The organism is Vibrio sp. 2433-A1 (assembly GCF_056726085.1).
Window position 1 is genome coordinate 57672 of the sequence record NZ_JBRESC010000016.1, and the last position, 45928, is coordinate 103599.

Annotated in this window: 48 protein-coding genes and 1 riboswitch; of the genes, 22 read left to right on the forward strand and 26 right to left on the reverse strand. The window is 44.4% G+C overall.

Going from position 1 to position 45928, the window contains the following annotated elements; translation table 11 throughout:
• Nucleotides 1-15: 15 nt before the first annotated feature.
• From sbcB to cdd, 4 genes are all read left to right on the forward strand, one after another.
• Nucleotides 16-1440 (forward strand): exodeoxyribonuclease I, encoded by a 1425-nt coding sequence (sbcB, locus tag ACU01J_RS16005; RefSeq protein WP_481086622.1) that lies wholly within the window; start codon nucleotides 16-18, stop codon nucleotides 1438-1440.
• Between the two features lie 141 nt (nucleotides 1441-1581).
• Nucleotides 1582-1947 (forward strand): CidA/LrgA family protein, encoded by a 366-nt coding sequence (locus tag ACU01J_RS16010; RefSeq protein WP_481086623.1) that lies wholly within the window; start codon nucleotides 1582-1584, stop codon nucleotides 1945-1947.
• A complete protein-coding gene (locus ACU01J_RS16015) occupies nucleotides 1947-2624 on the forward strand; it encodes a CidB/LrgB family autolysis modulator (protein ID WP_481086624.1) in 678 nt (225 codons plus the stop codon). The genes ACU01J_RS16010 and ACU01J_RS16015 overlap by 1 nt, the downstream gene beginning before the upstream one ends.
• 243 nt (nucleotides 2625-2867) lie before the next feature.
• On the forward strand, nucleotides 2868-3755 hold the full coding sequence (cdd, locus tag ACU01J_RS16020) for a cytidine deaminase (RefSeq protein ID WP_481086625.1): 888 nt from the start codon (nucleotides 2868-2870) through the stop codon (nucleotides 3753-3755).
• A 49-nt stretch (nucleotides 3756-3804) separates the two neighbouring features.
• Here cdd and ACU01J_RS16025 read toward each other — a convergent pair whose 3' ends face one another.
• Nucleotides 3805-5010: a cyclic di-GMP phosphodiesterase gene (locus ACU01J_RS16025; RefSeq protein ID WP_481086626.1), complete on the reverse strand. Its 1206-nt coding sequence runs from the start codon at nucleotides 5008-5010 to the stop codon at nucleotides 3805-3807.
• 291 nt (nucleotides 5011-5301) lie between these two features.
• Between ACU01J_RS16025 and purT the strand changes: the two genes are divergently transcribed.
• Entirely contained in the window at nucleotides 5302-6477 is a 1176-nt protein-coding gene (gene purT / locus ACU01J_RS16030) for a formate-dependent phosphoribosylglycinamide formyltransferase (RefSeq protein ID WP_481086627.1), read from the forward strand.
• A 67-nt stretch (nucleotides 6478-6544) separates the two neighbouring features.
• On the opposite strand, the gene ACU01J_RS16035 is transcribed toward purT, so the two are convergent.
• Nucleotides 6545-7192, reverse strand: a complete 648-nt coding sequence (locus ACU01J_RS16035; RefSeq protein ID WP_481086628.1) for a thiopurine S-methyltransferase — start codon at nucleotides 7190-7192, stop codon at nucleotides 6545-6547.
• 339 nt (nucleotides 7193-7531) lie between these two features.
• On the opposite strand from ACU01J_RS16035, the gene ACU01J_RS16040 reads away from it, so the two are divergent.
• From ACU01J_RS16040 to hutH, 7 genes are all read left to right on the forward strand, one after another.
• A complete protein-coding gene (locus ACU01J_RS16040; protein WP_481086629.1) occupies nucleotides 7532-8305 on the forward strand; it encodes a nucleotidyltransferase family protein in 774 nt (257 codons plus the stop codon).
• Between the two features lie 102 nt (nucleotides 8306-8407).
• Nucleotides 8408-9385 carry a DUF3187 family protein gene (locus ACU01J_RS16045; RefSeq protein WP_481086630.1) on the forward strand — a complete coding sequence of 326 codons (978 nt, stop codon included), beginning with the start codon at nucleotides 8408-8410 and terminating at the stop codon, nucleotides 9383-9385.
• Between the two features lie 189 nt (nucleotides 9386-9574).
• Nucleotides 9575-10285 (forward strand): histidine utilization repressor, encoded by a 711-nt coding sequence (gene hutC / locus ACU01J_RS16050; protein ID WP_481086631.1) that lies wholly within the window; start codon nucleotides 9575-9577, stop codon nucleotides 10283-10285.
• 107 nt (nucleotides 10286-10392) lie between these two features.
• Nucleotides 10393-11604, forward strand: a complete 1212-nt coding sequence (gene hutI / locus ACU01J_RS16055; protein ID WP_481086632.1) for an imidazolonepropionase — start codon at nucleotides 10393-10395, stop codon at nucleotides 11602-11604.
• Complete coding sequence (gene hutG / locus ACU01J_RS16060; protein ID WP_481086633.1) at nucleotides 11597-12595, forward strand: formimidoylglutamase; 999 nt, start codon at nucleotides 11597-11599, stop codon at nucleotides 12593-12595. The genes hutI and hutG overlap by 8 nt, the downstream gene beginning before the upstream one ends.
• A 90-nt stretch (nucleotides 12596-12685) precedes the next feature.
• Nucleotides 12686-14383 carry a urocanate hydratase gene (gene hutU, locus ACU01J_RS16065; RefSeq protein ID WP_481086634.1) on the forward strand — a complete coding sequence of 566 codons (1698 nt, stop codon included), beginning with the start codon at nucleotides 12686-12688 and terminating at the stop codon, nucleotides 14381-14383.
• A gap of 5 nt (nucleotides 14384-14388) precedes the next feature.
• Nucleotides 14389-15936, forward strand: a complete 1548-nt coding sequence (hutH, locus tag ACU01J_RS16070; protein ID WP_481086635.1) for a histidine ammonia-lyase — start codon at nucleotides 14389-14391, stop codon at nucleotides 15934-15936.
• A gap of 77 nt (nucleotides 15937-16013) precedes the next feature.
• Here the strand turns inward: hutH and ACU01J_RS16075 are convergent, their stop codons facing one another.
• Both ACU01J_RS16075 and ydiJ read right to left on the reverse strand, forming a co-directional pair.
• Nucleotides 16014-16475, reverse strand: a complete 462-nt coding sequence (locus ACU01J_RS16075; RefSeq protein WP_481086636.1) for a methyltransferase family protein — start codon at nucleotides 16473-16475, stop codon at nucleotides 16014-16016.
• A 65-nt stretch (nucleotides 16476-16540) separates the two neighbouring features.
• A complete protein-coding gene (ydiJ, locus tag ACU01J_RS16080; RefSeq protein WP_481086637.1) occupies nucleotides 16541-19573 on the reverse strand; it encodes a D-2-hydroxyglutarate dehydrogenase YdiJ in 3033 nt (1010 codons plus the stop codon).
• A gap of 202 nt (nucleotides 19574-19775) precedes the next feature.
• On the opposite strand from ydiJ, the gene ACU01J_RS16085 reads away from it, so the two are divergent.
• The 5 genes from ACU01J_RS16085 (at nucleotide 19776) to ACU01J_RS16105 (ending at nucleotide 23751) form a co-directional block, all read left to right on the forward strand.
• Nucleotides 19776-20462 carry a DUF3334 family protein gene (locus ACU01J_RS16085; RefSeq protein WP_481086638.1) on the forward strand — a complete coding sequence of 229 codons (687 nt, stop codon included), beginning with the start codon at nucleotides 19776-19778 and terminating at the stop codon, nucleotides 20460-20462.
• A gap of 249 nt (nucleotides 20463-20711) precedes the next feature.
• The gene (locus ACU01J_RS16090) at nucleotides 20712-21395 is read left to right on the forward strand and encodes a DUF2786 domain-containing protein (RefSeq protein WP_053441542.1); all 684 of its coding nucleotides are present in this window, start codon (nucleotides 20712-20714) and stop codon (nucleotides 21393-21395) included.
• A 143-nt stretch (nucleotides 21396-21538) separates the two neighbouring features.
• Complete coding sequence (locus ACU01J_RS16095) at nucleotides 21539-22207, forward strand: YiaD family glycine zipper/OmpA-like lipoprotein (RefSeq protein WP_481086639.1); 669 nt, start codon at nucleotides 21539-21541, stop codon at nucleotides 22205-22207.
• A gap of 156 nt (nucleotides 22208-22363) precedes the next feature.
• A complete protein-coding gene (locus ACU01J_RS16100; RefSeq protein ID WP_481086640.1) occupies nucleotides 22364-23395 on the forward strand; it encodes a tetratricopeptide repeat protein in 1032 nt (343 codons plus the stop codon).
• A gap of 170 nt (nucleotides 23396-23565) precedes the next feature.
• Nucleotides 23566-23751, forward strand: a complete 186-nt coding sequence (locus ACU01J_RS16105) for a hypothetical protein (protein ID WP_481086641.1) — start codon at nucleotides 23566-23568, stop codon at nucleotides 23749-23751.
• 115 nt (nucleotides 23752-23866) lie between these two features.
• On the opposite strand, the gene maiA is transcribed toward ACU01J_RS16105, so the two are convergent.
• From maiA to hppD, 4 genes are read right to left on the reverse strand one after another with little or no spacing between them, the layout of a single operon-like run.
• Nucleotides 23867-24514, reverse strand: a complete 648-nt coding sequence (gene maiA / locus ACU01J_RS16110; RefSeq protein ID WP_481086642.1) for a maleylacetoacetate isomerase — start codon at nucleotides 24512-24514, stop codon at nucleotides 23867-23869.
• Entirely contained in the window at nucleotides 24507-25520 is a 1014-nt protein-coding gene (locus tag ACU01J_RS16115; RefSeq protein ID WP_481086643.1) for a fumarylacetoacetate hydrolase family protein, read from the reverse strand. Before ACU01J_RS16115 ends, maiA begins: the two co-directional genes overlap by 8 nt.
• 14 nt (nucleotides 25521-25534) lie before the next feature.
• Nucleotides 25535-26665, reverse strand: coding sequence for a homogentisate 1,2-dioxygenase (locus ACU01J_RS16120; RefSeq protein WP_481086668.1), 1131 nt, complete (start codon nucleotides 26663-26665; stop codon nucleotides 25535-25537).
• Nucleotides 26658-27731, reverse strand: coding sequence for a 4-hydroxyphenylpyruvate dioxygenase (gene hppD / locus ACU01J_RS16125; protein ID WP_481086644.1), 1074 nt, complete (start codon nucleotides 27729-27731; stop codon nucleotides 26658-26660). Before hppD ends, ACU01J_RS16120 begins: the two co-directional genes overlap by 8 nt.
• Nucleotides 27732-28141: 410 nt before the next feature.
• On the opposite strand from hppD, the gene ACU01J_RS16130 reads away from it, so the two are divergent.
• The gene (locus tag ACU01J_RS16130) at nucleotides 28142-29257 is read left to right on the forward strand and encodes a M20/M25/M40 family metallo-hydrolase (protein ID WP_481086645.1); all 1116 of its coding nucleotides are present in this window, start codon (nucleotides 28142-28144) and stop codon (nucleotides 29255-29257) included.
• A 59-nt stretch (nucleotides 29258-29316) separates the two neighbouring features.
• Here ACU01J_RS16130 and ACU01J_RS16135 read toward each other — a convergent pair whose 3' ends face one another.
• From ACU01J_RS16135 to ACU01J_RS16145, 3 genes are all read right to left on the reverse strand, one after another.
• Nucleotides 29317-31101, reverse strand: coding sequence for a putative bifunctional diguanylate cyclase/phosphodiesterase (locus ACU01J_RS16135; protein ID WP_481086646.1), 1785 nt, complete (start codon nucleotides 31099-31101; stop codon nucleotides 29317-29319).
• 156 nt (nucleotides 31102-31257) lie between these two features.
• Nucleotides 31258-31992: a chromosome partitioning protein ParA gene (locus ACU01J_RS16140; RefSeq protein WP_481086647.1), complete on the reverse strand. Its 735-nt coding sequence runs from the start codon at nucleotides 31990-31992 to the stop codon at nucleotides 31258-31260.
• Nucleotides 31993-32009: 17 nt separating this feature from the next.
• Complete coding sequence (locus ACU01J_RS16145; protein WP_004413776.1) at nucleotides 32010-32168, reverse strand: hypothetical protein; 159 nt, start codon at nucleotides 32166-32168, stop codon at nucleotides 32010-32012.
• A 221-nt stretch (nucleotides 32169-32389) separates the two neighbouring features.
• Between ACU01J_RS16145 and ACU01J_RS16150 the strand changes: the two genes are divergently transcribed.
• Nucleotides 32390-32728, forward strand: coding sequence for a 50S ribosome-binding protein YggL (locus ACU01J_RS16150; protein WP_481086648.1), 339 nt, complete (start codon nucleotides 32390-32392; stop codon nucleotides 32726-32728).
• A 41-nt stretch (nucleotides 32729-32769) separates the two neighbouring features.
• Here the strand turns inward: ACU01J_RS16150 and ACU01J_RS16155 are convergent, their stop codons facing one another.
• Entirely contained in the window at nucleotides 32770-33012 is a 243-nt protein-coding gene (locus tag ACU01J_RS16155) for a hypothetical protein (protein WP_481086649.1), read from the reverse strand.
• A gap of 416 nt (nucleotides 33013-33428) precedes the next feature.
• Nucleotides 33429-33544, forward strand: a riboswitch (glycine riboswitch).
• Between the two features lie 107 nt (nucleotides 33545-33651).
• On the opposite strand from ACU01J_RS16155, the gene ACU01J_RS16160 reads away from it, so the two are divergent.
• Nucleotides 33652-35025: an alanine/glycine:cation symporter family protein gene (locus tag ACU01J_RS16160; protein ID WP_481086650.1), complete on the forward strand. Its 1374-nt coding sequence runs from the start codon at nucleotides 33652-33654 to the stop codon at nucleotides 35023-35025.
• A gap of 36 nt (nucleotides 35026-35061) precedes the next feature.
• Here ACU01J_RS16160 and ACU01J_RS16165 read toward each other — a convergent pair whose 3' ends face one another.
• Nucleotides 35062-35688: a LysE family translocator gene (locus tag ACU01J_RS16165; protein ID WP_481086651.1), complete on the reverse strand. Its 627-nt coding sequence runs from the start codon at nucleotides 35686-35688 to the stop codon at nucleotides 35062-35064.
• 403 nt (nucleotides 35689-36091) lie between these two features.
• Here ACU01J_RS16165 and ACU01J_RS16170 point away from each other — a divergent pair, with 403 nt between their 5' ends.
• Both ACU01J_RS16170 and ACU01J_RS16175 read left to right on the forward strand, forming a co-directional pair.
• Nucleotides 36092-37639, forward strand: coding sequence for a carboxypeptidase M32 (locus ACU01J_RS16170; protein ID WP_481086652.1), 1548 nt, complete (start codon nucleotides 36092-36094; stop codon nucleotides 37637-37639).
• Nucleotides 37640-37698: 59 nt separating this feature from the next.
• Complete coding sequence (locus tag ACU01J_RS16175) at nucleotides 37699-39219, forward strand: recombinase family protein (protein WP_481086653.1); 1521 nt, start codon at nucleotides 37699-37701, stop codon at nucleotides 39217-39219.
• 32 nt (nucleotides 39220-39251) lie between these two features.
• Here ACU01J_RS16175 and ACU01J_RS16180 read toward each other — a convergent pair whose 3' ends face one another.
• The 13 genes from ACU01J_RS16180 to tnpA form a co-directional block, all read right to left on the reverse strand.
• Entirely contained in the window at nucleotides 39252-39503 is a 252-nt protein-coding gene (locus ACU01J_RS16180) for a hypothetical protein (protein ID WP_481086654.1), read from the reverse strand.
• Nucleotide 39504: 1 nt separating this feature from the next.
• Nucleotides 39505-40068 (reverse strand): recombinase family protein, encoded by a 564-nt coding sequence (locus ACU01J_RS16185; RefSeq protein WP_481086655.1) that lies wholly within the window; start codon nucleotides 40066-40068, stop codon nucleotides 39505-39507.
• 233 nt (nucleotides 40069-40301) lie between these two features.
• The gene (locus tag ACU01J_RS16190) at nucleotides 40302-40469 is read right to left on the reverse strand and encodes a hypothetical protein (protein ID WP_481086656.1); all 168 of its coding nucleotides are present in this window, start codon (nucleotides 40467-40469) and stop codon (nucleotides 40302-40304) included.
• Nucleotides 40462-40914, reverse strand: a complete 453-nt coding sequence (locus ACU01J_RS16195) for a hypothetical protein (protein ID WP_481086657.1) — start codon at nucleotides 40912-40914, stop codon at nucleotides 40462-40464. The genes ACU01J_RS16190 and ACU01J_RS16195 overlap by 8 nt, the downstream gene beginning before the upstream one ends.
• Nucleotides 40915-40979: 65 nt before the next feature.
• Entirely contained in the window at nucleotides 40980-41999 is a 1020-nt protein-coding gene (locus ACU01J_RS16200; protein ID WP_481086658.1) for a baseplate tail-tube junction protein, read from the reverse strand.
• Between the two features lie 329 nt (nucleotides 42000-42328).
• Nucleotides 42329-42736 carry a hypothetical protein gene (locus tag ACU01J_RS16205; RefSeq protein ID WP_481086659.1) on the reverse strand — a complete coding sequence of 136 codons (408 nt, stop codon included), beginning with the start codon at nucleotides 42734-42736 and terminating at the stop codon, nucleotides 42329-42331.
• Nucleotides 42733-43314: a tail sheath stabilizer and completion protein gene (locus tag ACU01J_RS16210; protein WP_481086660.1), complete on the reverse strand. Its 582-nt coding sequence runs from the start codon at nucleotides 43312-43314 to the stop codon at nucleotides 42733-42735. The genes ACU01J_RS16205 and ACU01J_RS16210 overlap by 4 nt, the downstream gene beginning before the upstream one ends.
• 1 nt (nucleotide 43315) lies before the next feature.
• Nucleotides 43316-43480 (reverse strand): hypothetical protein, encoded by a 165-nt coding sequence (locus tag ACU01J_RS16215; protein ID WP_481086661.1) that lies wholly within the window; start codon nucleotides 43478-43480, stop codon nucleotides 43316-43318.
• A 34-nt stretch (nucleotides 43481-43514) separates the two neighbouring features.
• Entirely contained in the window at nucleotides 43515-43703 is a 189-nt protein-coding gene (locus tag ACU01J_RS16220; protein WP_481086662.1) for a hypothetical protein, read from the reverse strand.
• Nucleotides 43704-43705: 2 nt separating this feature from the next.
• On the reverse strand, nucleotides 43706-43843 hold the full coding sequence (locus ACU01J_RS16225) for a hypothetical protein (protein WP_481086663.1): 138 nt from the start codon (nucleotides 43841-43843) through the stop codon (nucleotides 43706-43708).
• Nucleotides 43833-44711, reverse strand: coding sequence for a hypothetical protein (locus tag ACU01J_RS16230; RefSeq protein ID WP_481086664.1), 879 nt, complete (start codon nucleotides 44709-44711; stop codon nucleotides 43833-43835). The genes ACU01J_RS16225 and ACU01J_RS16230 overlap by 11 nt, the downstream gene beginning before the upstream one ends.
• A complete protein-coding gene (locus ACU01J_RS16235) occupies nucleotides 44708-44986 on the reverse strand; it encodes a hypothetical protein (RefSeq protein ID WP_481086665.1) in 279 nt (92 codons plus the stop codon). The genes ACU01J_RS16230 and ACU01J_RS16235 overlap by 4 nt, the downstream gene beginning before the upstream one ends.
• 369 nt (nucleotides 44987-45355) lie before the next feature.
• Nucleotides 45356-45802 carry an IS200/IS605 family transposase gene (tnpA, locus tag ACU01J_RS16240; protein WP_481083863.1) on the reverse strand — a complete coding sequence of 149 codons (447 nt, stop codon included), beginning with the start codon at nucleotides 45800-45802 and terminating at the stop codon, nucleotides 45356-45358.
• Between the last annotated feature and the right edge of the window lie 126 nt (nucleotides 45803-45928).

Genomic DNA, 45928 nt, shown 5'->3' on the forward strand with positions numbered 1-45928 from the left:
ACTTGGTAATAGATAATGCGACAAGAGCACCAGCCTACGTTTTTCTTCTTTGACTATGAAACGTGGGGAACTAGCCCTGCTAAAGACCGTCCGTGTCAATTTGCGGGTGTGCGCACCGATATGGACTTCAATATTATTGGTGAGCCTCTTGTTATCTACTGCCAGCCTCCGGCAGATTATCTTCCTCACCCTGAAGCTGCCCTGATCACAGGTATCACTCCGCAAACCGCGGAAAAGCAAGGTTTGTCAGAGCCTGAGTTTATCGCCAAAATCCATGAACAATTGGCGACACCAAATACCATTAACCTAGGTTACAACAGTATTCGCTTCGATGATGAGGTCACACGTTACACCTGTTACCGTAACTTTATCGACCCATATGCGTGGAGCTGGCAAAACGGCAACTCACGCTGGGATCTGTTAGATGTGATGCGCGCTTGTTACGCACTTCGCCCTGAAGGGGTTAAGTGGCCAGAAAACGATGAAGGCTTTATCAGCTTTAAGCTGGAGAATTTATCCGTTGCCAATGGTATTGAACACGCCAATGCCCACGACGCAATGGCCGACGTTATTGCCACGATTGAAATGGCGAAAAAAGTCAAAGCTGCGCAGCCTAAGCTATTTGATTACTTCTTAAGCATGCGCCATAAGCGTAAACTGAATGAACTGGTCGACATCGTCAACATGACACCGCTGATGCATGTTTCTGGCATGCTGGGTAAAGAGTGTAACTACACTAGCTGGGTTGTACCTGTCGCTTGGCACCCAACCAACCAAAATGCGGTGATTTGTGTTGACCTAGCGAAAGACCCGCAAGCGCTGCTTGATCTAGACGGTGAACAGCTGAACGAGCGTCTATACACCAAACACTCTGAGCTCGGCCCTGACGAACTTCCAGTGCCGGTTAAGCTGATTCACCTCAACAAGTGCCCTATTCTTGCGCCAGCTAAAACCTTAACGGCTGAGAACGCCGAAAAGATTGGTATTGACCGTGAGCAATGCTTAAAGAACCTTGCCTTGCTGCGTCAGCACCCTGAAGTGCGTGAAAAGCTGATTGGCCTTTATAACGCCGAGCGTGAATATGAAAAGAGCTCAGATGTCGACACCATGCTTTACGATGGTTTCTTCTCTCCTGCCGATAAGAAAGCGATGGATATTATTCGTGAAACAAACCCTCATAACCTTGCGGCTCTTGATATTACGTTTAACGACCAGCGTATTGCACCATTACTTTTCCGCTATCGCGCGAGAAACTACCCATGGACATTAGATGAGTCAGAACAGCAACGCTGGGCAAATCATTGTCGTGACTACTTCGAAAGTCGTATTGAAGACTACATGCTTAATTTGGAAAACTTAGTTCACGAGTATGAGAGTGATCAAAAGAAAATGGCTATTTTAAAATCCATCTACCAATACGTACAAAAGCGAGTATCCTAGAAACAAAATAGAGCAATACTGACCAAGTCCTGCCCCTACAAGAATGCCTAATCACCCAATCTAATAATAACTAGGGGTTAGGCTCTGAAATAATTAGAGCTTTCATCCGACTGAAAGCTCACAGTTGGACATCACTAGATTATGGCGAAAACCTTACTTCAATATGTCGTCTCCATCGGCTTGATATTTCTCTGCCTGTTGGCTGGCATTAACATTCAACACCTCCTCGATATTTCGATACCTGGCAGCATCATTGGAATGCTGATCCTTTTTAGTCTGATGGCCAGTGGTTTGCTCCCATCAGACTGGGTTAAGCCAGGTGCGACCTTATTTATTCGCTACATGGTGTTGTTGTTTGTCCCTATTAGTGTCGGACTGATGCAGCATTTTGATATGTTAATTGATAACGCTATAACAATTTTAGCCAGCACTATTGGTGGCACCCTAATTGTTTTAGTCCTACTCGGCTTGATGCTCGATCGCATGCTAAAAGGAGGACAAAAGTAATGTGGTTACTGGTTACAATATTGGTCTTCTTTACGGCTCGTTGGCTTTGCCAGAAGTTTAATAGCCCATTCATGAATCCGTTGCTAGTCAGCGTTGCTGTGATTATCCCGATCTTAACTTACTTGAAAGTGCCGTTCGAGACTTACTTTGCTGACAATCAATGGATTAACGATCTACTCCAACCGGCTGTCGTTGCGTTAGCATTTCCACTCTACGAGCAGTTACCACAAATCCGCGCTAACTGGCGAATTATCATGCTCGCGTGCGGCGTAGGTAGTGTGATGTCGATGTTCACCGCCTCTATGATTGCCGTCTATCTACAAGCGGATATTTCCTTAATTGCCAGCCTACTCGGTAAATCGGTAACCACACCAATTGCAATGGAAGTCTCTAGCCACCTTGGCGGAGAACCCGCAATTGCTGCCATTTTGGTACTGATTGTCGGTCTGTTTGGCGCAATTTTGGCTTACCCAATCTATAACCTGCTCAACATAACTCACCCGATTGCCAAAGGGTTAACCATGGGCACGGTGTCTCACGCTCTGGGGACCGCGACTTGTGCAGAGAAAGATCCTCAAGATGCTGCGTTTAGCTCACTTGCGTTAGTGGTTTGCGGCGTCATTACTTCTATTCTCGCGCCATCATTCTTTACACTCGCAGTTTGGCTATCTGCCTAACTACAATGTATCGAGTTGCGTATTGCAGCTCGATACATATCACGATTTGATTCAATGCAATCGTTATCATGTGTGAGCTCACTCTAATTATGCAAGTCAATCAATCGTTACATTTATATGTGTGACCTACATCTCTGAAGTATTCTTCGTTTTACCTAAAATGTAATACCAATATCGTGGTTTATAGCCTGCATTCACGCTCTAAACTCAAAGATATCAACTTAGTTATTTAAAGGATTCACTATGAGAAGCCGCATTGAACAGGCGTTAGCTGAAGCGCCAAAAAACGTAGCAGATTTCCTATCTCCTATCCTTCTTGCTGACGATTTTGACGCGACGCTTTCTTCCGAGCAATTTGAACAGCTATTAGCCATTTCTGGTCTTGAAGATGCAGAACTTCGTGTTGCTCTACTTCCATTCGCGGCAGCTTACTCCTACGCGCCACTGTCTAACTTTTATGTTGGTGCAATTGTTCGTGGTCTATCAGGTAAACTTTATTTCGGTGCTAACGTTGAATTTGATGGCGTGCAACTGGGTCAAACCGTACACGCTGAGCAATCAGCGATCAGCCATGCGTGGATGAAGGGTGAGCAAGGCGTTGCCGACATCACCATCAACTTCAGCCCATGCGGACATTGCCGCCAATTTATGAACGAGCTTTCAACTGCCGATAAATTACAGATTCAACTTCCTGAGCGTGATAGCAAGTCATTGCAAGAGTACTTACCAGAATCATTTGGCCCAGCTGATCTTGGCATCACGTCTGCTTTAATGACTAACATTGATCATGGTAAACAAAGCCAAGAAGATGATGAAGTGCTACAACTGGCGATTGCTGCTCTAAACCGCAGTCATGCTCCATATACTCATAACCTAAGCGGTATCGCGCTGAAAATGGCTAATGGTAAAGTCTATCAAGGTGCTTACGCTGAAAATGCGGCATTCAACCCTAGCCTGCCTCCACTTCAAGTGGCTTTAATTCAACTGCTGCTCGATCGTCAAAAGTTTGAAGACATTGAATCTGCAGCACTCGTTGAAGTGTCTGAAGGGACAATCAGTCACTTAGCAACAACACAGTCAACGCTAGAAGCATTGAACCCAGATATTCCGATGACTTATCTAGAGCTGTAATAAGAAAAGGCGCTTAACAGCGCCTTTTTTGATGGTGTTTAGTTTTACTTTACGCTTCGTAGAAACGGGTCGCATCGACATCAAGTTGGCTTTGTGCGATAGCCTTTACTATTTTCACTTGTGAAGTCTTCAAGTTGACAAATGCAACATCAATAAAGCGCTTATATTTGATCGAGTAAAAGCATTTCACTTCAGGTTTAAGGGGCTCATTCGCGTTTGAAGTCCAAACAATACCCACTCGACCATCACTTAGCTCAACGATAGCCCCTACCGGATACACACCGATACAGTTAATGAATTTATAAACCAACTCTTTATCAAGGTGGTTTGGCGTTAAGCTGAGCAAAATTTTAAATGCTTCTGCTGGACTCATCCCTTGCTTGTAACAGCGGTCTGCCGTCAGCGCGTCATAGATATCAACAATACAGCTCATACGACCGTGTAGAGGCAGTTGATCGGCCGTTAATCCATTTGGGTAGCCCGTGCCATCAAGCTTTTCATGGTGCATGAGACACACATCTCGGCTGACATCGCTCAAGCCTTCTATAGTCACGATAATTTCACTAGCGAACACTTGGTGCAATTTCATGTGCTCAAACTCTTCGGGCGTTAATCGAGCTGGTTTGTGAAGAACCTTGTCATCAACTTTGATTTTACCAACATCATGAACAATGCCGCCGATCGCCATCTGCTTTAACATATCTCTAGGCAGCTCAAGGTACTTACCAAACGTCACCAGCAACGTGGCAACATTGACCGAATGCTCAAGTAAATCCTCATCTTTGGTACGTAACGCTGAGACACAATGCAACGCATCGGAGTGAAGCAATACAGACTCAATCAAATCATCAGCCATGCCATCGAGCTCATCCAGCTCGATTGGTTTGCCCTCAAAGGTCTGTGATAAGATTTTTTGCGCTAACCCTTTTGCATCACGAATGATTTTTTGCGCTTTTTGCTGTTGAGAAAAACGGCTAAGCTTTTTCTTCTTAACCGGCGTCTTTGCTTCTTCAACAACCTCTTCTGGCTCTAGTTCAATGGCAGGCTTAAACACGCTACCCTTTGCCGACAGTTCCGGGTCAACCCACGCAAACTTAATACCATTATCAATCAATTGTTTAATCGCCTGCTGCGACGAAACACGCCCAGCGTTAGCTAGGTTGACTCGCTTGCTATCTTCAATCGCGGTGACAAACATACCTGTCATCAGCGTATTGATAGGGATTTTCACTGAGTTTTTCGGGTCATACTGCATGAATACTGTAGCCAGTTTATTTTAAAAGTGTGATTCATAGAAATTATATCTCTAATCGCTAGGTTTTACTTAATTTGTCCCAATTTAGATACATATCCCTCAATAGCTTAATTAAAACTTGAGAACCAAATCTGTATTGTCGATTAAATAGCCATGTTTTCATCCGATTATACTAAGTGACGACATTTGATAGCCAAAATACACAAACAACGCGCGCAAACGTTTGCTTTTTCTCTTGGCTTAAGTATTATGCGTCAAAGTTATTACTCCTCTTAGACGTTAAGGTTATTTATGTTTGGTACAGCGACAGCTAAAAATTCGACACGTGTTCTGCTCTTAGGCTCTGGTGAACTTGGCAAAGAAGTCGCCATTGAGTGCCAACGCCTTGGCCTTGAAGTGATTGCCTGTGACCGCTACGAAAACGCACCAGCAATGCAAGTTGCCCACCGCAGCTACACATTGGATATGCTGGATGGTAAGGCGTTAGAAGAACTCATCGCTAAAGAACAACCTGATTACGTCGTCCCTGAGATTGAAGCCATTGCAACAGACACGCTAGTCGAACTTGAAGCTAAGGGGCTGAACGTGGTCCCTACTGCGAATGCAACCAAACTAACGATGAATCGCGAAGGTATTCGTCGCCTTGCTGCGGAAGAGCTGGAGCTGACCACCTCACCGTACCGCTTTGCAGACAACTACGAAGAGTTTGCCACCGCAGTTGAGGCTGTTGGTATTCCTTGTGTATGTAAGCCAGTGATGAGCTCTTCAGGCAAAGGCCAAAGTGTTATCAGAACGCCTCAAGACGTAGACAAAGCTTGGGACTACGCTCAAGAAGGCGGTCGTACTGGTGCGGGTCGTGTGATTGTCGAAGGCTTTATCGACTTTGATTATGAGATCACTTTACTCACTGTACGCGCGGTCGACGGTGTACACTTCTGCGCGCCAATTGGCCACCGCCAAGAAGATGGAGATTACCGTGAGTCATGGCAGCCACAAGCCATGTCTGACAAAGCGTTAGAAGCAGCTCAAGATGCGGCTAGTAAAGTAGTTAACGCACTAGGTGGGTTCGGTATTTTTGGCGTTGAACTGTTTATTAAAGGCGACACTGTTATCTTTAATGAGGTGTCTCCTCGTCCACACGATACAGGCCTTGTGACGCTGATGTCTCAAGACAGCTCTGAGTTTGCCCTGCATGTTCGCGCCTTTACCGGTATGCCAATTGCGGGCATTACTCAATACGGCCCAGCAGCATCGGCAGTAGTTTTAGGCCAAGGTACATCAACTAACATCCAATTTGATGGTTTGACAGAGGCACTGGCACAACCTCAAACACAAGTCCGTCTGTTTGGTAAACCTGATATCGATGGCCGCCGCCGTCTAGGTGTCGCTATCACGCGTCGAGACACCACCGAACAAGCTATCGAAGATGCAGTAACAAGCGCTGCTAAAGTGAAAGTGATTTACTAAACCATTTAATCTAATCGAACTTAAAAAGGCCTGGTTTAATGACCAGGCCCTTTTCGTAGTAATCATTTTAAACTTCGATGAGATACACTTCTTCAGCGAATCGAGATAGCCCTTTCTTAGCAATCTTAGGATGATCATCACCCGCTTCATCACGATAAAGCTTAGTCACTTTAAACTCAGAATAGAGTGAACGAATCTCTTGCTCCGCAACAGAAAATGGAGGACCTGCCATTTCTGATTGTTGATAATCTAAGCTTACCAACAATATACGCGCACCTGGCTTGAGTAGTGATTTGATTTTTTGCACATACTCAGCACGCATCTCTTCTGGCAGCGCCACCAAAGACGCGCGATCGTAAACAAGATCGACTGGCTGAATCGGCGCAGTAAAGAAATCGCCGGTATAAATCGACAATTCATCAAACTGAAATAGCTCATGCTGTCCATTAACTGGCATCACCATCGGAGTGTAGAAATGCTCAGCAAAGAAAGCTCGAACGGCGATGTTACTCAGCTCGACGCCTTGTACGTCTTCATGCTTGGTCGCAAGCCAAACCAAATCTTCTGACTTACCACATAGAGGGACAAATACTTTATCTTGATGATTAGGCTTAGTGTGGTTCCAATATTCGATCAATAGCGGGTTCACATCTTCCAAATGAAAACCAATCTGGTTGGCTGCCCATTTACCGTGCCAAAACTCGGGATCTCTCATTATCATTCTCATTGACTGATTTTAGTGGACATAGCCTATCTGAAAGCGCTCGCAAGTGGTATCCCCGTTTAACAACAAGATGAAAACTCTATTCAGATTAAGTTCATGTTCGCCGTTTATACTTGGTTACAAGTTAGCAATGAACCTTGATTCAACGATGAACTCTAAACAAATGCTCGGATTTTTGAGAGTGACTTCAAAGTTCAGAATAAGAGTAAGGCGGCGCTGCTTGGAATAGTAAATAGCAGCCCCATTTAATAAGTACAGATGAGTAGCGCTAGTGATTGAATCCTTTTTTCGACACCTTTAAGCTAAGCCCTACACATCTAAGGAGAGTGAATGAGCCTATTTTTGCGAACGACGGCCCTGATGCTTCTAATGCTCAGCCGCGCACCTGCATTTGCTGCTATTCCACCCGCACCAGGTAACGAGGAAAACCGTTCAACCAACCAAAACGAGGTTTGCTCGAAAGCATTCAAACATAACCTAAGTGGCCTTTACGGCATTCAATCTATTTCGTCTTCACCAATACAGCCTTATTCTGATTTCGATGTGCTTTACAGCAAAGCACACCAAGCTCAAGCCGAGCTAGAAACTCTATGTAAAAGCACCGCACTATTAACCTCAACAGAGGCTTACTTCGCTGGCGTAAAATCTTCTGAGCGTGCAAAAGAAAAAATCGCCTATGAGCTAGACGGAAAAACCGAGCGAATTACTGACCTAGCACGAGCGACTATCGTGGCGGATGATATTGAAGGTCTAATGTCAGCTTATGAAGTGTTAAACCGCGAAACGACCATCGTCAAAGTCAAAAACCGCTTCAAAAAACCAGCGGCTTCCGGATATCGCGATCTTAACCTTTTAGTGCAATTGCCTAAGACCAATCTGGTAGCTGAAGTTCAGCTCCACCTAAAAGCGATTGCAGATGTGAAAAGCGGTCCAGAGCATGCTATTTACGAAAAAATTCAAAAAATCGAACGTACCGCTGCGATCGAATCACGTGACTTCAACGAGATTGAACAAGCGCAAATCCGCAACATGCGTCGTGAATCTAAAGAGCTGTATCAAAATGCTTGGCAACCCTACATTACGACACACCTAAGCGCAGCTTAAACTCATTACGGCCTAGTTTTACTAGGCCGTAATTTTTCGCAACTTCCAAACTTTTAAACTAGCTTTTAATAGAAGGCTTAATAATAAAGTTTGGAGGCAGTTATGCGTGTATACGCTCTATTGTTCACTGCATTTGCTAGCCTTCTTATGTCTGTCAAAAGCTTCTCTGACGAGGGTTTTGGCCCAGTGCAAACCTATACTCAATCGCCGTTTCATACCAATAACCTCTCTCCGCAGCTTCGCTCTGGCTTCTCAATACCGACCTCACACTATGAGGTTTACACCGCTGGTGTTATCTCAAGTATTTGGGCTATGACGGATAAATATGAGCTCGACTATTACCAGAACCAAATTGCTCTCGGGGCTAAATGGCAGTTGAGTTCAAACTGGCAATTAGATCTTCATTATCGTTGGAATTACGCTGGCAATAATCACCTAGATGGATTGACAAAGAAGTTTCACGATGCTTTTGGTTTGGATCAGAACGGTCGAGACAATGTTGATAATAATCGCTTTGTAATTAATATGCCTGAATACGGCATTCAGATTGAGGAATTTCGAGGGGAGACGTTAAGCCATGCTTTGACCAGCTATCTTCAATATCAGCTTTATACTCTGCCACACCACGGGGCGTCGCTTGGATTGTCGCTCTATTACAACGATACTTCGCATGGCATCTTCAGTTCATCAAATTTTGAACAAGCACTGCAAGTCAACTATGGCTATGTTCGCGGCACACATTCATTAGACACGACTGCCGCTATTACTTTTCGCAGCACACCCACCGTGTTTGAACAAATGCCGTATCGTGATCGCACTTGGATGGCTGGTGCAAGTTACCGTTATCACCTCTACGACAGGCATACACTCATCGCACAGATAGTCGTATTACAAGGTGTGACGGACGATGATGGCGAATTCTCTAAGCCTTCGACCGAGTTTACCTGCGGCTATCGTTACACGCTCAAAAATACCGCAGTGGAGCTCACTGCTGTAGAGAATATGTTTAACGCTGACAACAGCACTGACATCGCTTTCGGTATCGCTTTCCGCTACCGTTTTGGCGTTGGTGAGCGCTAGATAGACAAAATGCGGTTTACCACCGAGTTAATTTCATTGTCAGTGGCACCTTTTGCCAACGAGAGAGCGACGCATACCGAAGAATGTGTACGCACTCATAACATTTAACAATCCCTGCCATCCCATCGCTTGCATTAATCGTATAAATGTATAACTATTTGTATAGTCAAATGTAGAAATGATGATTTTATGAGTAGTTCGCCTCTTTACTTGCAGATTAAGCAATATATTTCCGACCAGATCGATCAGGGTCTATGGCCAGTTGGTCATCGCATTACCACTGAGATCGAGCTAACCAAACAGTTTCAGGTCAGCCGAATGACAGTGAATAAAGCGATTCGAGATTTGGTTGCTGAAGGCCGTTTGGTAAGGCGTCCTCGACTGGGCACGTTTGTATGCACTCCTGACGACAAAGCGGAGTCGCCATTGCTTGATATTCGTAACATTGCCAAAGAAGTCGAGCAACGTGGCAAGCAATACAGCAGTAAAGTGATTAAACAGGTTTCACTCACTGCGGATGACACCGTGGCAATGAAACTTGGCGTTATGCTTGGCAGCGAAGTTTTTTATAGTGAAATCACTCACTTTGAAGATAATACACCGATTCAGCTAGAGCTGCGCTGGGTTAACGCAAGCTATGCGCCGAATTACCTAGAGCAAGATTTCTCGCAAATTACGCCCAACCAATATCTTTCGGAAAACTGTCCACTCACTGCCATCGAACATACTGTTGAAGCGATCGTTGCTGATGACGCCGTTCGCTCGGCGCTCAGACTGGCTGTCAACGAGCCTTGCCTTCTACTAAACCGTAGAACTTGGAGTGACGAACGCTTAGTCAGCACCGCATTACTCTACCATCCGGGTACAAGATACAAATTAAGCTCTAAAGTTTTGCTCTGATAAAGAATTTCATACTTTTTACTGATCACATTTTCGCAACATTAAACTTGATCAATTGACTGATTTGAATGAATAATTGTATATACATTTAAATCAGAGCAACCGATATGAGTTTTTGCAGTGATCTCGTTTTGTCGAACGCCAAGGTCGTCTCAATGACACCGGGACAAGATGGCTATGCCCTCTCCCCTCTTTGCCATTTATTGATCAAAGATGGTCGCATCGCCGCCATTTCGCAACAACCAATCGAATCGCAAAACACTTACGATTGCCAAGGTAAACTGGTGACCCCCGGTTTCATTGATTGCCACACCCACCTTATTTTCGCGGGTAGCCGCGCAAACGAGTTTGAAATGCGTCTTAGCGGCGTTCCATATCAAGAGATCGCCAAACAAGGTGGCGGTATTCTTTCCACGGTTAAAGCAACTCGCCAAGCGAGTGAAGAACAACTAACTGAACTCGCATTACCAAGACTAGATGGTTTGATTCATACTGGCGTGACCTCTGTTGAGGTTAAATCAGGCTATGGCTTAACCGTCGAAGATGAAATCAAGATGCTACGCGCTGCGAAAGCGCTCGAAGCGCATCGAAAAATCCGCGTAACTACGACACTTCTCGCAGCCCATGCACTGCCTCCGGAATATGCTGGCCACGCTGATCATTACATCGAGCTAGTATGCAAGGAAATCATTCCTTTCGTTGCCGAAGAGCAGTTGGCTACAAGTGTGGACGTCTTTTGCGAATCTATCGGTTTTAACCTGTCGCAAACAGAAAAGGTCTTTCAAGCTGCGATAGAGCATGGCCTAAAAGTTAAAGGACACACAGAGCAACTGTCTAACTTGGGTGGCAGCGCACTTACGGCGCGCTATTTGGGCCTGTCAGCAGACCATATTGAGTTTCTAGATGAAGACGGAGTTAGAGCACTCGCAAACTCAAATACCGTGGCAACGCTGTTACCGGGCGCATTTTATTTCCTTAGAGAAACCCAATTGCCACCGATTGAATTGCTGCGGCAACATAAAGTCCCTATGGCAATCGCGACAGATTTGAACCCCGGCACATCGCCGTTTGCAGATTTGACTATGATGATGAATATGGGCTGCACTTTGTTTGGTCTGACACCGGAAGAAACACTGCGCGGAGTGACCGTAAATGCAGCTAAGGCACTCGGCTATGGTGAAACGAGAGGTCAAATAGCGACAGGTTTCGATGCAGATCTGGCTATCTGGGATATCTCTCACCCTGCCGAGTTCAGCTATTTTCAGGGCGCGCCGCGACTTACCGCTCGCCTTGTGGCCGGAGAATTAGATCATGTCTAATCAAATGACAGCAAGCCAAGACTTTCATTGGCAAGGTCGCCATGACGCAGAAGATGGTGCGCAAGGTAAACGCGTCCACCACGTCGTAAGACAAGTGCAAGTGAGCGAGCTACAGCCTTACCATAATGCCGTCAGTATCCTCGGGTTTTGTTGTGATGCAGGCGTTGCTCGCAATAAAGGGCGCATCGGTGCGCACCGAGCGCCAGATTTAATCAGACGCGCTCTGGCTAATATGGCATGGCATAAAGAAAGCCATCTCATCGACTTAGGCAACGTAATTTGTGATGATGATTTACTTGAGCAAAGCCAAGACCAATGCGCCGATGTGATCGCCACTGCTCTCAAGTCTACCCCTGTGATTACTTTAGGTGGGGGCCATGAAGTTGCTTGGGCATCGTTCCAAGGGTTAGCACGCTACTTTGAGTATATTAATCCAGCCAAGCCACCTAAGATTGGCATTATCAACTTCGATGCACATTTCGATTTACGCGCCTTTGAGAGTGAGCGTGCTGAAGTAAAACCGAGCTCTGGAACCCCGTTTAATCAAATTCAAAAATATTGCTTTGAGAACAACTGGCCATTTCACTATGCCTGCTTAGGTGTCAGTAAAGCCAGCAACACTGAAGCGCTTTTCAAACGCGCGGATGAATTAAATGTCTGGTACATAGAGGACAAAGAGCTCACCCCTCTCAATCAGGTTTACCACTTAACTCAACTCCAGCACTTTATCGATAATTGTGACTTTATCTATCTCACCATCGACTTAGATGTGTTTCCGGCGGCCACGGCCCCAGGAGTCAGCGCTCCGGCGGCACGCGGGGTGAGTATTGATACCATCGCGCCTTTTATCGACCGAATTTTGCACTACAAACAAAAACTGGCCCTCGCCGATATCGCAGAGTACAACCCAACGTATGACGTAGACAGCCAAACAGCACGTCTCGCCGCACGATTATGCTGGGATATCGCCAACGCCTTTTCAGAAAAATAACAATCAACCAAATAGCGGGCAGTGAATAGGATGCATCAGCATCAAAGACCCCTATTTGTCTGAATAACGTGAACCACAAGGAGTTTTACCATGACACAGCGCCAAGTAGAGGATATGCGTCTCGATACCACAAGGACTATACGTGCCCCACACGGTACAACCTTGAGAGCGAAATCTTGGCTAACTGAAGCACCGCTTCGAATGCTGATGAACAACTTAGACCCTGACGTTGCTGAGCACCCTCACTCATTAGTTGTTTATGGTGGTATTGGCCGTGCAGCCCGTAACTGGGAATGTTATGACAAGATCGTCGAAGTACTAGAGCGTCTAGAAGATGATCAAACCCTGTTGGTTCAATCAGGCAAGCCTGTTGGCGTTTTCCCAACGCACAAAAATGCCCCTCGCGTACTGATCGCGAACTCAAACCTTGTACCTCATTGGGCAAATTGGGAGCACTTCAACGAACTCGATAAAGAAGGTCTAATGATGTATGGCCAAATGACGGCGGGAAGTTGGATCTACATCGGCTCTCAGGGCATTGTTCAAGGCACATACGAAACCTTCGTCTCGGTTGCGAAAAAGCATTTTGATGGTGAAGCCAAAGGCCGTTGGGTACTAACGGGGGGACTTGGCGGTATGGGCGGTGCTCAGCCACTCGCTGCGACAATGGCAGGCTTCTCTATGATCGCAGTTGAATGTGATGAGTCACGTATCGACTACCGCTTACGTACTGGCTATGTTGATAAAAAAGCCACCAGCCTAGATGAAGCATTAGCGATTATCTATGAATCAGAAACGCCTGTATCTGTTGGTCTACTGGGTAACGCCGCTGACGTATTCCCAGAGCTTGTTGAGCGTAACATTACGCCTGATGTTGTGACTGACCAAACATCAGCCCATGATCCACTAAACGGTTACCTACCAATCGGTTGGTCGATGGAGCATGCAGCGGGAATGCGCCAGAAAGATGAAGCTATGGTGGTTGACGCAGCAAAAGAGTCAATGGCAATTCAAGTTAAAGCAATGCTAGCACTGCAAGAACGCGGCGCAGCGACACTCGATTACGGCAACAACATCCGTCAGATGGCTCTAGAAAAAGGTGTCGAAAATGCCTTCGACTTCCCTGGGTTTGTTCCTGCTTACATTCGTCCGTTGTTCTGTGAAGGTATTGGTCCATTCCGTTGGGCAGCGCTATCTGGCGACCCAGAGGATATCTACAAAACAGACCAAAAGGTCAAAGAGCTGATCCCAGACAACCCGCACCTTCACAACTGGCTAGATATGGCGCGTGAACGAATTCAGTTCCAAGGTCTACCTGCTCGTATCTGTTGGGTCGGTTTGAAAGATCGTGAACGCCTTGGCCAGGCTTTCAATGAAATGGTTAAAAATGGCGAGCTAAAAGCGCCTGTGGTGATTGGTCGTGATCATCTAGACTCTGGTTCAGTTGCCAGCCCTAACCGCGAAACGGAAGGTATGATGGATGGCTCAGACGCGGTTTCTGACTGGCCATTAATGAATGCACTACTGAACACTGCAGGTGGAGCAACTTGGGTTTCTCTACACCACGGCGGCGGCGTTGGCATGGGCTTCTCACAGCACTCAGGTATGGTAATTTGTTGTGATGGCAGCCAAGATGCATCAGAGCGTATTGCTCGCGTTCTGCACAATGACCCTGCAACGGGTGTTATGCGCCATGCCGACGCTGGCTACGATATTGCTAAGCAATGTGCCGCAGAGCAAGGCCTAGATTTACCGATGCTAAACGAAGAGCTGCGTAAGCTTAAATAAGGATTATGAAGATGTTAAACCTCACACTTAAGCCAGGACAACTCAACCTTGCCCTACTGCGTCAAGTGAGCCGTTCGCCAATCAATCTGACCCTTGATTCAGAGGCAGTACCTGCGATTGAAGAGAGCACTCAAGTGGTTGAACAAGTTATCGCAGAAGATCGCACTGTCTATGGCATCAATACTGGTTTCGGTTTATTAGCCAACACGCGCATTGCCCCTGAGGATTTAGAAACTCTGCAAAAGAGTATTGTTCTGTCGCACGCAGCGGGTATTGGCGAGTTTATGTCTGACGAAACCGTTAGACTGATGATGGTATTAAAGATCAACAGCTTATCACGTGGTTACTCAGGCATCCGCCTAAAAGTGATTCAAGCGCTGATCGACTTGGTCAACTCTCAAGTCTACCCATGTGTGCCACAAAAAGGCTCAGTGGGGGCTTCTGGTGACTTAGCTCCCCTAGCCCACATGAGTACGGTGCTACTTGGTGAAGGTCAAGCGCGTCACAATGGCAAAATCATTTCTGGTATTGAAGCGCTTAAGATCGCCGGACTTGAGCCTATTACGCTTGCACCTAAAGAAGGCCTCGCGCTTTTAAACGGTACTCAAGCATCGACGGCTTTCGCACTAGAAGGTCTGTTTGCGGCAGAAGACCTGTTTGCATCAGCAACAGTATGTGGCGCGATGTCGGTAGAAGCCGCGCTTGGTAGTCGCCGTCCGTTTGACCCTCGTATTCACCGCGTGCGTGGCCACCGTGGACAAATGGACGCTGCCGCTGCGTATCGCCACTTACTTGATATCAACAGCGATATCGGTGAGTCGCACACTGCTTGCGAAAAGGTTCAAGATCCTTACTCGCTGCGCTGCCAGCCTCAAGTAATGGGAGCATGTTTACAGCAAATTCGAAATGCTGCAGACACCTTACAAGTCGAAGCGAACTCAGTGTCAGACAACCCATTAGTGTTTGCTGAAGATGGCGACATTATCTCTGGTGGTAACTTCCACGCAGAACCTGTTGCAATGGCAGCAGATAATCTAGCCTTAGCAATTGCTGAAGTGGGCAGTCTGTCAGAGCGTCGTATGGCCCTGCTTATTGATAGCGCACTTTCTAAGCTGCCACCGTTCTTGGTCGACAACGGCGGCGTTAACTCAGGTTTTATGATTGCTCAAGTAACTTCAGCAGCACTAGCGAGCGAGAACAAAACCCTTGCTCACCCAGCTTCGGTTGATAGCTTGCCAACCTCAGCCAACCAAGAAGATCATGTTTCCATGGCAACCTTCGCTGGCCGACGTCTACGTGATATGGCAGAGAACACTCGCGGCATTCTTGCGGTCGAATACTTATCAGCAGCGCAAGGGCTAGACTTCCGCGCGCCAAATAAGTCATCGGCTCGCATTGAAGAAGCCAAGCAGATCCTGCGTGAGAAAGTCTCGTTCTACGATAAAGACCGTTACTTCGCACCAGACATCGAAGCAGCCAATGCATTGCTTAAATTAGCGGTCCATAACCACTTGATGCCTGAGGCATTACTGCCAAGTATCAAAGTCGCCTAAGGTAATTTGAATTACACATAAATATAAAGCCCTGCAATATCAGCAGGGCTTTTCCATTACGGGCCAAATAGGCGACGCTAAATCCAACGTCTAACCCTTTGTTTGTAATCAATATATGATGCGCCAAACAGAGACTCCAAAGCACGCTCTTCAGGTCGGATTTGGAAACGATTCATATACAGTACAAAAGTGAAGGAAAACGCGATTGATATGAGGTTTTGTTGCCAATAAGCAAAACCGAATAGAAGCAGAAACAGACCGAGATACATTGGATTACGTGTGTAGGCGAAAATGCCACTATCCACCACAGTAGAAGCCGTATCTACTTTTACCGGGTTAACCGTCGTATGAGCTCGTCTGAACTCATACACGCCGGCGATACCGACAAAGCCCGCCAAAACAAAGCAGACTAAAAACACCGCTAAGCTCAGCGGCAAATTTACCTTAAAACGAACAAACTCATGGCTGATGTGATTGATGGCAACTACAAATAAGATAAACAAAGCTACAGGCGGGATCTTTCTCTCTAATACATCCATGTACATTCCCTATAATTGAGTTACCTATAAAAATAGCTCAACCACGAAGGCTGAGCTATTCAGATTTATACTATCTTCAGTAATGCTTGTAGCGGATGCTGAACCTTTTCCTGCTCAAAGCGCTTCACTTGGCTTCGACAAGAATAGCCCGTCACAAGGCAACGCTCTTTCGGTAAGTCTTGCAACCTTGGCTTCCAGCTTAGGGCATAAATATCCTTCGACATTTGCAGCTTATCAACTTCATGGCCAAACGTACCCGCCATGCCACAACATCCGACCGGAATGGTATCTAACCGAGCGCCAAAGTGGGCAAAGATCGCTCCCCACTCTTTCTCAGCGTTTGGCATCTTGGTCTTTTCTGTACAGTGGGCAAACAAGTACCAAGGCTCATCACCATTAGGTGCTTGCTGTTCAAACTCGGCTAACTTCGGCTCTAGCCATTCGTGCACCGTTAGGACTTGGAAGTCACCACGTTTTTCTTGTAGCACCTCTTGGTACTCATCTCGATAACAAAGCACTAAAGCAGGATCGACACCCACTAAAGGAATATTGACGTCCGCTACTTGTTGCAAGAACGCCGCGGTATTTTTCGCATTGTCGGCAAATTTCTTAAGGAAACCTTTCACATGCTGAGCTTTACCATTTGGCTTAAACGGTAGTAATACCGGTGTCTTACCCAACTTACTCACTAACGTAGCAAAATCTTCGACTACTTGAGCGTCGTAGTAACTCGTAAATGGGTCTTGAACGATCACAACGTGATTCGCTTTGTCTTCCTTTGATAACGCCGCTAGCGCTTGAAGATCAAACGCTTTAAGCCCTGTAAGTCGTTTGCTCAAGGTAGGAATAGAAAGCAGCGGCGAATCCACATAGCCAACCGACTTAGCGGTGATGTCTTGAACCCATTGCTGCTTTAACGCTCCATTAACCAGCTTAGGCGCTTTGGCTAATATCGGTAGCATACTTTCAATGTTCGCCACTAAGTAGTCTTTAGCTGGACGCTGGTAACGTGAGTAGTAGATATTTAAAAAGCGTGAACGGAAACTTGGTACATCGACTTTAATCGGACATTGGCTCGCACACGCTTTACAAGCTAAACAGCCATTCATCGCTTCATATACTTCATGAGAAAAGTCATACTCATGACGCTTATTTAAACTATTACGAACGCGATCTATCATGCTCTTGATTGAAGCGCTCTCTTGCAAGGACTGCTTTTCTAGGTCGAGAATATCAATGCCTTGATCGGTAAGTTGACGGAGCCACTCACGCACCATGCCTGCGCGCCCTTTTGGCGAATGTCTTCTATCCGCGGTCACTTTCATCGACGGACACATTGGCGACGAGGTATCGTAGTTAAAACATAAGCCGTTGCCGTTACACTCCATCGCTTGCTTGAAGCTATCACGTACTTGTACGTCGATTTGGCGATCATAGTAGCCACGTTTGGTATCGGTCACTTTGACCAGTTCATGGTTACTTTCCAGCGGCGTACAGATCTTACCCGGATTCATCTTATTGTGCGGGTCAAATGCAGACTTGACTCGACGAAGCTCAGTAAACAGCTCTTCACCAAAGAACTCAGGACCATACTCTGAGCGGAAGCCTTTACCATGCTCGCCCCACATCAAACCGCCATATTTAGCCACCAGCTTGACCACATCATCCGAAAGCTCATGCATCAAAGATTCTTGTTTCGGGTCGCATAAGTCTAGCGCCGGACGAACGTGCAAGACACCCGCATCGACGTGGCCAAACATACCGTAGTTGAGCGATTTAGCATCAAGTAACTCTCTAAACTCAACAATAAAATCGGCTAAGTTCTCAGGCGGCACACAGGTATCTTCTGCAAAGGCAACAGGCTTTGCTCGCCCTTTTGCTGCGCCAAGCAAACCCACGGCCTTTTTACGCATGTTGTAGATACGACCTATACTCGCCACATCGCTACACACTTGATAGCCAATAATGCCCGCTTCATTGCTCTCCATCATGGCATCAAGACGCAAACTCAATGCTTCAACTTGAGCACTGACTTCTTGCTCATCTTGCCCGGCGAACTCAACCATGTTGATGCCCTGCATATCTTTTCCGGGAACATCGGTAAGTAAATCGCTGACGGTATGCCAAACAATATCTTGCTTAGCTAAATTCAATACTTTTGAGTCAACCGTTTCGACCGACAGTGCGTTTGCTTCGACCATAAAAGGTGCGTTACGTAGAGCCGATTCAAAACTGTTGTACTTAACGTTCACCAAGGTGCGCGCTTTCGGGATCGGGGTAAGATTAAGCTTAGCTTCGGTGATAAAGGCCAAAGAGCCTTCAGCGCCACACAGCACGCGAGTAAGATCAAATTGATCTTGTTCTACGTCTAACGCGTTTTTTAAGTCATAGCCAGTTAGGAAGCGATTAAGTGGTGGAAATTTTTCGTCAATCTGAGCGCGCTTATCGCGGCACACTTTTTCTGTCGTATGGTACGCATTAAACGCATACTCGCCCTCTTCCGGCATCCCGCGAGATAAATCTGATTCAAGAGACGAACCATCAGCAAAGACCGCTTGCAAAGAAAGAACATGATCAGAGGTTTTACCGTACTTTAAAGAACCTTGACCCGATGCGTCGGTGTTGATCATACCGCCAAGTGTCGCACGGTTACTGGTTGATAGGTCGGGAGCGAAAAAGTATCCGTAAGGGCGAACTGCATCATTAAGCTGATCTTTGACCACGCCAGTTTGAACACGAACCCAGCCTTCATCCTCATTGATTTCAAGGACTTTATTCATATGACGCGACAAATCAACCACAATACCCTTGGTCAAAGATTGACCATTAGTTCCAGTCCCGCCCCCGCGAGGAGAAAAGGTAACGCGTTCATATTTGGAATCGTTGCTCAGCTTGCCTATTAACACCACGTCTTGGGTTGTTTTTGGGTGCACTACAGCTTGAGGTAATTGCTGATAAACACTGTTATCAGTAGCAACCGCTAGACGACTGGAAAACTGACTTTCAATATCGCCTGTAAAGCCATCGGCTTCGAGTTCCTTTAGAAAAGTGAGTACAATCGGATCCACATCCGACTGAGAATGTAATCTTGGTAACATTGGCTTCCTGCTCCCTACGACACTGATCCAATCAGCACTGGGTTCGTTATAATTTGAACTATTATTTGAATCTCGTCACTTTACAACATTTAAAAGGGTGATCAAAACAGAAATGCAGTGCGACAATGGAACTTATCGCATTTTTTTCCCACACTTAAAATGAATAAAAACAATTTAAAGTGTTTCTATGAGCGAATCATCAATGAAAAAAAATAAAGTTGTCACCACAGAAGATATTCTATTAAAGCTATGCAAGTCCGTTTCTGGTGTATTGAGCTCTGCTACAAGCTCGCAAATTACGTACTCAGCCATGGTGCAAAAAATCACCAAGACAAGTTTGAAACCTGACTTCGGTTGTTTTGTACTTTTCGATGGTGGCTTCTCAGGTCTAGTAGTTATTAACTTCACCTCTAAAGCGGCTCTAGAAGTTTACAGAAACTACATGCGCAATATGGGCATGCCTGAAGAAGAGCTTGCTGTCCTACACACCTCTGATGAGGTTGCGGATGTACTTGGGGAGTTGATGAACCAATTAGTGGGTAACTTTACCAATCAAGTTCGTAAAGACCTACACACGCACATCACGCAAAACCAACCGAAAATGCTCGCCCTGAATAAACAGGTGAACCTCTCGGTTGATACAAACCTTGATCGTCCACAAGCTCGTCGTGTGACCTTTTCTACCGACCAAGGCAACATTTTCTATTTAGAGCTTGCGATGGATAAAACTGAGTTTATTCAGTTAGAAGAGTTTGAGTCGGCTGAAGACGAGTGCCCAGATACTATTCTAGAAAAAGCTCAGCAAAAAATGAAATCGAATAAAGAGATAAAGTCTGAATCGGCGAGTGGTGCCAATGCAAACGACTTACTTGATGAGCTAGGTATCTAACTCGTTGCTTGTCCGTCACCTTTAGATTGCGCTACCACATTTGGGTGGTGGCGCGTTGTTGGTGTTTATAACCTATTTGCTATGAAAAACGGCACATACCACCCGCTTGTATTCGTTACTGTACCCTGTCGCTACCATTGCTTTGATCTCATCTGACATCCACTGTTCTTCCATTGGATTATTTCCGTTTTTGCTCATAACACGTTAAAATGGCCGACTTCGCAAAATTAATGAGATTTGTTCCGGTCAATGGATAAACAGAAAGCCCTTAAAAAAATTGCAAAATGTTTAGAGCTTGGTAACTCAGCCAACGTAAACGAAGCAGCAAATGCGATTAAAATGGCTCATCGTCTAATGCTGAAATACGGCCTAGATAAAGACGATATCGAGTTTATCAAGATGGGCAAAACTCAATCGACGCACCTACTCCCTGCTAACGTCGGTTCCAATATCCTCCGAATCATTCGAGGTATTAACACTAAATTTGGTGTTGAAGCGGTACTGCTGAATCACAAAGGGTTAAAGCGTGTCGAGTTTATCGGTGAAGCAGACCGAGCAATCTTTGCCGCCTTTGCGTTCGATATCATTTACCGCGAAATGAACGAGCAAACAGGTAAGTTCCGCAACGGCTTTGCGGGCTCTGGCACGTCTAATGCTGAAGTTACCCGACGTGTGAACTCATTTCTGTCTGGCTGGGTTGAAGGCGCGCTTGAAAAGCTCCCTATCATCAGCCCTGACGAAGACTCAGCAAAGAAAATTGATGATTACATCGATAAAGAGTTCAAAAACATTGATCGTGAGACCTTTAAGCAGCAGCTAAGAGAAGCGATGAAAAACCTGACTGATGACTATGAAGTCGGTTTAAAGAAAGGTCGCACTGTTTCAGTCAGCCGCCCAATCAATGGTGCACAAGCGCCGAAGATGCTCAGATAGAACCAAAAAATACCGCCAATTGTCATATTGTTTCAAATTATGCTTTTTCGATTTGACATAACGAATATCATAAGGTTTATTCTCTGTCGATCGAAAACCCGTATGTATTACGGGAAGCTAGCATAATACACGGAGACGTAATCGTGAAAAAATTAACACTCGCATTGGCTGTCGCAATCGCACTTACTGGCTGTCAAGCCACTCAACGCCAAAACGCGACCACTGGTGAATCAGAAACTAACTCAGCAACGAAAGGCGCATTGTTTGGCGCTCTAGCGGGTGCTGCAGTTGGCCTAGCTACGGGTGATGACGCTAATGAACGTCGCAAGCACGCATTAATTGGTGCAGCAGGCGGCGCAGCTATTGGTGGCGGCGTAGGTTACTACTTTGACCAGCAAGAAGCAGCACTTCGTAAGGAGCTGCTAGACTCAGGCGTTCAAGTAGAACGCGTTGGTGAAAACCAACTACTGCTTCGCCTAGAAAATGGCATCGGCTTCCATTCGAGCTCTTACGCGCTTGACCCAAGCATCCACAACACTCTACGTGGTGTTGCACGCATCCTAGTTGAATACCCAGATACTAGCCTAGTGATTGATGGTCACACAGACAGCACAGGTAGCGATACAACGAACCAAGTGCTATCTGAGCGCCGTGCTGAATCTGTACGTTCATACCTAGTGTCTCAAGGTGTAGCGGCTGGTCGCGCTGTAGCTCGTGGTAATGGTGAGCGTTACCCACTATGCACTAACGACACCACAACAGGTCGTGCATGTAACCGTCGAGTAGATATCCAAATCCTACCGCTTAAATAAATAACAGCGTAACAGTACGGCGAATTATAATTGGCTTCTTCGCAAGCCAATTTAGCCTTGGTTACACAATTTTCACTCATCTTGCTCTATCTCTGCGTACTAATTGATATACTTAACCAATAGTTAAGCTGGTTTAAGCCGTTTTCGAGGTCACTTTTGCGTACACTCTCCCTACTTTTATTATTTCTATCCTCTTCATGCCTAGCGCAATCAATCGAAGAGCTTATCCAAAGTGCGCAAAACCAAAACGTCCAAGCCCAGCTAGAACTGGCCAACCGGTATTTGACGGGTGAGCAAGTCGAACAATCGCAATCAGAAGCGTTCTATTGGTACCAACAAGCGGCAAAAAATGGCGACAGTAATGCAGCCGCTGCCTTGGGACAAGCCTACTTGATGGGTGATGGAACCAAAGCAGACACTGAAAACGCTATTTTCTGGCTAAGCCATGCGGCAAGTAACGGCAGTTCAGATGCCGCTAAGTCACTTGGAAAACTATACGAAGAGCTTAAGCAGGGTCCTAATGCTCTCGATCTCGCTGAGTTATGGTACCAACAAGCCTCGCGTACTGATCCGCAAGCAGAAGAAGACTACGCGCGTGTATTGGAAGCGCAATTCAATGCACGTCGAGCAAAACAGGTCGCGGCTATTGATCAGCTTGAAGTGGCCTTTGATACGACTGATATTGAAGTGAGTCCGAAAGCGCAGTCGGTAGCCAACAGCCAAGATGCGCAGAATATGACGTTATATGGAGTTGTTGCTCTGCTCGGCACAAGCGTACTCATTATCGGTTGGCTATTTCACCGCAATCAGCGTCTTTCACTCTCATCAACCGAACTCGACGATGAAGCTAAGCGAAAACAGGTTAAGCTAGAGCGAGAGCTAAAACGAAAAAATGAACTAGTAAAGCAGCAAAAGCGCCAGTTAGAGACACTCTACCGCCATATCAAAAAACTACAGGCAACAGCACCTAAAGCACATAGTGCAGATTCTAACTCTAAAGACAAACCACTCAGCCTCGCCTGCGCGTTATTTGGTTATAGTCCGAACGCAATTCCCGATGAAAAGCAGGTAAAAGCCCGTTACAAGCAATTGTCTAAAATCTACCATCCGGATTTGAAAGGCAGTGATGCAGAAATGAAACGTTTAAACCAAGCGTTAAAACTAATCCTTAAAACTATTAATAAATAGTTACAGAATGCATCTCAGTAAGTGGTATAAATACGACAAGCCTTGCAATACTGGGCAGCGCAATCGATCCCCCTCCCATTAAAGATAACAAAAGCTTAACCAACCTATGTTCCCTATGCCATAATTTGCCGCGAAAATAACACCTAAATTATAAAGGTGAGGAGAGTATTATGTTTACGATCGAAGGCATCTGTGACTGGTGTAAAAAACCAAGTATGCTTGCCAAGCATGAGTATGTTGATGGTTTGTGCCACCACTCATGCCAAGAGTGCAATGATTTAGCGACATTAGACGTACGTCAGTTTAACATTGCCGAGCTACAACAAAGAGAGCGTAATCCTAACGCTTTATGCTAAGTTGTTCGCTTCTCCAAGAAGATATAAGGGCCGCCATTGAGTGGCCTTTTTGCTTTCTAGCATTAGCCACAATGACAGCCCCTCATGCCGGTCTTATTCTTATCGGATGTGTGAATTACACCGCATCAGGTTGTTGTTCCGGTGCTGCTTGAATAAATGCCCGCACCTTTCCTAGTGACGTTGTCACATCAACTAAATTAGGATAGTTCGTCAAATCCACTCCAAAACGCTGCGCATTGTACATTTGTGGGACTAAGCAGACATCCACCAGCGAGATCTCGTTGCCTACGCAGTACTGACCTCGTGTAACTGAGATACGTTGCTCTAGTGCTTCAAAACCGCGGGCAATCCAGTGCTTATACCAGGCTCTTTTCTCTCCCTCATCAATATTCAGTTCATGACTCAAATATTGCAGAACCCGTAAGTTGTTTAAGGGGTGAACGTCAACCGCGATATCTTGCGCCATTGCTTTAATCAGGTAGCGAGCCTCGCCACTTTTTGGAATCAGCAGAGCGTCGCGATAGGTTTCGTCGAGATAATCGATAATTGCCAATGACTGGTTAAGTACTAAGCCATTGTCCATTAAGACTGGCACTAGTTGATTGGGGTTTAGACGCTTAAATTCGGTGGAGTGTTGCTCTCCACCATTATTGACCAAATGAACAGAGCGCTGATCATAATCCAGCCCTTTCAAATTCAGTGCAATACGTACTCGATAAGCCGCCGATGAGCGCCAGTAACCATAAAGAATACGATCATGCATACTTCACCACCTGCTGATCGATTGAACCGAAAATCGACTCACCATTTTTATCGACCATCTCCATCTTGATTCGATCGCCGAACTTCATAAATGACGTCGATGGCGAGCCATCACGGATGGTTTCAATCATGCGCACTTCCGCAATGCAGGAGTAGCCCACACCGCCTTCAGAGATTGCCGTGCCATATTCGGTGCCCTGCTTATTCGATACCGTGCCTGAGCCAATAATCGCTCCAGCAGACAGCGGTCGAGATTTGGCGGCATGCGCGATAAGCTCTGGAAACTCAAAAGTCATATCAACGCCCGCATTCGGGCAGCCGAAAGGTTGATTGTTATAGAAGCTCAGCAGTGGCAGATTCACCTTCCCGCCGTCCCAGTCAGCACCTAATTCATCCGGCGTAACTGCCACTGGAGAGAAGACTGAAGAGGGTTTTGATTGGAAAAAACCAAATCCTTTACCTAACTCATTAGGAATTAAACCACGCAATGAAACGTCATTGACAAGCATCAGTAATCGAATCAATTTGGCAGCCCCTTCAACCGATACTCCCATAGGAACATCGCCTGTGACTACTGCGACCTCACCTTCAAAATCAATCCCCCACTCTTCACTAACAACTGGGATATCATCTCTCGGGGCGATAAAGGCGTCAGAGCCACCTTGGTACATCAAAGGGTCCGTCCAAAAACTTGGCGGCATCTCAGCACCGCGCGCTTTTCTGACCAACTCAACATGGTTGACGTAAGCGGAACCATCCGCCCATTGATAAGCGCGTGGCAATGGCGATTCGCACAAGGTCTGATCAAAGGCCATCTCTTGGGTCAATTCGCCGTTATTAAGCGCCACATACACTTCGCTTAACTGTGGTTCAACATTGTCCCAGTTATCCAATGCATATTGCATCGTCTGAGCCACTTCAGGAACAGCAACGCATTTAGCAAGATCTTTACTGACAACGACCAACAAGCCATCGCGGCTTTCACTTTTCAAGCTAGCTAACTTCATACTTTATCCTCGCGTTACTTTTCCTGCCAACTGTAGATATATTGCTGATTTTCTACTTGTTTTGCTTCATCACTAAACTCAAGTGCATGACGAGTATCAATCATCACGGCCACTTCATCGGTAAACTTTTTCTTGTATTCTTGTCCCGCTTTGAACGCCTTTGGATGAGGACCGTGAGCAAATCCCGCCGGATGGAATGTGACCATGCCCGCTTCGATATTGTCGCGGCTGAAGAAGTCACCTGCGTGATAGAACAACACCTCGTCGTAATCATCATTACTGTGATAGAAAGGTACTTTTAACGCACCTGGATCGCTTTCAATTGGTCGAGGCACAAAGGTGCACACCACAAAACCTTGACCGACAAACGTCGTGTGCGCTGACGGAGGTAAGTGGTAGCGATGAGACATTAACGGCCTGATATCACGCCAGTTGACACGCACCACAGCAAGGTCGCCATGCCAGCCAATTGCATCCAATGGGTTAAACGGGTAAGTCACGACGCTCACATCGTCATGGCGCTTAATGTGAACCTGCGTCGATTGCTCTAAGTATTGTGCCTTAAATGCCTCATCAATCTTTGGCACATCTAATACCGCTGGATCGAATATGGCATGATTGCCGACCATTCCCTTGTCAGGCAAAGTGTACGCAGCATCGGTGTTTTCAATCATCAGAACAAACATTGGCTCATGGGGTTCAATACGCCATGTTGTCGAACGAGGGATCATCACATAATCCCCTTCGGTCACTTCTAAATGGCCATAATCACAAAACAGATCGGCTTTACCCTGATGGATAAACAGCAGTTCGTCTCCGTCAGCATTACGTACCAAGTGGCTCATCTCTTTATCAAACTTCCACACTCTGACTTTACAGTTGGCATTGTGCAGTAAGTGAGGCACTAACCAAGGTGAAGTCTGGGTTGCCATTTCGACATCATTGAAATCGAACGCGCGAGGTTTTAACTCCCCTTCCCACTCACTCCAGCCCGTCGGTGCGTGTTGGTGATGGAAGTGTGCAGCAGGGCCAAAAAAGCCACTTCGCCCAGCCTCACGCTCGTAAATAGCTTCTTCCGGGAAGTCCGCATGTGCTTGCTTAGAGCACACTCCCTCCCGGTGAGGGAATGTAATCCATTTATGCATCATCGAGTACCCCTCGGCGGATTTGATCTTCTTCGATGGATTCAAATAAGGCTTTAAAATTACCTTCACCAAATCCTTCATTGCCTTTGCGCTGAATGATTTCGAAGAACACAGGGCCAATAACGGTTTGTGTGAAGATCTGCAGTAAGATGCCATCTTTCATTGGCGCGCCATCAATCAGGATTCGCAGATCACGCAATTTCGCCACATCTTCGCCATGACCTTGTACGCGGTCATCCACTTTTTCATAATAAGTATCTGGTGTCGGCATGAAGTCCATACCGCGGTCGCGTAGAGTCTGAACTGTTTGATAAATGTTATTTGTGGTTAAGGCGATATGTTGGATGCCTTCACCATTGTATTCGCGAATGAACTCTTCGATTTGCGACTTATCGTCTGAAGATTCATTAATTGGGATACGGATTTTTCCGCATGGCGCGGTCATGGCTCGGCTGACTAGACCCGTTAGCTTACCTTCGATATCAAAGTAACGAATTTCACGGAAGTTACCTATACGTTCATAGAAACCAGACCACACGTCCATGTTGCCTTGTTTTACGTTGTGAGTCAGATGGTCGATTTCATACAGGCCCACATCCATTTTCGCTAGACGCTCTTTGGCATCATCATAGAAACGGAAATCGATTTCATAAATGCTGCTGTCTTGGTAACGATCGACAAAATAAAGCAGGCTTTCACCGATACCGTAAATCGCTGGAATGCTCAGCTCCATTGGGCCAATTTCCGTCACGTACTCTTTACCGCCATTATCTAATGCTTGCTTCATTGCTACAGCTGAATCCGCAACACGAAAAGCCATGCCACAAACAGACGGGCCATGTACCTTAGCAAATCCATGCGCCTGGCTGTGAGGCTGTGCGTTGACAATAAAGTTCACATCACCTTGGCGATATAACCACGCTTCCTTTGAACGGTGCTTCGCGACTTCTGCAAACCCTAGAGAGTTAAACAAGTTTTTTAACTTCTCAATGCCCTCTTGGTCTGCCGCAGTGTATTCGACAAATTCAAAGCCATCGGTACCTAGTGGGTTGTACGCTTCGTTCATTTCTGATCCCTCGTTATTGGTTAACTCCGTGTTTCTCTCAATAACTTGGATCACATCGGCTAATAATTGAACCCTTTGCCCGTAGTTTACAATCTCCTGACCAGTCCCAAAAAAGTGTAAACAGATTGTTAAACACAAAGCATGCACATAAAAATCAAATATTTATATTAAAACAAGGGGTAACATTTTATTTACATTCTTATATATCGTACTTCTCTATGAACATGTTCATTGTCACGCACTAGGCAGTATTTGAAGGCTATGCAAACGGCACTGACTCGCTTAAGTACTTCGCCTGAGTAGAATTTACTGAAAATTTACATTGAGCGGCCGATTAATTGATTTAACGCAGGCTTTGTCTCATGCCACAGCGATAAGGTAATGTCTCTGTTCCCATACAAGGTATTACAATGACTCAAATAAACCGTGAACGCTTAATCAACCATTTTTGCCAACTGATCCAAATCGACAGTGAATCACGTGATGAAAAACTGATCGCTGAGACACTCTCTGAGCAGCTTGGGGAACTTGGCTTCACTGTCCACAAGTTGCCTGTACCACAAGAGATCTCTAACGGCTTTAACATCTACGCTCGTCTAGAAGGCAAATTGAATGAAAGCATCGTACTGAGCTGTCATATGGATACCGTTACTCCAGGTAAAGGTATTGAGCCAGTCATCGAAGACGGCATCATCCGTTCAAAAGGCAATACAATTCTTGGTGGTGACGATAAGTCCGGTATTGCAGCGATCATGGAAGCAGTACGTATTATCCAAGAACAAAACACCGACCATAAAACGATTGAGATTGCATTTACGGTTCACGAAGAAGGTGGACTGTTTGGCTCTCAACACTTCGATATGTCATTCATTCAGTCTGACAAAGCGATTGTACTAGATACAGGCGGCCCAATTGGTACTATCGTCAATGCAGCCCCTGGTCAGCAAAAGATCATCGCTAAGTACATCGGCAAACCTGCTCATGCGGGGCTTGCACCAGAAGAAGGCATCAGCGCTATTCAAGTCGCGGCTGAGGCAATCAGCCAAATGAACTTGCTACGTATCGATGAAGAAACCACAGCGAACATCGGTATCGTCGAAGGCGGCTGCGCAACTAACATCGTTATGCCTGAATTAAAAGTCGTTGCTGAAGCGCGTTCATTGAACGATGAAAAACTGACGGCGCAAGTTGAACATATGATCACAACATTCCAAGCGGCAGCAGACAAGCATGGTGCACAAGTAGAGATAAAATCAACTCGTGCCTACAACGCCTTTGTAATCGATGATAATCACCCACATATTCAAGCAGTTAAGAATTCGTTTGAAGCGATTGGCGCAAGCCCTTATACCAAAGGAACAGGTGGTGGCAGTGACGCAAACAACTTTAATGCTAAAGGCCTGACAACGGTGAATATCTCAACGGGAATGACTAAGGTCCACACGACTGAGGAGTTCATTGCGGTTGAAGATATGGTGAAAGTGACTGAATTTATGCATCACTATCTAACACATCAATCAATCTAGACCCTGCTCCAAAAAGCCGCATGATGCGGCTTTTTACTGCTATTATTTGCGATAATGGCTCACTTTCTAATAACAACGGGTGTACTCACCTCTTGCTGTTTCAACATCGAGAAAAACTCATCACGAGATAATGGCTGAGAAAACAAGTACCCCTGATACTGGTCACACTGCTCCTCCGCGAGAACATCTAACTGCTCTTGAGCCTCGACCCCTTCCGCCACCAGTTTGATGCCTAAACTGTGACCCATTTGAATGATGGTTCGAATCAGAATCCGATCCGAATGACTGGTTGCACATTCATCTACAAAGCACTTATCGATCTTAATAATATCCACCGGTAATTGCTTAAGGTATTTGAGACTTGAGTACTCAACACCGAAATCATCAATCGCAATAGAGACACCAATCGCCCGCAGCTGTCGACAGATATCAGTGATGTGCTCATGATCGCTCATCAATGTCGATTCCGTAATTTCTAGCTGTAGTAAATGTGAGGGCAACTTGATCTCTTTTAACGCTTTGACCACTACATCAAACAGATCCGCATGAGCAAACTGAACCGTTGACACATTGACTGCAATACACACAGGCGTTCCTGCATCATTGAACATCTTCGCCTGGCGGCAAGCCTCGTAAATGATCCAGTGTCCGACAGGGACAATTTGGGTAGTCTTTTCAGCTATTGGAATAAACTCAACGGGCGGAACCATGCCTAACTGCGGATGATTCCAACGCAGTAACGCTTCCGCTCCCATGACTTGAGCGGAACCCACGGACACTTTCGGCTGAAACATCAGCACAAATTGCTCACTTTTGAGTGCCGATTTAATTTCTGTTTCTATTTGATGCTGACGAATTGTTTCACCAAGTAACTCGTCATTGAACCAGCAAATATTATGTTCCTGATCTGAGCGAGCCTTGAATAAGGCAAAATCGGCGTTCTTTTCCCATACTTCATTATTACCAGACGCATCTTCTGCAAGCGCTATACCCATACAAAAGCTAAGCCGATGTGAAGTATCGTCAACGCGGTACATGAACCTTTGATTCTTATTGAGACTAAACACCAAATCCTCTAACTTTTCAGTTAGATTATCGCTCTCAACCAATACGAGAAACTCATCCCCTCCTAAACGATAAATCGTGCCATCGGTCCCGATGACGTCGCGTATATGCAGGGCAAAGGCCACTAATAATTCATCACCATACCTATAGCCCAACCTATCATTGACGTTCTTAAAGCCAACCAACCCAATATGAATCAATCCAAAGTGGATTGCATTCGATTCATTAACCTGTTCGATATCCTCTTTGTAAGCATTCATATTCGGCAATTTGGTCAGATAGTCAGTCTGGCTTTTGGCCTTAAATTCCGCTGCCTGTTGCTTGGTCTTAACGTAGTAGTAAGTCATCAGAGTGGCAAACAGCGTAATGGCGGTAAGCTCTAAAGAGGTGTCAATAAATGCAGCAAAATCTTCTACGGACAACTGATACAAGTAACCATTGATCAGGGCTGCACACACTGCGATAGGCCACAACGTACCAGGGAAGAGCACGATGTAGCAGAAAGGCAGTAGAAATAGACACTCTTTAATTGCCTCAAGCGGAAATGATTGGACCAAGCCACCAAAAATAAACATCACAGTGGCAGAGAAAGCAAAGATATGCTTTAAAGAATCAGATGTGACGATCAAAGCCATTAGAAGAAAGGCAGGAAACAAGTAGTATGCGTAGACCCACGGATGAGGCTGTGAAATGAGTCCATGCGAAGTAATGCCTACTGCACCTATATACGCAATATATACAACGACCTGCATGCCTTGATTGACTTTAACCAGTTGCATCCTATGCCTTAACAATCCCTCTGCTCATATAAACAGTAGCGCAAAATCCAACTTTCGAGAGGATGAAATGAGCATATTGCTCCATTTAACCTTTCATGGCTGATAAAAAAAGCGCCTCAACAGGCGCTTTATATCAAACTCTGATTCTATCACCGCTTACAAACCAAGCTCTTCTGACAATGCTTGCATCTGTTTTAGATCCATCTGATGAACTCGAATCATTTGCTCAATTTGGCTCAAACGAGAGTTCGCTTCATCTTGTGTATCACATGCATCCGATTTAGCATCCCAAGATGTTCCTTCTAGGTAGACATCACAGGCTTTTTTAAGCGATGCCAGTTTAGGCTCTAAAGTGTCACGCTCTTTTTCTAGCGCTTCAAGCTCTTGCTTTACTTTCAGCTCTTGCTGGAACAACTCTCTTGAGCGCTCAAACATGGTCGCCTGCATATCAGTTTGGCGGTTAAGTTTACTGTTTTTAGATCTCACAGATTCGATTTGCTCTCGCTGCGTTGCGACTTGCTGTTCAAGTGACAGGTTCACTTTTTCTAGTTCTTCTACTTGCTGCTCAAGCTTGCTCATTGAAGTCTGATGAGCTTCTTGCTGCTCTTCAATGGCAAGCTGCAGTTTCTGCTCAACTTCATCATCCACCTTAGCGACTTTTTCTTCCACGCGAACAGCCATCTGTTTTTTGTCAGCGGCCAAAGTTTGATACTTTTGCTCTAACGTGTGATAGGTCTCTTCCCATTTTTTTGACGTTAACGCTGAGCCAATCAAACCGCCTAATGCCAAGCCTAAAACGCTAGCAATAACGATATATATCTGAGTGCGTTTATCTCGCTCTTCAATGACAACAACGTCATCATTTTCTTGGCTATCAGTTTGTTCGTTCAATTCTTTGCTCCAAGTCGTTAGCGGATGAGTTCTGTGACCATTAATGTCGCGGTATAAATTAAAAAGCCAGATACCATGGTAATCACAACGTATTTTTGTAGCTTCTCGCTGGTTCGATAGCGAATCAGTACATAAGCTAACGCAATCAAAAATACTATAGCCAATAACCTTGTCATAACCTCTCCTTAGGCAGACTTTCTACTTCTTACTTTATACCATTTTTGTCGCTAAATAGTCAGAATTACGTAGGTTTCTTGTTGAGCGAACAGAGCACATTGGCTCAAAGTCGCGCCAACAGGACAAACAATCATCAACTACCGGTGCTAGCTAGCATTTAATTTGGTGACGACAGCAATTTGGGGTATAAAGGACTCACAATTATCAGTGAGATATTAGAATGAAACCATACCAATTAGACAACAAAAAACGTCGTATTCAGAAAAAACTGTTCTTAGGTGAGTTTGCAATGCTTGGCTTCGAACTAAGCTGTGAAACGACGATCAACGACTTCGATCGTTACGATACGTTTGTTGATGACTTCATTGATTATTTAGACGCTCTTGGCTTATGTTTCGGTGGTGGTGGCCTTGAACTATTTGAAGGTTTCCTATGCTGCACTGAACGTTATGCCGATGTGACTGAAGAGCAAAAAGCGCAAGTTGTCGCTTGGCTAGAAGCTCGTGAAGAAGTGACATCAGTAAAAACGAGCGAACTCGTTGATGCTAACTACTTTTAAGTAAAAACATAGCGCCATAACGGCGCTATTTTTTTTATCTGCTATCTGACCTCTAAGCCCAAATTATACTGCGCAAGACATCTAAGGACGTAGCTGACTTTCAGGAAAGCGGCGATCACTATCGTGCTGATGTGGGCTGCGATTTGTTGAGGCAAAGAGAATGCATCTGCATAAGGGTAAGAAATCAACACACTCACAATCATAGCCAGTGCCGTTACCACTAAAGCAACGTTAGAGAATGAGAGTAACATACTGAAATTTTTTTTCGTTGGTTGAACAATCATATCGACCTCACTTTGATCTTTATTTTGTTTTACCCTTCTATTGCAGTTTCCTTGCCAACAAATAAAATTAATATAAAACAAATACATACAATAAAACCAACTCAAAAAGAAGTCATATCGACACCATAACACATAGAGTCAATACGACACTTTACATCCATTAAGACATAGAAATTCAATCGCGGATGTATTGTTATTTGATATAAAAATTTTGGTTGAATTACACCAAAAGAATGATAAAGTTCACACGTCAGCACATTTTCAGAACTGTTGACTAACTTTTATCCACTAGTTGGATAATCGTTCCGATGAAGACTGCAGGAGAGTGGTTATTTACCAAATTTTAACATTTGGAAAGAATAACCTACCGAAGAAGTAAATCTTTCAGGTGCCACGTTGTGGTGAGGACTGTCGTTGGAGGAACCTCTGGAGAGAACCGTACTACTTTGTTGTAGAAAGCGGTCGCCGAAGGAGCAAGCTCTACCCTAATTGGTAGTGTGAAACTCTCAGGCAAAAGGACAGAGGAGTGGAAAGACCTATTCTGCTGCATGGCGTTTGCTGTGCATCGATACCAGAGATCCGCGATCTCTGCGCTTTCACTCTTCTCCTTAAATAAGCATTATCACTTAAGGGGAAATCATGGATAATCTACAATCTTTACTTAAAACCATCGACAATTTTGTTTGGGGCCCACCGCTGCTCATTTTGCTCGTTGGTACTGGTGTCTACTTCACTTTTCGCTTAGGCCTACTACAGTTTCGACACCTACCTACTGCCCTCAAAATGGTCTTCAGTAAAGATGACTCTAGCAAGCAAGGCGACGTTTCAAGCTTTGCTGCCTTATGTACTGCTCTATCTGCCACCATTGGTACTGGTAATATCGTTGGTGTCGCAACCGCCATCAAGCTTGGTGGCCCAGGCGCACTGTTTTGGATGTGGTTAGCCGCCTTATTCGGCATGGCGACAAAATACGCGGAATGCTTGTTGGCAGTAAAATACCGCCAGCAAGACAGCAACGGTCAGATGATCGGTGGCCCAATGTACTACCTACAATATGGTGTCGGTTCAAAGGCCCTCGCCGTTATGTTCGCAGTCTTTGCTTTAGGCGTTGCCTGCTTCGGTATTGGTACCTTTCCTCAGGTAAACGCTATTTTAGATGCGAGCGAGCTCTCTTTTGGTGTCTCACGCGAGATTTCAGCCAGCGTATTAACCCTTCTGGTAGCCTTCGTTACCTTGGGCGGTATTAGATCCATCGCTAATGTCGCTGGTAAGGTCGTCCCAACGATGGCGCTGTTCTACGTGCTTGCCTGCTTAAGCGTGATCATCATGAATGCTGATAGGCTGCTTGAAGCGGTAGAATTGGTGCTTGTTTCTGCGTTTACTTCAACGGCGGCAACAGGTGGTTTCTTAGGCGCAAGTATTATGTTGGCTATTCAGTCTGGTATTGCACGCGGGGTATTTTCTAATGAATCGGGCCTAGGTAGTGCGCCAATGGCTGCAGCGGCTGCAAAAACAGACTCATGTGTTAAGCAAGGCCTGATCTCAATGACAGGTACGTTTTTCGATACCATCATCATCTGTACCATGACAGGTCTAGCGTTGATCCTAACAGGCGCGTGGCAAAGTGATTTTGCGGGCGCAGCGATGACCACCCATGCGTTTGCTGTTGGTCTCAATGCACAAACATTTGGCCCAATGCTGGTCTCTATTGGTCTAATTTTCTTCGCCTTCACGACGATTCTAGGCTGGAACTACTACGGTGAACGCTGCGTTGTGTATCTGTTCGGTACCAAAGCTGTATTGCCATACAAGTTTATCTTTGTTGCTTTAGTCGCATCAGGTGCATTTCTTCACCTCGATATGATTTGGATTATTGCCGATATCGTTAACGGTTTAATGGCGATTCCAAACTTGATTGGTCTCATCGCGCTTCGTCAGGTAGTGATTGACGAAACTAAGCGGTACTTTGCTGCTAGCGTTAACGCCCTGAAAGAACCACAATTGCAAAACTAACCCAATAAAAAAACAGCGACCTCAGTCGCTGTTTTTTTATTCTTCCACTATGAGTTTTATCCCCAAGCCAACTAACACGGCCCCAGTTGTCACTTCCATTCTTTTCATAAAGGTCGCACTTTTCAACAGACTCTTTGCCGAGTTTAGTAATCCTGCCAGTCCACACTGCCAGATCATCGCAATCACAAAGTGGATACTAGCCATCAAGCAAGATTGCACAAATGCCGAACCTTCAGGATTAATAAACTGAGGTAAAAAGGCCAAATAAAACACCGCAGTTTTAGGGTTAAGCACATTAGAAAGAAAGCCTTCTCTCAGTGAACGCTTAACGTCGACTCGTGTGTGCACGCACTCTGTCGACAACAATCCGACCTCCCCTTTCCAAACACTTCTTAGGGTCGTCATTCCTAACCAAATCAGGTATGCCGCACCGACCATCTTAACAAGGTTAAACAGCTCAGCTGACTGAGCTAAAATGGCAGAGATGCCCACTGCTGAAAACGTGGCGTGAACAAAAAGGCCAAGACAAATCCCCAAACTGGTTGTGGCCCCATCAGTAAAACCTCCACGTGAAGAGTTACGCACCACCAGCGCGGTGTCTAAACCCGGCGTCAGCGTAAGGATGGTTATGGCTAATAGAAAAGCTTCAAAATTATTGAACACGTCAACTCCTATGACATTGGCTTGTATGGGACTGATATCGATATTGAACCGCCTTCCGCAAATTTAGCAATAAAACATCTCGGATAAAACGTGATCATTGTTCCAGTAATGATTGAGCTCACAATTTCACAATATATCACTTTGGGGGGGAAGCAAGGCATGGTGATAGTACAACTCTCATACCAAGTCATGCGCATTGGTAAATGGATACAAGTTAACATCAGCTAAGATGTGGCTAACGCACTGCTGATTGAATACGAAAGCTACGGTTGTCCGGTCAAATTTGCAATACAAGAAACAGAGTTTCAATTCACCAACAATGGATAAAACAAGCGGTAATCACTTGGTCTACCTGCTTTAGGTTGGTAGACTTTGTTTTTTATCCAGTCACGGAAGGCGATTTATGAGCGCATTCAACAAATTAGTAGCCCACTCTCAGAAAATATCTCACTTCAATCACTTAGCCGCTATTGTCGGTTGGGACCAAGCCGCAGTGATGCCCTCTGGCGGTAATGAGGCTCGAAGCAGCGCCGTTGCCGAATTATCAGTTCATATCCACTCTCTTCATACTCAGCCGCAACTAGCAGATTGGTTTGAGCAGGCTGAGCAAGAGACGCTCAATACTCAAGACAGTGCGACCTTGCGTGAACTCAAGCGTCAATGGCAGCAGGCAAACTTGCTGCCGGAGTCTTTGGTGCAAGCGAAATCATTAGCGGGTTCAAAATGTGAGCATGCATGGCGCAGCCAACGCGGTGATAACGACTGGCAAGGTTTCGAAAAGAATTGGGCTGAAGTGGTCAAGCTATCTCAAGAAGAAGCGCAAATAAGAGCTGAGGCGAATAACCTAACCCCTTATGACGCCATGCTCGACATTTATGAGCCTGGCACGAACTCTAAGTCCCTTGACCGACTGTTTAATGATGTAAAAACTTGGCTACCGGATCTGATTGATCAAGTCATCGAAAAGCAATCAAGTGAGCACTTCATTGAGCCACAAGGTGCGTTTGAAACCAGCAAACAGAAAGCGCTCGGCTTAGAAGTGATGAAGCTATTGCAATTTGACTTCGCGCACGGACGATTGGATGAAAGCGTACACCCATTTTGTGGTGGTGTCCCGAGTGATGTTCGGATCACAACTCGTTATGATGAGAATGAGTTTGTTCAATCGTTAATGGGCATTGTCCACGAGACCGGTCATGCTCGTTACGAACAAGGTCTACCTACAGCACTAGCTGGATTGCCTTCAGGTGAAGCACGCTCAATGGGCATTCACGAATCGCAGTCACTGTTTTTTGAAATGCAGGTCGGTCGAAGTGGCGCCTTCATTGAGCATCTTGCTCAGCTCGCTGGAAAGCACTTTACTCAACATGACAAAGCACTGTTCACTAAAGAGAATTTCCAGAAGCTTTACACCCGAGTGAAGAAAGACTTTATCCGAGTCGATGCGGATGAGCTCACCTACCCTGCTCACGTTATTTTACGTTATGAGATCGAGCGCGATCTTATCAATGGCAACATTAAGCACACCGACGTCCCTGAACTATGGGATAGCAAAATGCAGCAATACCTAGGTCTATCAACCCAAGGTAATTTTAAGAACGGCTGTATGCAAGACATTCACTGGACAGATGCTCAACGTAACCAATCACACAATTATAAAAACGGCTGTATGCAAGATATACACTGGTGTGATGGGAGCTTTGGTTACTTTCCGAGCTATACATTAGGAGCTATGTACGCAGCTCAACAAATGGCTACTATCAAGAAGTTAATGAACGTAGATGAGATTATCCAATCGGGTGATTTAACACCTATCTTTGACTGGCTTGATACAAACATCTGGAAGAAAGCTAGCTTGTTCACTACAGACGAACTAATGACACAAGCGACTGGTGAAGCACTGAATCCACTACACTTCCGAAAGCACCTAGAAGAGCGTTATTTGAAGTAGTTCAATGTATACACTTTACCTGTTAGTCTAGCTCTTCATTTTGTTGTAGTGAGAGCGTTATGGGTAAAGTGTATTCTTACATTCGATTCAGTAAGAAAGAACAAGGAGCAGGTTCTTCCACTGCTCGACAACTAAAATATGCCGAAGATTATGCAAAAAAGCATGGTCTCGAATTAGACAGCACTTTAGTAGATGATGGCTTATCCGCATATCACGCAAAGCACTTATCTAAAGGTGCATTAGGTCTATTTCTAGCTGCTGTTGAATCTGGTGATGTCGAACCAGATTCCACTCTTATCATCGAGCGTCTAGACCGACTATCTCGCCAAAAACCACGTCAAGCACAAGCCTTACTCTCTCAAATCATTGACTACGGAATAACTGTCGTCACTGCATCCGATGGCGCTGTATACAATGAAAAGACAATTGATAATGACCCAATGAAGCTAGTCTATAGCTTGTTGATTGCTATCAGAGCAAATGAAGAATCCGAGACTAAAGCACAGCGAAGCAAAGCCGCTATCCAGCACAATATCAGTCAGTTTCAAAAGCATAAGATTAGAAGTCTAGGCGGTGCTGTTCCTGCTTGGTTCGATAGATTCAATGCATCTCAAGGCTGGGAATACAAACTCAATGAGAAAGCTGACACGGTTAGAAGAATTGTAGAACTCAGCTTAAATGGTACTGGTGCGAAAACCATCGCACGAATGATTAACTCAGAAGGACATAAACCATTCGGCAAGTCTGAAAACTGGGGAATGACTTCTGTAGTTAGTGTACTCAAGAACCCAGCTTTATTTGGACGTCGAGTCGTTAACTCTAATGGCTCAGTTATGTTAGATGACTACTACCCTGCTGTTGTATCTAGAAAGGACTTTGATGCTGTTCAATATCGACTGAACAAACGTAAGAACACTAAAGGCTCCGAGAAGTTCGTTAATCTAATCACTGGTCTAGGTAAAGGCTTCTGTACATGTGGATATTGCGGCTCTGCTATAGCTACTCAGAATCAGATTTTTAAAACTAAATCTGGTGAACGAATCGTTAGACGAATGCATTGCACAGCTACTAAAGAAAGTGGACAGTGCCATAGCTCTAAGCGAATAGAGAAAGTAGAAGAAGCTGTTTTGATGTTCATGATGGAACGTAACTTAGATACGTTGAAAACTGGTGATACTCAATCTTATGAAATCGAGATTGACACAATTGATAAGAAAATCAAAAAGATGGCTAGTCTACAGCTTGCGTTGGAGACCAGTGAATTACCAGATGATTTCTTAGATAGTCTAACTCAGTTGAGAGCGCGTAAAGCCGAACTTTCAGACAAAGCAGCTAAAGGTGGAATCGATATTGAGTTGAATGAACAATTCAAAGCTCTAGGCGAGAAAGCTATTAAACTTGAAAACAGCGAAGCTAGAACCACTGTTCGACAGATAATCCGTGACAGTGTAGCAAATGTAAGAATTTGGACATGTGGTATCGAGCTAGTAAATGAACCCGATATCGCTATCGAGTTCAAAAACGGCACTCGCGGACTAATCTCTATTAGAGGGAGTGAGATTATTGCTCAGCAACTATAAACGAGAAAAGCCGCATTAAGCGGCTTTTTCTTTTACATCATAGATTTAGAATTTTGCATCTTCTGTAATTCCACTTTCATTTCTAAGTCAGCAATCAAAGCAAGACAGTTTTTATCTGTCATTATGTGCTCTTTGAATTCTGATAGAAAATCACTTGCCCCCACCCCTAGTAAACTAGAGGTTGTGACTGTCTTCTTACTCATTAACTCAGTCCAATTGATATCACTCTCTGTAATATGCTTGAACAATGCGGTTTTTAATTCGCCATCTAACTTATGTTTCATTCTAATTCCAATTTCTAATAACTGTTCTTCGACTAATCCCTAAACACCTAGATATTTCAGTTTGACCTTTACCTTGCTTCTTAAGCTCTTGAACTAAAACGTGGTTTTTAGAGCCCTTGGGTCTGCCTAATGTAATGCCCTGTGCTTTTGCTCGCTCAATTCCATGCTTTGTGCGCTCTATAATCTTGTTTCTCTCAAACTCAGCAAATGTAGCCATAAGCTGCAACATCATCTTACCCTCAGGCTTTGATAAGTCAGCGACTGGCAAATCATGACAAACTAACTGAATGCCTTTACTCAAGATGTAATCTACAGTTTGTTGGATATCTATATTGTCACGACCCAAGCGGTCTAGCTTCAAGACAACTAACTTATCTGACGGCTCTAGCTTGTCTTCTATCAGCTTTTTAAATTCTGTTCGCTCTAGAGCTTTAGTTTTTCCGCTAATCGTTTCGCTAATCAATCTATGACTTTCAACTTTATAACCCATCCTCTCAAAAGCTAGTGCTTGGTTATCCGTTGTTTGCTCCGCCGTTGAAACACGGGTGTAAAAAAACTCTCTCATGACAAATTCCGTGACAATAAACGTGAGTCATAATTTTACTAGGACATTAATAGCTCCTAAACACTTTCCGCCACACTTCCTGAAGGGTTTTAGTAGTGCCAAAAAAGAGTCGAATATTGCCACATCATCTAGCTCCTCACGCCATATCAGGACTTGCACCAATCCTCAACGAAAACCCGACCAGCACAAAGATGAGACACAAAAAAGCCGACTAACAGGAGTCGGCTTCTTATTCAACAAAATCCAGAGCTAAAGCCACTACTTGCGGCTTTCTCTTTCTTTTGTCTACTGGCGGATTCTTCGGCAGTACCCTCTTTTTTCATTAAATCGTAGGTGCTACCAATGAAAACATCATCGCGCTTTTTATCGCGTTTAATTCGAGCTATGAGCTTTTTATTCATTGTACTTATTCCATAATTCTATTAGTGATTTCAGTTCATCGTCATTAATGACATCTCGACCTGCCTCGTATGCTTCCGATAGGCCCTGCACACTTATCTGTTTTAGAAAATTTGGCTCTGTTAGCTCATCGAGCGTATAGAACTCATCATCTTCCTTATCTTCTAATTCATTCCTGATTAGCATCTGCTCGACCTTATGCTTATGCTTTAGATTCTCTAAGAATTCAGCTTTCAACAACTCAGGATAGAGTTGTATAGCCATCTCTTGCCGTTGTTGAGTTGTTAGGTTATCAATCGATAAATTGTTATTTCTTAGAACATCATTGATATCAATTTGCTTTAGTGTCTCGCGTATCGCATTACGTCGTTCGGCATTTCGACTACGACTGGCCGCACTTTTGAGTTGATACTCTCTAGCGTTTTCTGTTGTTATATTTGGTGGCATAGCCTCTCCTTCTCTGCTACAGCTCTGCTACAAACCTTTTATTTCCTACACTTGATAGTGGAAGGCTATTCTGCATACGAACCAAAGAAAAACTCCCCTTCATCCTTATCCGTACCCATGCTAGAACAAAGTGCCTCCCAATATGCTGAATGGACTGGTCTAAGTTCAGTCATGGTAATTTCTAAGTCGATAGCAACAGGGTCGCCTGCTGTATTGTGAAATGTATCGTATGTTTGGTCAGGTGATTTATTGATTCTGATATTGCTAATTGCGGCAGGACCCATCGCGAATTTAGGCGTATATCTAATACCTTTATTATCGCCAGCCCTGTTGATACGCTCTTCTACGAACCACAAGGGCGGCACTTTAAGAGAAGTAAAACCCAACCCTTTAGTCTGTGTTCCACTAAAACCCAAATCTAGGTCAACATGCCCTTTCTGTGTGGCGCTGCTGTATACCAAAAACGTCTTTAAAATATTTCCGACTTCTCTTAATTCGCTAATATTTCTAGGTCTAAGCTGAAAACTAAATGTTTGCTGTCTAGGGGCGCTGTTCTTGTACATCTGAGCACTTCTACCACCCAGAACACTGCCCTTTATCTGAGCGTTATATTGACCTGTAATCTCAGCAGCTTTAACGGTAATTTTATCGGCTATTGTTTTCAATAATGCACCAGTCATTTCAGTTGCTTCTGACATACCCGGTTCACTTGCTAAACCCGGGGAGTTTGCTATAAAATCCTTTAAAAAACCACCTTCGTCGGTTTGATAGTTGTGACTAATATTCTCGACCATATTGGGCATATATAGCTGAATAACTGCTTTTGTTTTTTCTTTATAAACACCTTGAACAGATGATATAGACCTACTGTCGATATCTTTATTAAGTAAATCGCCAGTTTCTACGGCGTAGAACACAAGATAACTAGTATGGCGGTCTTCTGCATTTTGTATAGTAAGTGGATATTGGTATGACCGTATTTTGTTGTCGTCTTGATACAAATCATCTTTAACAACCACTGTGGGCTTACCGCGTACTGCTTTTTTCCAGTCTGGTTCTGACCGGCTGATTATTCGGAGTGCCATTTATAGACCCCTATTAACTCTTCCCACGTGAAGCCAAAGGCCTGTTTGATTTCACGCGCATTTTCAATAATGTATTTCTTATTATCCAAATCAGTGGACATAATGTATTTTATAAACTGGTTCATATTATCTCGCGGGTTGTTGTCCGTAGTTCACGAACGGCGCATCGTCTACAAAGGCGAACCCTTGTGGAAAGTTATTAGTAGTCGTGTTGTTACTATTCACTATGTTAGTGCTTTGCACGACTGCACTATGAATTTGCTCGGCTCGTTCGCGTATTGATATTGGTCACAGTGATAGTTTTATCACCTATTTTTACTTCCTTGCTTTTAACAAGACTTGCTTTTAACTCTTCTAGATTCATTTTCAAAATCCTTAAATCTTTTTCTTTTCTTAGTGGCAGGCTTTGTAACCATATTCCCAGAACTATTACCGCTCGCTATCTTCTCGCTATCATAGCCATAGTCTCCTGCAATATTTGCCTCGGAAAATAATGAACTAACAGCAAGCGCCTTACCTGCGTGTTTACCGCCAACCTTTTCTAACTTGAATTTAATCCCTCGCACTAACGAATCAAATCTAGTGTAATGTTGACTTTCATGTTTCTTAGGCTTTCTCAACAAATTACCTTTACCATCAATAATGCCTAGCTCGTAAGCTTTCCACTTATTGAAGTCTTTTCTAAGTAGATTGAGAAACTTAGTTGTGTAGTAAGTATCTAGTGATTGTTTAATCATATTACCTCACCATAGACGGATGGGGTCTCATTCATATTAGACTGAAAATCACGGTAAATTATTTTATGCAAACCATTAATAGGTGGGTATAACCAAGTATTAAGTTCAAATGTAATTACCCATTCAATCCTACGCCTTTGCGTGGTGTCACACTCTACGTCTTCATCCATTGATACAGATTGAATTGTTATAGGTATATCTCTATCAATTCTTATATTATTTGCGTGAAATTCTTGTATTTTGCAATTGAAAGTCGACTGAAAATGGGGAAGCACCTGCTCGATAATCTGCAACATTTCTTCTTCGCAATCTGCATATATACCAAGCTCAAACGTAAATTTATAAGGAATCTGCTCATGTGGTAGTTTTTGCAAGCCCTCATCATTAAATAAAGGGTTATGCTTCAAATCGACTAGATGTAGATTCATTTTTGGTGAAGCTCTGGAACGCGAGGGCTTCACATAGGTTAATGGCACTCTCTGATTGTTGCCATTTCTACTTATTTCAATATCACTAAAGAGCTGCCCCATTAGAACAACATATCTTTCGACACCAAGGCTATCAACTTGTTCATTCATTCTAGTTTAGCCCCAGCGGTTTAATATCTCGTTTCATTGTGAACTCGGTTTGCTCGTAGATGGTAAATGTATCGAGTTCATTAGCATCTGGCGGCATTATATTGAGAGCTTTTAAGCTATCTAAATTATGGTACAAACCAACTTCACCCACATCCACCAGCCACATTTCCAATGTCCTGCAATTTGTTAAAACCCTCATATCAAAACCCCTGCCTGAATAAGCTTTGGCTTTTATTGAATTCGTTTCGAAACTGGTTAATAACTTCAACCTTGCTCTCTGAATTAATACTCTCTAGGTCATATGAAAGTGCCTCACCTATTGTTTTAATGGCGCTCTCTAAATCACGCTTTAATAGCAACAAAGCCTCTCTAGTTGTTCTATCACTCATGTCTAATCCTTACTTTCTTCCGCATTACGCTTTGACTGAGTCTTCTGCTCTAGCTCATGATTAATTTTTTTAACTATATTCTTTTCAACGCTATATCCATTTGAATAAACAGAACTACCCACGCTGTAATCATTTTTCATTTAATAACCTCAACGTTGCAGATAATAAATCCGGCTGTTTATGGATTTCTGAATTCATTTCCAATATATTGCTTGCTGTTTTTTCAGCCGACTCCACAACCGGACCCTTTGTCTTGTTTTTCTCATTAATTGATTTCTCATAGTCTTTTATTTTCAGCACTATCAAATCAACGCCCTCCGCTGGTGGTACTGCGTTGTTATATTCATCAACTAAGCCTTTCAGTTTTGAAATCGCTTTTTTAGCAGCCTCAATACTTCCGTTTCTAAGTTCCAATTCAATAGTGCGCTCAAGCTCTTTAACGCTCCCTAGCGCATCAAACCGCACTGGCTCGCTATCTTCTAGACTTTCATTAAATGTGCTTAATCTGTCGAGTGATAAATGAACGGCTTTTACGAGTGGAACCATGTGCTTAGGTTGTGCAATAACGCGGCCTCGGTCATCAAAATCTAGCTCGATATCGTCTGGCAGTTGTTCGTCAATATCAGCATATAACTGGTAACTATCGCCATCACGCACACCGATTTGTGTACCGCTTAGATAAAGCGCGTTACTGTTATGTATTTCGTTTTCTTCTGCCGTGTTAAGCATATTTTCGGAAAGCGTCTCATTAATTACATCTTGGATATCAGCAATATGGTAATTCCCTGAGGTACTTTCCTTTATGTATAGCTGAAATCCGCATTCTGATAACACTCTGTACTTATTTCCTTCCGAAGTGTCGACTAGATAAACTGAATTACCTCTCTCACAAAACCGCCCAATGACCTGCAACATATCTTTCTTTAACGCACTGGTTTCATCTATAAAAACTAGCTTTTCATGAGTTGGCGGGTTAGACGGTGAGTCTGATACACTTACTTTAATCATTTCAGAAACTCCATTAACTGCTCGTCCGACACTAAATCGGCATCTTTTAAAATAGCTTCCAACTCGGCTTTATTAATCATTTCGCTTTCTTTTAGATATTTGTAAGCACCAGCCACGGCCACAGTGTTTACTTTATTCTCATTTGAAAATTCTTTGATTAGCTCCAGTTCTCTAATGAGTCCATTTTGTTTAATCTCAGCCATATATTGTTTAAATCGCTTTCTACTTTCGCGCTTCTTTATTTTGTTGTACTCGCGCTTTTCTTCTGGTGTCATGGTTATTCTCTCAGAGGGCTTGCCTCATATAAAAAAGCCTCGCCTCTCGTATGACAACATTATACTTACGGAAGATGGCGAGGCTATAAACGGAGCTGGTGGTAACTTAGTATGTAAACTATCGACTTTCGATTGCGCACCACCAGCTTTTAATAGGTAGCGTTTTAACGACTCGCCATGTCGTCTTAATATTTTCATAAGGAAAACAATGGCACAGTTAAACTCGGTGCCGCGAGCCTATTGTAATCATCTCTGATATATGTATTTAGCGACCTTTTTTTGACATAGTTCATGTCAAACATTTTAGATAGTAAAAATCCACCTGCATAGCAGGTGGCTTTGAAAGGCCCCCTAAAAGGGGGCTCACTGTTAGTTTTCTAACCCCAAACGCATCTGACGCTCTTCTTCTTCCTTTCCAACACGATCTTGGTGCCGGACATACCTACGTATAATTTCCTCATTCATCCCTACTGAATCAACGAAGTAGCCTCTTTGCCAAAATTTGTTACCCCATAATTTCTTCTTTCTTAAATACGGAAATTTGTTGAACAAGCGAATTGCGGTTCGTCCTTTTACAAAACCCATATATGTCGAAACACTCAAGCTAGGTGGCAATCTCACGACCAGATGCACGTGGTCTACTTGAACATTCAGCTCTACAACCTTACAGTTCTTCATATTACTGTAGATATAGATACTTCGGTAAAGCTCCTTACCCAAATTGCCTTTCAAGATTTTCAGGCGGTATTTTGGCGTCCAGACTATGTGGTACTGACACCTATAATATACGTGTGAGGCGGATTCATATTTGCTCATGTTCTTTATTTCCTTCATTTGCTGGTTACAACCGAGGACATCTTGAACATGAGCGTTCTTCGGGCATAGCCCAAAGGAACGATCACCACCTTCTAAAGAAGGTGGTTTAAGGTTAGAAAATAAAAA

Excerpts from the sequence above, each read along its gene's own strand:
- ACU01J_RS16170 (WP_481086652.1), top strand. The coding sequence starts at position 36,092 with ATGAGCGCATTCAACAAATTAGTAGCCCACTCTCAGAAAATATCTCAC.
- ACU01J_RS16115 (WP_481086643.1), bottom strand. The coding sequence starts at position 25,520 with ATGAAGTTAGCTAGCTTGAAAAGTGAAAGCCGCGATGGCTTGTTGGTC.
- ACU01J_RS16205 (WP_481086659.1), bottom strand. The coding sequence starts at position 42,736 with ATGATTAAACAATCACTAGATACTTACTACACAACTAAGTTTCTCAAT.
- ACU01J_RS16085 (WP_481086638.1), top strand. The coding sequence starts at position 19,776 with ATGAAAAAAAATAAAGTTGTCACCACAGAAGATATTCTATTAAAGCTA.
- ACU01J_RS16120 (WP_481086668.1), bottom strand. The coding sequence starts at position 26,665 with ATGCATAAATGGATTACATTCCCTCACCGGGAGGGAGTGTGCTCTAAG.
- ACU01J_RS16145 (WP_004413776.1), bottom strand. The coding sequence starts at position 32,168 with ATGACAAGGTTATTGGCTATAGTATTTTTGATTGCGTTAGCTTATGTA.
- ACU01J_RS16215 (WP_481086661.1), bottom strand. The coding sequence starts at position 43,480 with ATGTGGCTGGTGGATGTGGGTGAAGTTGGTTTGTACCATAATTTAGAT.
- ACU01J_RS16200 (WP_481086658.1), bottom strand. The coding sequence starts at position 41,999 with ATGGCACTCCGAATAATCAGCCGGTCAGAACCAGACTGGAAAAAAGCA.
- hutG (WP_481086633.1), top strand. The coding sequence starts at position 11,597 with ATGTCTAATCAAATGACAGCAAGCCAAGACTTTCATTGGCAAGGTCGC.
- ACU01J_RS16130 (WP_481086645.1), top strand. The coding sequence starts at position 28,142 with ATGACTCAAATAAACCGTGAACGCTTAATCAACCATTTTTGCCAACTG.
- ACU01J_RS16135 (WP_481086646.1), bottom strand. The coding sequence starts at position 31,101 with ATGCAACTGGTTAAAGTCAATCAAGGCATGCAGGTCGTTGTATATATT.
- purT (WP_481086627.1), top strand. The coding sequence starts at position 5,302 with ATGTTTGGTACAGCGACAGCTAAAAATTCGACACGTGTTCTGCTCTTA.
- ACU01J_RS16150 (WP_481086648.1), top strand. The coding sequence starts at position 32,390 with ATGAAACCATACCAATTAGACAACAAAAAACGTCGTATTCAGAAAAAA.
- hutU (WP_481086634.1), top strand. The coding sequence starts at position 12,686 with ATGACACAGCGCCAAGTAGAGGATATGCGTCTCGATACCACAAGGACT.
- hutI (WP_481086632.1), top strand. The coding sequence starts at position 10,393 with ATGAGTTTTTGCAGTGATCTCGTTTTGTCGAACGCCAAGGTCGTCTCA.
- tnpA (WP_481083863.1), bottom strand. The coding sequence starts at position 45,802 with ATGAGCAAATATGAATCCGCCTCACACGTATATTATAGGTGTCAGTAC.
- hutC (WP_481086631.1), top strand. The coding sequence starts at position 9,575 with ATGAGTAGTTCGCCTCTTTACTTGCAGATTAAGCAATATATTTCCGAC.
- ydiJ (WP_481086637.1), bottom strand. The coding sequence starts at position 19,573 with ATGTTACCAAGATTACATTCTCAGTCGGATGTGGATCCGATTGTACTC.
- ACU01J_RS16175 (WP_481086653.1), top strand. The coding sequence starts at position 37,699 with ATGGGTAAAGTGTATTCTTACATTCGATTCAGTAAGAAAGAACAAGGA.
- ACU01J_RS16185 (WP_481086655.1), bottom strand. The coding sequence starts at position 40,068 with ATGAGAGAGTTTTTTTACACCCGTGTTTCAACGGCGGAGCAAACAACG.
- ACU01J_RS16075 (WP_481086636.1), bottom strand. The coding sequence starts at position 16,475 with ATGGATGTATTAGAGAGAAAGATCCCGCCTGTAGCTTTGTTTATCTTA.
- ACU01J_RS16180 (WP_481086654.1), bottom strand. The coding sequence starts at position 39,503 with ATGAAACATAAGTTAGATGGCGAATTAAAAACCGCATTGTTCAAGCAT.
- cdd (WP_481086625.1), top strand. The coding sequence starts at position 2,868 with ATGAGAAGCCGCATTGAACAGGCGTTAGCTGAAGCGCCAAAAAACGTA.
- ACU01J_RS16035 (WP_481086628.1), bottom strand. The coding sequence starts at position 7,192 with ATGAGAGATCCCGAGTTTTGGCACGGTAAATGGGCAGCCAACCAGATT.
- ACU01J_RS16155 (WP_481086649.1), bottom strand. The coding sequence starts at position 33,012 with ATGATTGTTCAACCAACGAAAAAAAATTTCAGTATGTTACTCTCATTC.
- ACU01J_RS16045 (WP_481086630.1), top strand. The coding sequence starts at position 8,408 with ATGCGTGTATACGCTCTATTGTTCACTGCATTTGCTAGCCTTCTTATG.
- ACU01J_RS16235 (WP_481086665.1), bottom strand. The coding sequence starts at position 44,986 with ATGACACCAGAAGAAAAGCGCGAGTACAACAAAATAAAGAAGCGCGAA.
- ACU01J_RS16010 (WP_481086623.1), top strand. The coding sequence starts at position 1,582 with ATGGCGAAAACCTTACTTCAATATGTCGTCTCCATCGGCTTGATATTT.
- sbcB (WP_481086622.1), top strand. The coding sequence starts at position 16 with ATGCGACAAGAGCACCAGCCTACGTTTTTCTTCTTTGACTATGAAACG.
- ACU01J_RS16210 (WP_481086660.1), bottom strand. The coding sequence starts at position 43,314 with ATGAATGAACAAGTTGATAGCCTTGGTGTCGAAAGATATGTTGTTCTA.
- ACU01J_RS16105 (WP_481086641.1), top strand. The coding sequence starts at position 23,566 with ATGTTTACGATCGAAGGCATCTGTGACTGGTGTAAAAAACCAAGTATG.
- ACU01J_RS16195 (WP_481086657.1), bottom strand. The coding sequence starts at position 40,914 with ATGCCACCAAATATAACAACAGAAAACGCTAGAGAGTATCAACTCAAA.
- ACU01J_RS16225 (WP_481086663.1), bottom strand. The coding sequence starts at position 43,843 with ATGAAAAATGATTACAGCGTGGGTAGTTCTGTTTATTCAAATGGATAT.
- hppD (WP_481086644.1), bottom strand. The coding sequence starts at position 27,731 with ATGAACGAAGCGTACAACCCACTAGGTACCGATGGCTTTGAATTTGTC.
- ACU01J_RS16090 (WP_053441542.1), top strand. The coding sequence starts at position 20,712 with ATGGATAAACAGAAAGCCCTTAAAAAAATTGCAAAATGTTTAGAGCTT.
- maiA (WP_481086642.1), bottom strand. The coding sequence starts at position 24,514 with ATGCATGATCGTATTCTTTATGGTTACTGGCGCTCATCGGCGGCTTAT.
- ACU01J_RS16230 (WP_481086664.1), bottom strand. The coding sequence starts at position 44,711 with ATGATTAAAGTAAGTGTATCAGACTCACCGTCTAACCCGCCAACTCAT.
- ACU01J_RS16190 (WP_481086656.1), bottom strand. The coding sequence starts at position 40,469 with ATGAATAAAAAGCTCATAGCTCGAATTAAACGCGATAAAAAGCGCGAT.
- ACU01J_RS16015 (WP_481086624.1), top strand. The coding sequence starts at position 1,947 with ATGTGGTTACTGGTTACAATATTGGTCTTCTTTACGGCTCGTTGGCTT.
- ACU01J_RS16220 (WP_481086662.1), bottom strand. The coding sequence starts at position 43,703 with ATGAGTGATAGAACAACTAGAGAGGCTTTGTTGCTATTAAAGCGTGAT.
- hutH (WP_481086635.1), top strand. The coding sequence starts at position 14,389 with ATGAAGATGTTAAACCTCACACTTAAGCCAGGACAACTCAACCTTGCC.
- ACU01J_RS16025 (WP_481086626.1), bottom strand. The coding sequence starts at position 5,010 with ATGCAGTATGACCCGAAAAACTCAGTGAAAATCCCTATCAATACGCTG.
- ACU01J_RS16160 (WP_481086650.1), top strand. The coding sequence starts at position 33,652 with ATGGATAATCTACAATCTTTACTTAAAACCATCGACAATTTTGTTTGG.
- ACU01J_RS16040 (WP_481086629.1), top strand. The coding sequence starts at position 7,532 with ATGAGCCTATTTTTGCGAACGACGGCCCTGATGCTTCTAATGCTCAGC.